The sequence below is a fragment of the Nocardia sp. NPDC051787 genome (assembly GCF_040681325.1).
In the GTDB taxonomy this organism is placed as follows: Bacteria; Actinomycetota; Actinomycetes; order Mycobacteriales; family Mycobacteriaceae; genus Nocardia.
Genome location: NZ_JBFAYO010000035.1, coordinates 1 through 55617 on the forward strand (window position 1 = coordinate 1; position 55617 = coordinate 55617).

Sequence of the window (55617 nt, forward strand, 5' to 3'; positions counted from 1 at the left end):
ATGGTACTGCACTCGACAGGGTGTGGGAGAGTAGGACACCGCCGGAACATCCTTCACGAAAGGCCCTCGACACAGTCGAGGGCCTTTCGTCGTTTTACGGCCGCAACTGCTGTTGCGAAGCAACTCACTAGAAATGGGAGCCCGGGTCATCATCCCGTTGCCGGCGGGTCTTCTCGCCCTCGCCCGAACTGCGTTTGGGCGCAATTCGTTTGGTTTGTGTCTCCCTGGCCGGTCACGTCGGCGCTGCGCGTTGCGGCCGGTTTGTGGGTGGCTGTGGAGGCCGGATGGGTGCCAGCGAGCCTCCGTTGGGCCGAGGACGTCGGAGTCGGCTACGGGCCGTGGCACTGGTCGGGGCCGTGCCGCAGCGGTGTTGGTTTGCTTGGGCCCCAGTGTGGTCGTCGTCGCGGTCGGCGGCGTCTCGAGGCGGGCGGACTTTCACCCACGTCGGTCACCTGGTGGCGTTCACCCTCGGCGTGGCCGCCGGGTTCTTCATGATTCACGCCATTGCAACCACCCGGCGCAGGCTGACCCGGGTCGAAACCGCGCTGCCGGCGGCGAGCGCGCTTCTCGCGGCGATGCTGCTCATGGGCTGAGCGCAACCGCCGTTCGGTGCTCACCTACAGTGCTTGGGTGCGCCTAGTGATTGCTCGCTGCCAGGTCGACTACGTAGGGCGACTCACCGCCCATCTTCCGATGGCCCGCAGGCTACTGCTGATGAAAGCGGACGGCTCGGTGCTCGTACATTCCGACGGCGGCTCGTACAAGCCGCTGAACTGGATGAGCCCGCCGTGCTGGCTGGAGGAACGCAACGGCGACACACCGCTCCCAGAGGGAGCGAAGGCGCTGTGGGTCGTCGCAAACAAGGCCGGGGAAGAACTCCGCATCACCATCGAGGACATCGAGCACGACTCCTCGCATGAGCTGGGCGTCGATCCCGGCTTGGTGAAGGACGGGGTGGAGGCTCACCTCCAGGAGCTGCTCGCCGAGCACGTGCAGACGCTCGGCGCGGGCTACACACTCATCCGCCGCGAATACATGACCGCGATCGGGCCGGTCGACCTGCTGTGCCGGGACGCCGACGGCGGCACGGTCGCGGTCGAGATCAAACGACGTGGCGAGATCGACGGCGTCGAACAGCTCACCCGTTACCTGGAGCTGCTCAACCGCGACCCCCTGCTAGCGCCGGTCACCGGCGTCTTCGCGGCCCAGCAGATCAAACCGCAGGCGCGCACGCTCGCCGAGGATCGCGGCATCCGCTGCCTCACCCTCGATTACGACGCCCTGCGCGGCACGGAGAGCAACGAATTCCGCCTCTTCTGAAGCCCGGGGTGTGCGGGCTGCTCCCGGGTGGGTAATAGGCTTGTCGCATGCCCCGCCGGAAGCCGCATTCGGATCGCCACGCTGATCGATCGCGGACCGTTGCGCCGCTCGGGGGCGTATTCGGGCGGACGGAGGCGGGACCGGACGGTGACGAGACCTATGTCGTCCGCACCATCCCGGGCACTCGTGCGATCAAGACCTACCGCTGCCCCGGCTGCGACCACGAAATCGCGCCCGGCGTCGCCCACATCGTCGCCTGGCCCGCCTCCGGCGGCGAGGACGATCGCAGGCATTGGCACCGCGGATGCTGGAACAGCCGCCGCACACGCAGAATCACCCGGCGCTGGTCCTGACCAAGGCCGGTCCCGCAGGCACACTAGGGAGCTCAGGAGCGCCACGGCGCTGATCGCCTGGGAGTTGTGCGCAGATGGACGGCAGCGCGCGGCATGGGAGGTCTGAACGAGCCCGGCGTACACCTGACGCCTGCTGCTGGTGTTCGGCGGGTGCGAATGCCGTTGCGGGCCTGGAGGAACACTCGCCTGGAATTAGGGAAGGCCGCCCCGATGGGGGCGGCCTTCGGTGAATTCGGTTGAGGTACTGCTTCAGTCGCCGTGGGCCCGACGTCAGTTGCTGATGTCGGCGCTCTCGCGCTCGTCCGAGTCGATCTCGTCGTCCTCAGTGGCGACCTCGGGGATCGCCTTCTGGCGCGAGCCGGTGACCGACTTGGTGTTGCCGCCGATCGACTTGCGCTGATCCGGAACGCCGTCCAGCAGTTCGCTTTCCCGGTTGACCGCGGCGAGCATCGCGGGCACCGAGTCGAGCTGACCGCGGATTCCGAGCAGCTGGGCGAGCACGCGGCCGCGCAGCACGCGCATCTCCTCGGCCAGTTCCTTCGCGTGCGCGATCTTGCGCTCGGAGGTCTGGGTGGCGGAGGTGATGAGGCGGTTGGCCTCGTCGGTGGCGTCCTTGATCCGCTGGGCGGCCTCGGCGCGGCTGGTGGCCTCCAGCTCTTCCATGGCGCGGGTGAGCTTGGTGCGACGCTCGGCCATGGTGGCCTCGAAGTCCTGCTGGGTGGCCTTGCGCTTCGCGTCGGCTTCCTTCGCGATGCGGTCGGCCTCGGCCTGGGCGGCCTCGATGATCTTGGCGGACTCGGTGCGTGCGTTCGCGAGGGTCTGCTCGAATTCGATTTCGAGCGCCTCGCGCTTCTCCTTGGTCTCCGCGAGCAGCGACTCGTACTTGCCACGCATCTCGGTGGCCTGCTGCTCGGCGATCGACACCATTTCCGCTGCCTCGGCCTGCGCCAGGGCACGGACCTCGGACGCCTCATCGGAGGCCAGGCGCAGCATGCGGGAAATGCGGTCGGACATGCCTTCCGCGGTGGTGGGCGGCACCGAGAGTCGGTCGACCTCCTTGCGGAGTTCGTCGATCTCGTCGCGCGCGTCTTCCAACTGGCTTGCGAGGTTACGTGCTTGTGCCGCAGCGGCATCGCGGTCGGTGGCGGTGACTCTCAGTTCCGCGTCGAAGCGGTCGAAGTAATTACGCACCTCGTCTTGCGCATAACCCTTGCGCACAACGGTGAAGGGCAGTGCAACGAAGCGATTGCGATCGGACTCGGGTGACGACATGGCACACAAACTACAGCCTGAAGACAGCCGATGGTGACTCGACTGCGAATGTCATTCCAACGAGTTTTCTCGACCTGACCTTGATACTAGTGCGTAACATTCGCGTTCGGTTCGACCAACTCGATCAGCACACCGCCAGCATCCTTCGGGTGGATGAAATTGATGCGGGAATCGGCCGTTCCGTGCCGCGGAGCCTCGTACAGCAAACGCAGCCCCTTGGCGCGGAGGTACGCGGAGACGGCGTCGATGTCGGTCACCCGGTAGGCCAGTTGCTGCAAGCCGGGGCCGCTGCGGTCGATGAACTTCGCGATGGTGGAGTCCGCGTTCAGCGGCGCCAGCAATTGCAGGGCGGTCGCTCGGTCCGGGGCGCCGGGCAGCGACAGCATCGCCTCGTGCACGCCCTGCGACTCGTTCACCTCGCGATGGGTCTCGACCATGCCGAGGTGCTCGGCGTACCAGGCCACGGCGGCGTCCAGGTCGGGCACCGCGATGCCGACGTGGTCGACCGCGGTCACGTAGTCCGCGGGGATGAAAGATGACTGATCCGTAACGGTGCTCACCAGTCGAACGTAGCGCGACCTGGCCCGGGCCGCGTGGGCCGGACCCGCTACCGTTGAGTAGGAAAACTTGCTCTCGCGCCGCCGATAGGCGCGGGCAGATCTACGAATGCGAGGCTCGTCGTGACCACTTCCGTGATCGTCTCCGGTGCGCGTACCCCGGTCGGCCGGCTGCTCGGGGGTCTGAAGGACTTCAGCGGCTCCGATTTGGGCGGTTTCGCCATCAAGGCGGCGCTGGAGAAGGGCGGCATCGCGCCCGACCAGGTCGACTACGTGATCATGGGCCAGGTGCTCACCGCCGGTGCCGGCCAGATTCCGGCCCGCCAGGCGGCGGTGGCCGCGGGCATTCCCATGGACGTGCCCGCGCTGACGTTGAACAAGGTCTGCCTGTCCGGCATCAACGCGATCGCTCTCGCGGACCAGTTGATCCGGGCGGGCGAGTACGAGATCGTCGTCGCGGGCGGCCAGGAGTCCATGAGCCAGGCGCCGCATCTGCTCGAAAAGAGCCGCGAAGGCTTCAAATACGGTGACGTGACGCTGCGCGACCACATGGCTTACGACGGCCTGCACGACATCTTCACCGACCAGGCGATGGGCGCGCTCACCGAGCAGCGCAACGACGCCGAGCCGGTCAGCCGAGAGGACCAGGACGCGTTCGCTGCTGCCTCGCACCAGCGTGCGGCGGCGGCGTGGAAGAACGGCGTCTTCGATGACGAGGTGGTCCCGGTCGCGGTGCCGCAGCGCAAGGGCGATCCGGTGCTGGTGACCACCGACGAGGGGATCCGCGCCGACACCACGGCCGAGTCACTGGGCAAGCTGCGCCCGGCCTTCAGGAAAAACGGCACCATCACCGCGGGTACCGCCTCGCAGATCTCCGACGGTGCGGCCGCGGTCGTGGTGATGAGCAAGGAGAAGGCGCAGTCGCTCGGTCTGAGCTGGATCGCCGAGATCGGCGCCGCGGGCGTGGTCGCGGGCCCGGACTCGACCCTGCAGGACCAGCCCGCCAACGCCATTGCCAAGGCGTGCGCCCGCGAAGGCATTTCACCCGCCGACTTGGACCTGGTGGAGATCAATGAGGCGTTCGCCGCAGTCGGCGTCGCCTCCACCCGCAAGCTGGGCATCGACCCGGAGAAGGTGAACGTCAACGGCGGCGCCATCGCCATCGGCCACCCGCTGGGCATGTCGGGCGCGCGCATCCTGCTGCACCTGGTGCTGGAGTTGAAGCGCCGTGGTGGCGGTGTGGGCGCGGCCGCACTCTGCGGTGGTGGCGGTCAGGGTGACGCGCTGATCGTCCGCGTCTGACGACGGGCAGGCACGGGCGACCACCTCGACACCAGCGCGAGGTCGGTGGACCCGTGGGCTTTGCCGTGTCGCCGGCGGAGCATCGGGTCGTGGAGTGGTGGGGTCACGATCGGGCCGGAGTGCGGCGTGGGCCTGCTGCGTGACGGACATGCCCGGGCGGAATGTCCGAGTGTGATCAGTTCAACTACGACAGTCCGTAGTGCATCCGGGTGCGTCCGGCAGAATGGGCGCATGGGCAATGTCTTCGACCTGAGCACCGTGGCCAAGCGGTTTCGTTTCATCGCGGTGCTGGAGGCGATCTCCTGGGTTCTGCTGATCATCGGCATGGTGTTCAAGCGGATTCCCGAGCCGGTGCTGTGGCCGGTCAAGGTGTTCGGCATGACGCACGGCATCATCTTCATCCTGTTCGTGATCACCGCGATCGTGGCGGCGCGCGAGCTGGGCTGGGGCGTCAGGACCACCGTGCTGGCGCTGGTGTCGAGCATTCCGCCGTTCTGCACGGTGCTGTTCGAGGTCTGGGCGGTGCGTTCGGGTCAGCTGGGTGAGTTGAGCAATGCCGCGTCGGCCGAGTCCGCGGCGCCCGCGTCGGCCACGTCGTGACAAACTGGAAGCCGTGAATCGACCAGCCGCACGCCGTCCTTCGCCCGCTGTCGCCGCCGCCATGTCCGGCGCGGTCGATCTGTCCAGCCTGAAGCAGCCCGCGAGTGGCGCGGGCGGTGCGGCCGGTGACTACGCGGTGTCCGAGGCCGATTTCGAGACCAAGGTCCTGCGTCGCTCGATGCAGGTGCCCGTGGTGGTCGTGCTGTACTCGCAGCGCAGCCCGGGCAGCGTCGAACTGGTCCGGACGCTGGAGCGTCTGGTGGCCGCCGCCGGCGGCGCCTGGGACCTGGCCACCGTCGAGGCCGAGGCCAACATGCGCATCGCCCAGGCGCTGCGGGTGCAGGGCATTCCCACGGTGATCGCGATCGCGGCCGGACAACCGCTGGCCGACTTCGAGGGCGCGCAGCCGGAGCCGCAGGTTCGGCAATGGCTGGACGCGGTGATCGACGCGGTGGCGGGCAAGCTGGAGGGTGGAGCGCCGCAGCAGCCCGCCGAGGACCCGCGCTTCGCGGCGGCTGAGGCGGCCTTGGAACAGGGCGATCTGGCCGGCGCGGAGGCGGCCTACGAGGCCATCCTCGCTGCCGAGCCGGCGAACGAGGAGGCCAAGGGCGCACTGCGCCAGCTCCGGTTCCTCGCCCGGGCGCAGGAGCTGCCGGAATCGGCCATCGCGATCGCGGACGCCGACCCGTCCAATGTCGACGCCGCGATCGACGCCGCCGACCTGGAACTGTTCCAGCAGCGACCGGAGGCGGCCTTCGACCGGCTGATCGAGGTCGTCAAGCGCACGTCGGGCGACGAGCGCACGAAGGCGCGCACCCGTCTGCTGGAGCTGTTCGAGCTGTTCGACCAGGCCGAGCCGTTCGTCGCGGCCGCGCGCCGCAAGCTGGCCGCCGCGCTGTACTGAGCCCGCGACACCGCGTCGCTCAGCGTGCCGAGCACCTATTCGAGTTGACCGCGCTTCAGGTGACGTTTGGTCGGCGTCGGGAGGTATCGGCGACGGCAGGGAGGCCGCACGCTCTTCGGCCTCGACCACGGGTGCTGCCACCGCGACTTGTCGGGACATCAGGGAACCGGCCGCGGAAACCAATGGCAGGGCCGGGGCGGAACTGGGACCATCGGCTGATGCCGCACTGGGTTCACGTTCTTCCTCAATTCCTGCTGGCCTGCCTGGTTCTCGCGGCTCTGCCTGGACCGGCGACCGCTCTGTTCCTGCAGCGCTCCGTACGGGACGGACGCACCGCGGGTTTGGCGGCCGTGGCCGGAAACGAAATCGGCGTGCTCGGCTGGACGCTCGCGGGCGGGGCCGGGCTCTCGGTGCTCTTGGTCGCGAACAGGGCAATGCATACAGCGGTGCACATCGTCGGGGCCCTGGTGTTGATCTGGCTCGGCGTGCAGGCGTGGCGGGGTGCGCGCGGTGGCGACGAGTTCGGTAGCGCGATGACGAAGATGCTCCCGTCGGGCCGCACACCCGGCTCCGCCTTCCGGGCATCGCTGCTCTCGATCGCGGCGAACCCGAAAGCCGCTGTCTTCGGGTTGACGATCCTTCCGCAATTCCTGCCTGCCAGTGGTCCGGTGTTGCCGACCGTGGTGATCCTGGCGCTCATTCAGCTGGTGATCGACACCGCCTGGTGTGTCGGGGTGGTGCTGGCCGCCGATCGCGCGGGAACTTGGCTGCGCCGGACCGGGATCAGACAGCGGGTCGAACGCACGCTCGCCGCGGTCTTGGTCGCCTTGGGTCTCGGACTCGCCGCGGACGCACGCTGACCGGGCGGGCGCGCATATCGGCGCGTTCCCCGACCATGTGGGCCGGATCGGCTTACAGCGGGAGCGAACGCGCAACTCACCACGGACGCACACTGACCGGGCCGCCCTGCTCACGCATATCGCGCCACGTCCCGATCCGCTCCGGAATGCCCGCTGATCCGGTCCGCGGCGTGGTGTACCGGTAGGTTGGTCCCCGTGACCGGCCGCATCGCTATCGATGACACTGCCCCGTCCATCGCAGGCGGTCGACCTGCCAAGGCCGTGGTCGGCGAGGTTTTCCCGGTACGCACCGTGGTGTGGCGAGAAGGCCACGACGCTGTCGCCGCCACGCTGGTCGTGAAAGGCCCTGGCGCGTCGCGACCGTCCCGTGTCCGCATGACGCCGGACCACGAACCCGACGTGTTCAATGCCACGTTCACTCCGAACGCTCCAGGCGCCTGGACCTACCGCATCGAAGGGTGGAGTGACCCCATCGCCACCTGGCGGTCGGCGATCGAGGCGAAGCTGGCCGTCGGGCAGAGCGCCGCCGATTTGGCCAACGACTTGGAGCTGGGTGCCCGGCTGTTCGAGCGCGCGGCGCAGGCCGTCGCGAAGAAGCAGTTCGAGCGCTTGCGCGCGGTCGCGGCGGCACTGCGCAGCGCCGAGCAGCTACCCGCGCGGGTGGCCCCGGCCTTCACCGAGGAGGTCGCCGACATTCTGCGCGCCACACCGCTGCGCGACCTGGTCACCCGCGGCCCGCAGCACACCGTGCACGTCGAGCGGAACCGCGCGCTGTTCGGCTCCTGGTACGAATTCTTCCCGCGCTCGACCGGCGGCCGCGACGTCACCGGCAAGCCGATCCATGGCACCTTCGCGACCGCGGCCGAGCAACTCCCGCGTATCGCCGGTATGGGCTTCGATGTGGTGTATCTGCCGCCCATCCACCCGATCGGCGAGGTGAATCGCAAAGGCCGCAACAACGCGCTCACCGCGGAGCCGGGGGATGTCGGCTCGCCGTGGGCGATCGGTTCGAAGCACGGCGGCCACGATGCCGTGCACCCCGAGCTGGGCACGGAGGCCGATTTCGCCGGGTTCGTCGCGGCGGCGCACCGACTCGGCCTGGAGGTTGCGCTCGATCTCGCATTGCAATGCGCGCCCGACCATCCGTGGGTGCGGGCACATCCGGAATGGTTCGTCACCCTGCCCGACGGCAGCATCGCCTACGCCGAGAACCCGCCCAAGAAGTACCAGGACATCTACCCGGTCAACTTCGACAACGACCCCGATGGCCTCTACGCCGAGGTGCTGCGTGTAGTGCGGCACTGGATCAGTTTGGGCGTCAATATCTTCCGCGTCGACAACCCGCACACCAAGCCCGCCGATTTCTGGGAATGGCTGATCGCGAACGTGCGCCGCACCGACCCGGACGTGCTCTTCCTGTCCGAGGCGTTCACCCGCCCCGCCCGGCTCTATGGGCTGGCCCGGCGCGGATTCAGCCAGTCCTACACATATTTCACCTGGCGGGTGGCGAAGTGGGAGCTCACCGAGTTCGGCAACGAACTGGCCGCGAAGGCCGACGAGGCGCGCCCGAACCTGTTCGTGAACACCCCGGACATCCTGCACGAGACCCTTCAGCACGGCGGTCCGGGCATGTTCGCCATCCGCGCGGTGCTGGCCGCCACCCTCGCGCCCAGCTGGGGCGTCTATTCGGGTTTCGAGCTGTTCGAGCATCAGGCGGTGCGTCCGGGCAGCGAGGAGTACCTGGACTCGGAAAAGTACGAACTGCGTCCGCGCCCGTTCGCCGACGCGCTGGCGCGCGGGGAATCGTTGGAGCCGTGGCTCACCAGGCTCAACGAGATCCGTCGCGCGCATCCGGCCCTGCAACAGTTGCGCTGCCTGCACTTCCATCACGTGGACAACGACGCGCTGCTCGCCTACTCCAAGATCGACCCAGCCAGCGGCGACGCCGTACTGATCGTGGTGAACCTGAATCCGTTCGCCGCCGAGTGGGGCATGCTCTCGCTCGACCTGCCCGCGATCGGACGTGAGTGGCACGACCACCCCGTGGTGTACGACGAGGTCAGCGGCGAGGAATATCACTGGGCTCAGACCAATTACGTGCGATTGGACCCCGCCCGCGCCGTCGCGCACATCATCACGTTGCCGCCGGTGTCCCAGCAGGCTCGCACCGAACTGGCCTACCGCAGGACGCTGCGATGAGGCGACGCGACCTCATGCTGCTCGCGGCGGGCACGCACGCCGACCCGCACACCGTGCTCGGCGCGCATCCCCATCCCGACGGCACGGCCGTGCGGGTGCTGCGCGCGCACGCGGAAACGGTGTCGGTGCGAGTGGGTGGCGTCGACCATGCACTGAAATCGCTGGGTCACGGCGTGTTCGCCGCGGTGGTGCCGTACCCCGATCTCATGGACTATCGCGTCGTGACCACCTATCCGGGCGGGCAGACGATCATCAGCGCCGATGGTTACCGCTTCCTGCCCACGCTCGGCGAACTCGACCTGCATCTCATCGGCGAGGGCCGCCACGAGCGCCTGTGGGAAGTGCTCGGCGCGCATCCGCGCCGGTACGCCACCCTGGACGGCGAAGTAGAGGGCACGTCGTTCGCGGTGTGGGCGCCGAACGCGCGCGGTGTCACCGTGTTCGGGGATTTCGACGGCTGGAGCGGCAGCACCGCGCCGATGCGCTCGCTGGGTTCGTCCGGTATCTGGGAGGTCTTCGTCCCCGGTGTCGGACCGGGCACGAAATACAAATACCGCGTGCACGGCGCCGACGGACGCACCGTCGATCACGCAGACCCGCTGGCCTTCGCCACCGAACAACCCCCGGCCACGGCTTCGGTGGTCACCGAAAGCCACTACGTGTGGAACGACCACGCCTGGCTCGAGCGGCGTACGGCCACCGACCCGGCCCGAGCGCCGATGAGCGTCTACGAAGTGCATCTCGGCTCATGGCGTCCTGGCCTCGGCTACCGGGAACTGGCCGACCAGCTCGCCGAATACGTGCAGGCGGCCGGATATACCCACATCGAATTGCTCCCCATCGCCGAGCATCCGTTCGGTGGCTCATGGGGATACCAGGTCACCTCCTACTACGCGCCGACGGCGCGCTTCGGTTCTCCCGACGACTTCCGCGCGTTCGTCGACCGCATGCACGCCGCGGACATCGGGGTACTGCTGGACTGGGTGCCGGCGCACTTCCCCCGCGATGAATGGGCGCTGGCCCGTTTCGACGGCACCCCGCTCTACGAACACGCCGACCCGCGCCGCGGTGAGCAACTCGACTGGGGCACCTACGTCTTCGACTTCGGCAGACGCGAAGTGCGCAACTTCCTGGTCGCCAACGCGCGCTACTGGATCGAGGAATTCCACATCGACGGCCTGCGCGTGGACGCGGTCGCCTCCATGCTCTACCTGGATTACTCCCGCGCGGAAGGCGAGTGGGAACCCAACGTGCACGGTGGCCGGGAGAACCTGGAGGCCGTCGACTTCCTCCAAGACCTCAACGACACCGTGCACCGCAACCACCCCGGCGTGGTCACCATCGCCGAGGAGTCCACCACCTGGCCCGGCGTCACCCGTGGCACCGACGTCGGCGGACTCGGGTTCACCATGAAGTGGAACATGGGCTGGATGCACGACACCCTCGGGTTCCTCGGTCGCGACCCCGTGCACCGCAGCTGGCACCACAACGAGATCACTTTCTCGCTGATGTACGCCTGGAGCGAGAACTACGTGCTGCCGATCAGCCACGACGAGGTGGTGCACGGCAAGGGCACGCTCTGGACCAGGATGCCGGGTGACGATTTCGCCAAGGCCTGCGGCGTACGGGCGCTACTGGCCTACATGTGGGCTCATCCCGGCAAGCAATTGCTGTTCATGGGCCAGGACTTCGGCCAGTTCCGGGAGTGGTCGCACGACCGCGGCCTGGACTGGCACGAACTGGACAACCCCCTGCACCAGGGCGTAACCGCGCTGGTGCGGGACCTGAACGCGGTCTACCGCGCCTACCCCGCCCTGTGGAGTCAGGACACCACGCCGGGCGGCTACGCGTGGATCGAAGCGAACGACCGCGCCAACAACGTGCTGGCGTTCCTGCGTTACGGCTCGGACGGCTCGGTCGTCGCGTGCGTTTACAACTTCTCCGGATCGATGCACGAGGCCTACCGCGTCGGCCTCCCGCACGCGGGCCGCTGGCTCGAACTGCTCAACACCGACGCGGTGCACTACAGCGGCTCCGGTATCGGCAACCTCGGCGAGGTGATGGCCACCGACGAGCCATGGCATGACCGGCCCGCCTCGGCCACGGTGACACTGGCGCCGAACAGCGCGGTCTGGTTGCGGCCCGCCTGACGATGGGTCGACGTGGCCGCGCGTCAGCCGCGTTGCGGATAGCGTCTGGGTGAGCGAGCCGTTCAGGGTGCCCGATGGGCGTGCGGTCCCCGTTGATCAGCCTGAGCGGCCGCTGTGGCCGCATGCTGCTCGCTCGCGCCGCACCGCTGTGCGGCGCTTACGGCATTGTCAGGCACGCTATGCCGACGTTGATGCCGTTGCCGACCGTCATCGCTGGTGTGCTCACGGCGGCCGTTCCCTGCGTCATGGAGGTCCCTGGTGTCGTGGAGGGGCCTTGTGTCGCGGAGATGGTGTGTTGTCCGGTCGCGGTCGGCGTCCAGGTCGTGGTGGCCTGGTTGCTGGTCACCTGCGCGGGATTCGGCGAGAAAGTTCCCGCGGCGCTGTCGGTGAACGTGACCGGGTCGGAAGATGAGGCACTGTCCATCATGGCCGTCACGCGGTACTCGCAGTTGGTTCCGTAGTTCGCGAAACCGAAGGTCATTCCTTGGGCCGCGTTGACCGATGTGACTGCCGCCCCGGCGTTCGGTGCGACGAGCACGAGTGCGGTCGCGATGGCTCCGATCCCCGTGATGCCTACTCCAGCCCGCGACAAGTGGCGTTTGCGGGCGCGATTCGGGTGTGCTGTCGTCCACATCTTGATCACTCCCGGACTGATTCGGTTGATGCGGCCGGATGGTCCGCACAGCTTGTGGGTTTGCCCCGCGGTCGGGAGTTCACAACCGGTCGCGGGTCTCGATCGGGTAGCGGCATGCCGTACGTCGCGACGATGGCCAGGACTCCAGGTGGGCGGAGTTTGCGGCAAACCCGCCGGTGAGCGTCACGTGTCCGTTCCGTGACACGGGCTGCACGATCCGGGGCTTCACCGACCCACGGCACCGGCACGCGATCGATCACGCCGTCGCGGCGTTCGAATTCGCCGAACAGGATGGCAAGACCCACGCGTGACGGCTCCGAGGCCGTGGCGAGCCGGTAAGTTTTTTCCAATGAAGGCATTGCGTCGTTTCACCGTCCGTGCCCATCTGCCCGAGCGTTTGGCGGCCCTGGGTGAGCTCGCCACCAACCTGCGCTGGTCGTGGCATCCGCCGACGCAAGACCTGTTCGCCGCGTTGGATCCGCTGCGGTGGCAGGACATGGGGCATGATCCGGTCCGGATGCTGGGCGAGGTGCCCGCGGCGCGGTTGGACGAGCTGGCCGCCGATCCGGATTACGTCGCGCGCGTGGACGGCGCGGTCGCGGACCTGCGCGACTACCTGGCGGCGCCGGGCTGGTTCCAGCGTCGCGCGGGGGAGGAGGGAGTGCGCGGCATCGCCTACTTCTCGATGGAGTTCGGCGTTACCGAGGTGCTGCCGAACTACTCGGGTGGGCTGGGCATCCTGGCCGGTGATCACCTGAAGGCCGCCTCCGACCTGGGATTGCCGCTGATCGGCGTCGGACTGCTGTACCGCTCGGGGTATTTCCGGCAGTCGTTGTCCGCGGACGGCTGGCAGGCCGAGCACTATCCGGCGCTGGACCCGCAAGGCCTTCCGCTGCGCGCGCTCACCTCGGGTGGTTCGCCGGTGCTCATTCACGTGGCCATGCCCGAGGGCAGGGTGCTGCGGGCGCGGGTGTGGATCGCGCAGGTCGGCCGGATTCCCCTGCTGCTGCTCGACTCGGACATCGCCGAGAACGATCCGGAACTGCGCGCGGTCACCGACCGCCTCTACGGCGGCGACCAGGAACATCGGATCCGGCAGGAGATCCTGGCGGGTATCGGCGGCGTGCGCGCGGTCCGCGCCTACACGGCGGTGGAAGGGCTGCCCGATCCCGACGTGTTCCACATGAACGAAGGCCACGCGGGCTTCCTCGGCGTGGAGCGCATTCGCGAATTCGTGGCGGCCGGAAGGGATTTCGATGCCGCGCTGGCCGCGGTACGGGCAGGCACGGTGTTCACCACGCACACTCCGGTCCCGGCGGGCATCGATCGGTTTCCGATGCCGATGGTGCGCCGCTACTTCGGCGGCGCGCACGGCGAATCCGAATCCGCGCTGCTCCCAGGACTTTCCGTGGACCGGATCGTGGCGCTCGGACGAGAAGCCGACCCCTCCGTCTTCAACATGGCCCATATGGGTCTGCGGCTCGCGCAGCGCGCCAACGGCGTCTCGAAGTTGCACGGCGAGGTCAGCCGGTCCATGTTCGCCTCGCTGTGGCCCGGATTCGACCCCGCGGAGGTGCCGATCGGGTCGGTCACCAACGGCGTGCACGCCACCACCTGGGCCGCGCGGGAATGGGTGGACAAGGCCCGCGAGCACATCGGCGCGGAGCTGGTCGAGGAGGCGCGCGGCTGGGAACGGCTGCGGGACGTGGATCTCACCGAGCTGTGGTCGACGCGCAACACCCTGCGCGGCATCCTGGTCGAGGAAGTGCGCCGCCGATTGCGCGCGTCCTGGCTGGAGCGCGGAGCGGCGGAGGCCGAACTCGGCTGGATCAACGGCGTTTTCGATCCGAACGTGCTGACCGTCGGGTTCGCGCGGCGGGTGCCGACCTACAAACGCCTCACCCTGATGCTGCGCGACCCGCAGCGGTTGCGCGCCCTGCTGCTGGACCCGCGCCGTCCGATGCAGATGGTGGTCGCGGGCAAGAGTCACCCGGCCGACGACGGCGGCAAGGCGCTCATCCAGCAGGTGGTCCGCTTCGCCGACGATCCCGAGGTGCGGCACCGGATCGTCTTCCTGCCCGACTACGACATGTCGATGGCTCGCTTCCTGTACTGGGGTTGCGACGTCTGGCTGAACAACCCGCTGCGGCCGCTGGAGGCGTGCGGCACCTCCGGTATGAAGTCCGCGCTGAACGGCGGGCTCAACCTGTCCATCCGGGACGGCTGGTGGGACGAGATGTACGACGGCGAGAACGGCTGGGCCATCCCCACAGCGGACGGCGTCCGTGACGAGCAACGCCGTGACGACCTGGAGGCCGCCGCGCTCTACGACCTGTTCGAGCGGACCGTCGCGCCGCGCTTCTACGATCGCGACGCGTCGGGCATGCCGGTGCGCTGGGTCGAGATGGTCCGGCACACCTTGCAGACCTTGGGACCGCAGGTGCTGGCCTCGCGGATGGTTCGCGACTACGCGATGGAGTACTACGCCCCCGCCGCCGCGGCCTACCAGCGGGCGACAGCCGACGATTTCGCGGTCGCGGGCGCGATCGCCGAGTACCGCCACCGGGTGGAGTCGGCGTGGCCGTCGGTCAAGGTGATCCAGGTGGACAGCGCGGGACTGCCGGACACGCCGGTCATCGGGGCGCGGTTGTCGCTGACCGCGCGGGTCGAGCTCGGTGGGTTGAGCGTCTCGGACGTGGTGGTGCAGGCGGTGCTCGGACGGGTGTCCGCGACCGACGACCTTTCCGACATCACGACCGTCCCGATGACGCACAGCGGCTCCGATTCCGGCGTGGAGCTGTTCACTGTCGACACTCCGGTTCCGCTGTCCGGAGCCGTCGGCTACACCGTGCGCGTGCTGCCGCACAACGACCTGCTGGCCTCCGACGCGGAACTCGGCTTGGTCTCCGCGCCGAGCGCGTAGCTCGAGCGATCCGGACCGACCCGTCAGTCGCGCCCGGCGAGAGGGCCGGGGCCGAATAGGGCAACCCCGGAGTATGGCGCCGCCGCCGGTCCGTCCGGTGGCGTTGATCACGGAAGCGCCGTAGCCGTCCGACGCGAGTGCCGGAGGTAGTGAAACGTCGGCTACCGTGCCCTGGCACGCCCTTTTCATTCCGCACTGGAGTCAGCCATGGTCACCGACGTTCTGCACCGGACCCGAGGACGCGTCGACGGGTACTTCGGAGTCCGATCGACCGGCTCGACCGTGCAGCGGGAGCTCATGGCGGGAACGGTCACGTTCCTGGCCATGTGCTACGTGCTCGCGGTGAACCCGGCGATTCTCGGCGACCAGGGCCCGCTGGGCGACAAGGGCATCCCCATGCAGGCCGTGTTCACCGCGACCGCCGTCGCCGCGGTGTTCGGCACGCTGGTGATGGGTGTGTGGGCCCGGTACCCGATCGCGCTCGCGCCGGGGATGGGGCTCAACGCGTTCTTCGCGTACTCGGTCGTGCTCGGCATGGGGATTCCGTGGCAGGTGGCGCTGTCGGGCACGTTGCTGTCGGGCGTCGTCTTCTTCGTCCTCGCGGTCACAAAGGTTCGCGAACGCATCCTCAACGCCATTCCGATGCAGTTGAAGCTCGCTGTCGGCGCGGGCATCGGGCTGTTCGTAGCGTTCCTCGGACTGAAGAACGCGGGGATCGTGGTGAACAGCGAAGCGACGCTGGTCACCCTCGGCGACTTCACCAAGGGCACGACGCTGCTCGCGTTGTTCGGGCTGCTGGTGACCGTGGTGTTCCTCGTGATCGGCTGGCACGGCGCGGTGCTCTACGGCATCGTGCTCACCACCATCGTCGGCATCGTCAGCGGCTTGGTGGATCTGCCCAGCGGCGTGGTCGCCGCACCCAAGGGGCTCGAGCACACCTTCGGCCAGGCGATCGTCCACCTACCGGACGCCTTCACCGCGCAAATGGCGGTGGTGGTGCTCACCATGCTGTTCGTGGACTTCTTCGACGCCTCCGGCACCCTGATCGGCGTCGCGAACCAGGCCGGACTGCTGGACAAGGACGGCAGGCTGCCGCGCGCCGCCAGCGCGCTGGCCGCGGACTCGGTAGGCACCATGGCGGGCGCTGTCATCGGCACCTCGACCACCACCGCCTACGTCGAGTCCACCGCGGGCGTCTCGGCGGGCGGACGTACCGGGCTGACCGCCGTGACCACGGCGGGCTGGTTCCTGATCGCGATGTTCTGCTATCCGCTCTTCGCGGTGGTGGCGGGGACCCCGGAGATCACCGCGCCCGCGCTGATCGTGGTCGGCATCCTCATGGCTCGGGCGCTCGGCCAGATCGATTGGAACCGGTTGGAGTACTCGGTTCCGGCGTTCGTCACCATCGTGATGATGCCGTTGACATACTCCATCGCCAACGGTCTGGCCATGGGCATGCTGCTGTATCCGGTGGTCATGGTGGCGAAGGGCCGGATCAAGGAAGTGCACCCGGCCATGTGGGCGCTGATGGTGGTGTTCCTCGGCTACTTCTTCTTCCTCGCGGAGTAACCTCTCGCTCGCTTCAGGGCTGAACTATCGCACTGACCGGACCGTGGAATAAGCCGAAGGGTTGGGCAGTTGAGCCCTTCGTGCGACAATCGGACCGCAGTCCGGTTTTTTGCCGAGGCGCCATGTCCGGGAAACGACTTGCAGGGATGAGGACCAGCATGACCATCAAATCCGTACTCGAACGCAGCAATGGGAACACCCAGCTGGATGTAATTTCCACCGACATCGGCTTGCTGATCGTGCGAGTCGTCTTCGGCGGCTTGCTCGCCGCGCACGGCGCACAGAAACTCTTCGGCTGGTGGGGCGGCCTTGGCTGGCAAGCCAACGCCGACGGCTTCGAGCAGATGGGCTACAACCCGGGCAAGATCTTCGGGACGCTGGCGGGCCTGACCGAACTCGGCGGCGGCCTGCTGCTCCTGCTCGGCCTGCTGACACCGCTGGCCGGCGCCATCGTGCTCGGCACCATGATCAACGCGATCAACGTCACCTGGAGCGGTGGCCTGCTGACCGGCAAGGGATACGAGATGGGAGTGCTGTTCGCGGCCGTCGCCGCGGGACTGGCGTTCACCGGCCCCGGCAAGATCTCGTTGGACGCGGGACGTCCGTGGGAGCGTCAGGGATTCGTGTGGGGTGTGGGCGCGGTGATCATCGCCGTCGTGACCGGCGTTCTCACGCTGATCCTGAAGTGGGCGCTCTGAGCCATCGCCGAATTCGCGGCGCGGTGACCTCGGGTCGCCGCGCCGCGGTCGTTTGTGGCCCACGTCATGTCACACCGCGGCGTGCTGGGTCGTCGTTCTGCTGTTGCAGCAGAAGACGATCGAGCAAGGAGATGACGATGGCCGTCGAGATCAGCAACCCCGCCGCACTGCACGACCCGACCGGGTTCGGCTACAGCCATGTGGCGACGGCGCGCGGTGAGTTGGTGTTCATCGCAGGGCAGTACGACTCGGACGCCGAAGGGCACACCACCAGCGCGGATTTCGCGACTCAGGTGGACAACGCGTTCGCCAACCTCGGGATCGCGCTGCGTTCGGTGGGATTGGACTTCACCGACGTAGCGCAATTGCGGACCCATATCGTCGACCACGACCTGGAAAAGCTGGCTGTGCTCGGTAAGAAGATCGCGGTGATCTGGGGGGACGAGCCGCCCGCGCAGACGCTGACCGGGGTGGCCGCGCTCGCGCTGCCCCGGATGCTGTTCGAAGTCGACGCGGTGGCCGTGCGCGGCTGAGACGCGCCGTCGGGCAGAGGATTCGGTGGTGTCCCCGCGCCGCGTGCAGGGCTTGGCGCGGGGACCATCGATACGTTCGGTGGGGAATTGGGGGTCACCGAAGTACCGCCCACCAATCTACTTCCGTCTGGAAATAGGCACCGGAAGGTGTGCGCGGGATCACACCGTGGCGGCGGCGGCGAGTCGTCGCAGCGCTTTGACCACGACGTCGGGGTCGGCGGTCTCCCAGTAGGGCGGCAGCGACGCGCGCAGATATCCGCCATAGCGAGCGGTGGCGAGGCGGGAATCCAGGATGGCCACCACGCCGCGATCATCGACGCTGCGCAGCAGGCGCCCGGTGCCCTGTGCCAGCAGCAGCGCGGCATGGTTGGCGGCCACCGTCATGAATCCGTTTCCGCCGCGCGCCTGGACGGCACGCTGCCTGGCCGTGAGCAGCGGGTCGTCCGGGCGCGGGAACGGGATGCGGTCGAGGATCACCAGGCTCAGCGAAGGTCCCGGCACGTCGACACCCTGCCACAGCGACAGCGTGCCGAACAGCGAGGTCTCCGGGTCGTCGGCGAACTTGCGGACCAGCGCGCCCGTGGCATCCTCGCCCTGGCACAGGATGGGCGTCCGCAGCCGGTCGCGCAACGCGTCAGCGGCCGCACGCGCGGCGCGCATCGAGGAGAACAGGCCGAGGGTGCGTCCGCCCGCCGCGCTGATCAGCCGCTCGATCTCGTCCAGATACGCGGGCGCCAAGCCGTCGCGCCCCGGTGCGGGCAGATGTCTGGCGACGTAGAGGATGCCGGACTTGGCGTGGTCGAACGGCGAGCCGACATCGAGCGAGTTCCAGCGGACGGTATCGGCGTCCGACGGCGCCTCGGCGCCGTTCGCGGTGGCCGGGTCGACGCGGTTGCCCGACCGCGCGGGCAGGCCCCAGGTGGTCGCGAGCCCGTCGAACGAGCCGCCGATCTGCAACGTGGCGGAGGTCAGCACGACGGTGGCGGTGCCGAAGAGCCTGCTGCGCAACAACCCGCCGACGGAGAGCGGGGCCATGCGCAACGAACGGCGCACGACGCCGCGGACCTCGTCGGCCGCCAACCAGATGACGTCGCGCCGGGCGGCCGCATCGGGCTCGTCGAACGCCGTCAGCGCGCGGACCGCGCTGTCGTGCACCTCGTCGATCGCGGCCAGCGCCAGATTCCGGGCCGCGGCGCCCTCCGGATCTCCCTGCGCGGTGGTGGCGCCCGGCGGCGCGAGGGCGGTGCGCGCGTTCCATGCCGCGTCCCGGACCAGGGCCAGTACCGGGGCGATGCCGTCGGGCAGGGTGTCCCAGCGCGCGGCGGGCAGCTCGTCCAGCACGGTGTGCCAGGCCTCGGCGGCGCCCTCCAGGCGGTCCACTTCCTGCTCGTCGATGAGTTTGGCGCAGCGCCGTGCGGCCGCGCTGATCGCCGAAGGGGCGAGTTCGGCGGTGGCGACGCCGGTGACCCGGTCGACCAGTTCGTGCGCCTCGTCGATGACCACCACGTCGTGCTCGGGCAGCACCTGGATGCCGCTGATCGCATCGATCGCGAGCAGCGCGTGATTGGTCACCACCACGTCGGCCTGCCCCGATTCCGTCCTGGCGCGCTCGGCGAAGCAATCCTGGCCGAACGGGCAGCGCGACTTGCCCAGGCACTCCCGCGACGACACGCTGACCTGCCGCCAGGCGCGGTCGCTCACACCCGGGGCGAGTTCGTCGCGGTCACCGGTCTCGGTGTCGGAGGCCCACTCGTTGAGCCGCTGCACCTCGCGGCCGAGGCGTGAGATCGCGAACGCGTCGAACAGCTCCGCCTCGGCGGGCTCGTCCGGGATGGCGCTGTTGATCTTGTTCAAGCACAGATAGTTGTTGCGTCCCTTGAGGATCGCGAACCTCGGCGTCCGGCCCAGCGGTCCGCGCAACGCCTCGGCCAGCCGCGGCAGATCCCGGTCGACCAGCTGGCGCTGCAACGCGATCGTCGCCGTGGAGACCACCACCGTGCGACCGGTGCGCACCGCGTGACGCAGGCTCGGCACCAGATACGCCAGCGACTTTCCGGTACCCGTGCCCGCCTGCACCGCGAGGTGCTCCTTGGTATCGATCGCGTGGTCGACCGCCGCGGCCATCGTGACCTGTCCGGCACGTTCCTTCCCGCCGAGCGCCTGCACAGCGGTGGCCAAAAGGTCGGAAACGGGCGGCAGTTCGGGCACGCGAGCAGCCTACTCGGTGCCTCCGACAGGCCCGGCCGGTCAGCGAGACCAGACGGTCTATCGGCTCATGCTTCCTTCGAGATCGACGCCCGCCCCGCGCATGCGGTCCAGCGCGGCGGTCACCGTGTCCGGCGCGACCCCGGCGGTGAGATCGAGCAGGACGCGGGTGTCGAAACCCTCGATGCGCGCGTCCAGCGCGGTGGCGCGCACGCAGTGATCGGTGGCGATGCCGACCACGTCGACGGCGTCCACGCCGCGGTCGTGCAGCCAGTCGGCCAGGCCGGTGCCGTCCTCGGCGGTGCCCTCGAAACCGGAATAGGCCGCGGTGTAGGCGCCCTTGGAGAAGACCTGCTGGATCGGGCCGGTGGTCAGGGCAGGGTGGAAATCGGCGCCGGGCGTGCCGACCCGGCAGTGCGGCGGCCAGGTGTCCACGTAGTCGGGCTGGTCGGAGAAATGCGCGCCGGGATCGATGTGGTAGTCGCGGGTCGCGACCACCACGCTGTAGTTCGTCGCGGCGAGGTGCTCGCTGATCCGGGCGGCCACCGCGGCGCCGCCGGTGACCGCGAGCGATCCGCCCTCGCAGAAATCGTTCTGGACGTCGACGATGATCAGTGCTCGGGGCACGGTGACCTCCCGCGGTGTGACTGGTGACCTATCGAGATTCTGCCGCTAGGCCGGACGACCGGTTCGTCCGACGCGCGGGAAATTCCGGTGGACGCGATGTAAACGCCGCCACCCTCAGGCGAACGTCGTCACGATGGCCGGTTCGCCCGCGGAGAGTTTGAGGCCCTCCCAGGGCAGGCTGATCAGCCCGCGGGCGACCAGATCGCGGCTCTCGGACAGCGTGGGCAGGTCCTCGACCTGCTCGCCCCCGCGGATGAGCGGGACGAGGAGCTCACGGGCTCGGAAGCCGTTCGAGGGCGGCACCGGTCCGGCCGCCGAGTAGACGATCTCCTCGACGATCGTGCCGGTGTCGCGGGCCAAGCGGATCGCCTTCTTCGTGCCGCCGCGGGACTGTTTATGACTGCTGCGTTTCGCCACCGGCAACCCGTCCACCTCGACGAGCTTGTAGACCATTCCCGCTGTCGCCGCGCCCGACCCGGTGACCAGCGCGGTGCCGACGCCGTAGACGTCGACCGGTTCGGCGCGCAGCGCGGCGATGGCGTACTCGTCGAGGTCGCCGGAGACCACGATGCGGGTTTTGGTGGCGCCGAGCGCGTCGAGCTGATCGCGTACCTGGCGGGCCAGCACGCCGAGATCGCCGGAGTCGATCCGGACGCCGCCCAGTTCGGTGCCCGCCACCTCGATGGCGGTCGCCACGCCCTTGGCGATGTCGAAGGTGTCCACCAGCAGCGTCGTCCCGATCCCGAGCGTCCGCACCTGGCTGCGGAACGCCTCGGCCTCGTGCGCACCATCGGGACCGCTGTGCAGCAGGACGAACGCGTGCGCGCTGGTTCCCGCGCCCGGAATGCCGTAGCGGCGCACCGCCTCCAGATTGGAGGTGGCGTCGAAACCGGCCAGGTACGCGGCGCGGGCGCTGTCGGGGGCGGCGAGTTCGTGGGCGCGCCGCGAGCCCATCTCGATCATCCGCCGCCCGCCGGCGGCACTCACCATGCGCGCGCCCGCCGACGCGATCGCGCTGTCGTGGTTGAGAATCGACAGGACCAGCGTCTCCAGCACCACGCACTCGGCGAAGCTGCCGCGCACCGAGAGGATCGGGGAGCCGGGGAAATAGAGCTCGCCTTCGGCGTAGCCGTCGATGTCGCCGGTGAATCGGTAATCGCGCAACCAGTCGAGAGTTCGCCGATCCGAGAACGGCGCGATCACGGCGAGTTCCGCTGCATCGAACCGGAACTGCCGCAGCGCCTCGATCAGCCTGCCCGTGCCACCGACCACGCCGTACCGACGACCACTTGGCAAACGTCTGGCGAACACTTCGAAGGTGCACTGCCGCCGCGCCGAACCGTCGGCGAGCGCCGCGGCGAGCATGGTCAGTTCGTACTGGTCGGTCAGCAGCGCCGTGCTGGCGGCGCCGTCACGCAGGTCCACGCAGTCACTGTAGACAGGACGGTCGGGCCCCATCGGCGGGCATCGTCCCGGTGAACCGCGGAATGCGCGAATCGAGGCTGCATGGGCTTGTTTATCGGGAGTCGAGTCGTACCCTTGACGTTATGGCCTTGCGCAACATAGTCCGGGGTGACGTCGTCATGGGCGCCGCGAACGCGACAGTGTCGGCGGCACAGGCGACGCCAGAGGCGGTCGAATACACCGAGATCCTGGAGGCGGAGGACCGCCCGTGGGTGACCGTGGTCTGGGACGATCCGGTCAATCTCATGCATTACGTCGCCTACATCTTCCAGAAGCTCTTCGGCTACAGCAAAGCGAAGGCGACCGAACTGATGCTGAAGGTCCACAACGAGGGCAAGGCGGTGGTCTCGTCCGGTTCCCGGGACAAGATGGAACATGATGTCCAGCGGCTACACGCCGCGGGTCTCTGGGCCACCATGCAACGGGACGACTGACCAGGACGCTACCCTGACGCCGTGCGTAAGTGGAGCAGGAAGAACTCGCTGAGCGGTCTCAAACTGCGTTCCGAAATGGACGCACGCGAGGCCAACGTGCTTCGTTCGCTGGTGGGCGCGGTCTCCGGGCTGCTCACCGAACGCGCCGCGTCCGCCCCCGATGACGATCTGGCCGCGCTGACCGGATTGCGGTCCGGCAACACCGTCCCGCCCGAGGATCCGCGGCTGCACCGGCTCCTGCCGGACTTCCACCGCAGTGAGCCCGGCTCGCCGGACGCCGAGCGCGCCGACCTCAACAGCGCGCTGCGCGGCCTGCACGAGCCCGACATCATCGACGCCAAGCTGGCCGCGGGCTCGGTGGTGCTGGATACCGTGCCGAGCGCGGGCGGCAAGATCGTGCTCACCCCAGAACAGGCCGACGCGTGGCTGACCGCGCTCACCGACGTACGGCTCGCGCTCGGCACGGTGCTGAACATCGACGCCGACACGCCCGACCATCTCGAGCCCGACGATCCGCGCGCTCCGCACCTGGACGTGTACCACTGGCTGACCTGGATGCAGGACTCACTACTGCAAGCGCTGGCTCCCTGACCGCCTCCGGTGCGAAGATCGGCGCGGTCGACCAGCAGATTCGCGCCGTGAGGAGTAGAGATGGTGAAAGCCGAGCCGGGGGAGAACAATTCGCTCACAGATATCCCCGGAGTGCTGGTCGGTCACCACCACGTCCTCGATCCCGACGCCGTACTCGGCGCCGGGGCGGCCACCGGATGCACGGTCGTGCGCGTGCCGGGCGGCGCGGTGGCGTCGGTGGACGTGCGCGGCGGCGGGCCGGGCACCCGCGAGACCGACCTGCTCGATCCGATGAACACCGTCCGCCAGGTCGACGCGGTGCTGCTGACCGGCGGCAGCGCCTATGGTCTCGCCGCGGCCGACGGTGTGATGCGCTGGCTGGAGGAGAACGGCGCGGGCATCGTGATGGATCCGGCCGACGCGAGCCGGGTCGTCCCGATCGTTCCCGGCGCGGTGATCTTCGATCTACCGGTCGGGGCGTGGGACATCCGGCCGACGGCCGAATTCGGCTATCGGGCGGCGGAGGCGGCGGCGGTCGATTTCGCCCGCGGATCGGTCGGCGCCGGCGTCGGCGCACGTGCGGGATCGATCAAAGGCGGGGTGGGGACCGCGAGCGTCGTGCTGAGCGAAGGCGCCGCCGCCGGGATCACCGTCGCCGCACTGATCGTGGCCAATCCCGTTGGCTCGGTGTTCGATCCGCGCACCGGGTTGCCGTGGGGGTGTGGCACCGACGGACCCGATTACTTCGGTCTGCGCGCGCCGACCGCCGAACAGTTGGCCGCGGCCAATGCGCTGCCGGTGAAAGGCACCGTGCTCAACACCACGATCGGCGTCGTGGCGACGGACGCTCCGCTCGATCCGGCCGGGTGCCGCCGGGTGGCGGTCACCGCGCACGACGGCCTGGCCAGAGCGATTCGTCCGGCGCATTCGCCGCTCGACGGGGACACGCTCTTCGCGCTCGCCACCGGGACGGCCGAGGAGAACGCCGATCTTCCGCTGCCGCCCGCCTTTCCCGCCGATCTGCTTGTCCTGGACGAGATTTGCACGGCGGCCGCGGTGTGCGTCGAACGCGCCGTCGTGGACGCGATCCGCTCGGCGCGCGCGGTCGCGGGCATCCCGGCCTACCACGACATATTCTCTGTCTGATGTGCAGCGCCAACGGGCAATGCTCGATTTCGCTTCGCTCGAAAACGGGGGTTGAGCCGATACGTTGCGTGAGGCGGGCACCGCTGGATGTCCAGGGCCGACCCGTTCGGCGGGTCTGACGCTACGCACGGCGGCGCGCCTTGCAGACCCGCCCGGTAGGTCCGGGGGAATAGCCGAATATTCTGGCTCGTTGTCGACTGCGATGGGTCGGCGTTGTGGAAAGGTGTGCGACTCGTGCTGGTGATCAGGGCCGACCTCGTGGTGGCGATGGTGGCGCACGCGCGCGCCGATCACCCCGACGAGGCCTGCGGTGTCATCGCGGGGCCGGAGGGCTCGGATCGACCGGAGCGCTTCATCGCCATGGTCAACGCCGAGCGTTCCCCCACTTTCTATCGCTTCGACTCCGGCGAGCAGTTGAAGGTGTGGCGCGAGATGGACGAGGCGGACGAGACGCCGGTGGTGATCTACCACTCGCATACCGCCACCGAGGCCTACCCGAGCCGGACCGACGTGTCGTATGCCTCCGAGCCGTTCGCGCACTACGTGCTGATCTCCACCCGCGATGCCGAGCAGCACGAGCTGCGCAGCTACCGGATCGTCGACGGCGAGGTCACCGAGGAGCCGGTGCGGATCGTCGACGCGTATGAGAACCAGACCGATGCCTGAAACCGAGGAGTACCCATGCCGGTAACCGTGTCCATCCCGACCATCATGCGTGGCCTCACCGGAGGTGAGAAGCGGGTGCAGGCCGAGGGCGCCACGCTGGCCGCGCTGATCGACGACCTCGAGGCCAACCACCCGGGTCTCGCCGAGCGCCTGCTCTCCGGCGGCAAACTCAACCGCTACGTCAACATCTACGTCGACGACGAGGACGTGCGTTTCGCCGGTGGTCTTGCGGCCGAGGTGCCCGAAGACGCGAGCGTGACCATCCTGCCCGCCGTCGCCGGAGGCTGACCGGTCCCGTGGCGCGTTACGAATCGCTGATCTCGACCCTCGGCAACACGCCGCTGGTCGGGCTGCGCACCCTGTCCCCGCAGTGGGACGGCGAGAACCACGTGCGGTTGTGGGCCAAGCTGGAGGATCGCAACCCCACCGGCTCGATCAAGGATCGGCCTGCGCTGCGCATGATCGAACAGGCCGAGGCCGACGGGCTGCTGCGTCCCGGGTGCACCATCCTGGAACCCACCAGCGGTAACACCGGCATCTCTCTGGCCATGGCCGCCAAGCTCAAGGGCTACCGGCTGATCTGCGTGATGCCGGAGAACACCTCGGTGGAGCGTCGGCAACTGCTCACCATGTTCGGCGCGCGGATCATCGATTCCCCCGCGGCGGGCGGCTCCAATCAGGCCGTCGCGCTGGCCAAGCAGATCGCGGCGGAGAACCCCGACTGGGTGATGCTCTACCAGTATGGCAATCCGGCGAACGCGCTGGCCCACTACGAGACCACCGGCCCGGAGATCCTGGCCGACCTGCCGGAGATCACGCATTTCGTCGCGGGTCTCGGCACCACGGGCACGCTGATGGGCACCGGCAGGTTCCTGCGCGAGAAGGTGCCCGGCATCGAGATCGTCGCCGCCGAGCCGCGTTACGGCGAGCTGGTCTACGGTCTGCGCAACATCGACGAGGGATTCATCCCGGAGTTGTACGACGAAAGCGTGCTGACCACGCGTTTCTCGGTCGGTCCTTACGACGCGGTCAAACGCACGCGCGAGTTGGTGCTGGAAGAAGGCATCTTCGCCGGGATCTCCACCGGCGCCATCCTGCACGCGGCGCTCGGCGTGGCCCGCAAGGCGGTGCAGGCGGGCACGCGGGCGGACATCGCGTTCGTGGTCGCCGACGGCGGCTGGAAGTATCTGTCCACCGGCGCCTACGACGGCACTCTCGAGGAGGCGGAAGAGCGGCTCGACGGCCAGCTCTGGGCCTGATTCCCCGCACGCGCCGGTACCCTCGGTGAGGCGGGGCCACGACCCCGCGCGGCGAGGAGGTGGCCATGACCAGCGCGGGACTCGGGCCGTCGTTCGACCCCGATCGAATCGCGGCGATGCGTGCGCGGTTGGGCAAGCCCATCGGCGTTCCGGGGCCGTCGCCCGCGCCGAGCGGCGGATTCGCCGCCGTCAAGCGGCTGTGGTTGCGCTCCGGGGTGCTGATCCTCGGATTCGTGGGGCTGCTCTACGGCATCGAAACAGTCGACACCGTGGTCGGCGGCCGGCTCGACTACGCGGGCATCGAGCCGCGCGAAGCCGACGGGCTGTCCGGCATCCTGTTCGCCCCGGTGCTGCACGATGACTGGGGTCACCTGATCGGCAATACCTTCCCGGTGCTGGTGCTCGGCTTCCTCGTCCTGCTGGCGGGCATCGGCCGCGGGTTGGCGGCGACCGCGATCATCTGGCTCGTGGCGGGGGCCGGCACCTGGCTCACCGGCCCGACGGGCAGCGTGCATATCGGTGCGTCCGCGCTGGTGTTCGGCTGGCTGACCTTCGTCATCTCGCGCGGCTGGTTCGCCCGCAATATCGGACAGATCGCGCTCGGTGTCGTGGTGCTTGCCCTATACGGCTCGCTGCTGTGGGGCATCCTGCCGGGACAGCCGGGAATCTCTTGGCAGGGGCATCTTTTCGGGGCGTTGGGTGGAGTGTTCGCTGGCTGGGTACTCTCTGGTGATGAACGTCGACACCGCCGCGGGGATCGAGCCGGAGTCAACGCGTCGCCGCGGTGAGCACGCGGCCCGTCGCGAAATGAGGGGGATCCTTTCGTGAGCCAGAATTCCGCGTGGCAGCATGGGGGAATGCGCCTTACCGTCCTCGGGTGCTCGGGCAGCGTGTCCGGCCCGGACTCTCCTGCGTCGGGTTACCTGCTGACCGGCCCGGATATGCCGCCGACGGTCATCGATTTCGGCCCGGGTGTGCTCGGTGCGTTGCAGCGCTACGCCGACCCAGGTGAGGTCGACATCTTCCTGACCCATCTGCACGCGGACCACTGCCTGGATTTGCCGGGCCTGCTGGTGTGGCGGCGTTACCACCCCACACCGCCGGAGGGAAAGGCGATCGTGCGCGGCCCCTCGGACACGTCGGTGCGTATCGGCAACGCGTCCGCCGAGGTCGGGGGCGAATGCGACGACTGGTCCGACGTGATCGACATGCAACCGTGGGCCGAGGGACAGCCGGTCGAATTCGGGCCGGGCCACACCGTCACGGCGCGCCGGATGTATCACCCGCCGGAGTCCTATGGCCTGCGGATCGAGACCGTCAGCGGGCGCACCTTCGTCTACACCGGCGACACCGCGCTGTGCCCGCAGGTCCGCGAACTCGCGCAGGGCGCCGACGTGCTGATGGCCGAGGCGTCCTGGACGCACGACCCGGCGAATCGCCCGCCCGGCATACACCTTTCGGGCACCGAGGCGGGCCAGATCGCCACCGAGGCCGGAGTGAAGGAACTGCTGCTCACCCACATCCCCCCGTGGACCTCCCGCGAGGACGTGATCGCCGAGGCAAAGGCGCAGTTCTCCGGCCCGGTACACGCGGTGGCACCGGGCGAAACGTTCGATCTCTGATCCGGTTCCATCCCACCGGCCGCGAAGCGCGTGCCATTGCGACCCGTTGGCGACTTGGGCATGCCCTGAGCTCTGTGGCAAGTCGGAGCGCCGTGCGATCGGCTGGCACCTGCGCGGACATCGGGCACTGTGCGCGGACCCGAGCGACCGCTCGCCGCGTGGCATACGTGCAGCCGATGCTTCCGCAGCGGAGCCGCCAGCGGCGATCCTCCGACACGGCGCTACTAGCCCGGATCCAATCGGTGGACGCAACACCGTCTTCTCGGAGTGGGAGTAGCCGTTGGTTGAATGCAGTAGGCCGCGATCATCCGGGTCGCGCGATGGCTTCCTCGAGCCACAAGGGGGCCGCGAACACGCAGCGCCGCAGGCACCGCAAATCAGACAGAGCCACGCGGTGCCGCAGGCACCGCAAATCCAACACAGTAGGCTGTGGCCCGTGTCGAGACGAGCCGATGGCAGGGCGGACGATGAGCTCCGCGAGGTCCGGATCACCCGTGGATTCACCACGCATCCAGCCGGTTCGGTGCTGGTGGAGTTCGGGCAGACGCGGGTGATGTGCACCGCGAGTGTCACCGAGGGCGTGCCCATGTGGCGCCGCGATTCCGGGCTGGGCTGGCTCACCGCCGAATACGCGATGCTGCCCGCCGCGACGCACACCCGCAGCGGCCGTGAATCGGTGAAGGGCAAGATCGGCGGGCGGACCCAGGAGATCAGCCGCTTGATCGGCCGCTCGCTGCGCGCCTGCATCGACCTGGCGGCCATCGGCGAGAACACCATCGCGATCGACTGCGACGTCCTCCAAGCCGACGGCGGCACCAGAACGGCCGCCATCACCGGCGCCTACGTCGCGCTGGCCGACGCGGTGACCTACCTCGGTGCGGCGGGCGCTCTGGCCGACCCGCAGCCGATCTCGTGCGCGATCGCCGCGGTGAGCGTCGGCGTGGTCGACGGCCGGGTGCGCGTGGACCTGCCGTACGAAGAGGACTCGCGCGCCGAGGTCGACATGAACGTGGTCGCCACCGACACCGGAACGCTGGTGGAGATCCAGGGCACCGGCGAGGGCGCCACCTTCCCGCGCTCCACGCTGGATAAGCTGCTCGACGCCGCGCTGGCGAGCTGCGAGAAGTTGTTCGTCGTGCAGAAGGAAGCGCTGGCGCTGCCGTACCCCGGCGTGCTTCCGGAGCCGGCCGAGCTGAAGAAGAAGTGATGACCCGCCGCCTGCTGGTCGCCAGCCGCAATGCCAAGAAACTGAACGAGCTGCGCCGCATCCTCGACGAGGCGGGCGTCGCCGGTATCGAGATCGTCGGGCTGGACGACGTTCCGCCGTACGACGAAGCTCCCGAGACCGGTGCGACGTTCGAGGAGAACGCGCTGGCCAAGGCCCGCGACGGTGCCGCGGCCACCGGTTTGGCCTGTGTCGCCGACGATTCCGGCCTCGAGGTGGACGCCTTGAACGGGATGCCCGGGGTGCTGTCGGCGCGGTGGTCGGGCGGGCACGGGGACGACGCCGCCAACAACGCGCTGCTGCTGGCACAGCTCGCCGACGTCCCGGATGAGCGGCGCGGCGGGCGGTTCGTGTCGGCCTGCGCGCTGGTGGTGCCGGGCGGCGCGCAGACCGTGGTGCGCGGCGAATGGCCGGGCTCGATCGGACGGAAGCCGGTGGGCGACGGCGGTTTCGGCTACGACCCGTTGTTCATCCCGGCGGGCGGCGACATCACCGCGGCTGCGCTGACGCCCGCCCAGAAGGACGCGGTCTCGCATCGTGGGCGGGCGCTGGCCCAGTTGGTGCCCGCGCTGGCCGCACTGGCCGGCTGACGCGGGGCGATTCGGGTCAGACTCCGAAGTCCTGCTTGACCTGCTTCGCGTTGACGTGCTCGACGAAGAACGACAGCAGCGGGATGGTGCCGGCGAGCAGGGTGCCGACGGTGCGCAGGACCGGCCAGCGCACCTTGACCGCCAGATCGGCCGTGACCAGCAGATAGATGAAGTACACCCAGCCGTGCACCACGGCGATCCAGCTCGGGGTGTGCACGCCGAAGCCGTACTTGGCGATCATCTCACCGGTGAGCAGCAGCAGCCAGAGACCGGTGATCCAGGCCAGCGCGCGGTAGCGCAGCAGCGCCGGGGCGATCTTGGCGGCGTTCGCCGTCGGCGCGGGGGCGACGGCGGTCTCGGTGGAATTCTCGCTGGTGGTCAACCGGCGCTCCTCTCGCGGGTGTGCAGGCGGACCTGCGCATCGATGTCGTTTGCGTGCAGCTCGGCGAGGTACCGGTTGTACTCGGCGAGCACGGGGTCCTCGTCCCGGACGGACTTCGGGCGCTCGGGCAGCAGGCCCGCGGGGATTTCTTTGGGCGCGACCGGTTTCGCGGCACGTCTGGATGCGGCGGAGCTGCGGCCCGGGTCGGCGGGTTCGTCCGTTTCCTCTTCCTCGGCCTCGCGCTCGAGCCGGACGAACCGGAAGTAGGCGAAGACGGCGAATGCCGCGAACAGCGGCCACTGCAGCGCGTACCCGAGATTCTGGCCGGTGCCGCTCGCGGACTCGTACCGCTCCCACTGCCACCAGGCCAGCGCCAGGCAGCCCAGCGCGGCGACGACCACCAGCGCGATGAGGGCCGGACGATTGTGTGCCGAGCGGCGAGGAGAGGCGGACACGCCTTCTACCGTACCTGTTCTACTACACAGGCCGTAGAGCTGTGTCGGTTTTGCGGCGCCGCGTGTTCGCGACCCCCTAATGGGTCGCGTCCGAGCCACCGCCGCTGGCGACTTCCTCGCGGACGCGGTGGCCGCTCCGACGCGAGCCGGGCCGCGAACGGGTCATGCTCGGTCTCGCTGCGCTCGAAAACGGGAGTGGGGCCGATGTGGTTGCGTTGCGTGGTGTGCACGGCACCGGTGTCCGCGGACGGACTGGTGGCTGACGACGCAGTCGGGCCAGCGACGCTCAGAACGAGTAGATCGCTCAGAACGAGTAGATGACGCCGGTCAGCCGCTCGGATTCGGTCCACAGCCGCTGCCACAGGTCCTCGTTCTTCGACAGGCGGGTGGACGAGGAGGGGCGAACCGGGCCCTGAGTGCCGAAGAGCCTGGTCGGGCCCCAGTACACCGTCGGGTCGGCGTCGCGCATGGTCGCCGCGAATAGCGTCGAGTGGGCCGCCTTGGCGGGGGAGTGCCCGATCAGGCGGATGAAGGGCTTGGAGATGTGGTCGAGCGGTGTCTCGGTGTGCGCGAAGAGGTCGGTGGCCGAGACACCGGGGTGCACCGCGTAGGAACGCTTGCGGGACCCGGACTCCGTCAGCCTGCGTTGCAGTTCCCGCGCGAACATCAGATTGCACAGCTTGGACTGCGCGTACGCGAGGTTGCGCTGGTAGCGGCGCTTTTTGTAGTCGAGGTCATCGATCCAGAGCTTCGGGGTCTGCTTGTGCGCGATGCTGGACAGCGTCACCACACGATCGGTGATCCGGTCCAGCAGCAGCCCCGTGAGCGCGAAGTGCCCGAGGTGGTTGACTCCCCACTGGGTTTCGAAACCGTCCTTGGTCCGGGAAAACGGGAGGTTCATCAGCCCCGCGTTGTTGATCAGCACATCGAATTCGCCGCTGTCGTGGGCGAACTTGCGCACCGAGGCCATGTCGGCAAGGTCGAGTTCGGCCACCCGGACATCGCCGTCGATGCGGTCGGCGACCTCCTTCGCCTTGGCCGTGTTACGGCACGCCATGATCACGGTCGCGCCCTTGGCCGCGAGGACTTCGCTGGTCACGGCACCGAGACCGCCGTTAGCGCCGGTGATGACAAAGGTGCGTCCCGTCTGATCCGGGATCTCAGTTGGTTTCCACGCCATGGGCCAACCTTACTTTGGAGTAAGTTTCTGGGGAAGGTGTCTGCGGTATTCGGCCTAGATCGTCTCAGACGCGAGCGCCGGTTTCCGGGGATCACCGCCGCGACACGGGGATTTGCGTGGTCGTCGAGTTGTCGATCGGCTGCGTTGGGCGGTCGCGCGCAGATTCCACAGCCTCGCGCCTACACCGCCGGGTGGCGGCCGGTCCCAGCTCCCGTGTATCGGGCGGGAGGCGGGTCGGATCGGACACCGTCATCTGAGTCCCGATGTCGGTCGCCAGCGCTTGACATCGTGTGTCCGCACGGACCGGTCGCGGTCGCTGTGATTTCGCTACGGTGGAAGATGTGACGGCCACAGTGGGCAGGCAATACGGCGGGCGCGCCGTCGTGGAGCGGAAGGCCGAGCGGCGTCAGCGGTTCCTCGAGGCGGCGACGCGGATCTTCGCCGAGCGCGGCTACGCGGACTGTTCGCTGGCCGACGTGTGCGCCGCCGCTGGCCTGTCCAAGCGGCAGTTCTACGAGGAGTTCCACACCAGGGAGGACGTGCTGGTCGCGGCCTACGACCGGATCCAGGACGAGGCCGCCGCGGCCGTGCTGGCGCGGATGCGGGAACTCGACCCTCGATTCGATCTGACCACCGCGATGACCGCCGTGGTCACCGCCTACCTGGAATCGATCGGCTCCGACCCCTACCGCGCCAAGCTCGCCTTCATCGAGGTGGTCGGGGTGAGCGACCGGATGGAGCGGCACCGCCGCCGGCGACGCCACGCCTGGGCATCCGTGCTGGAGTCCCATGTCGTGCCGGTGGTCGCGCCCGGTTCACGGGTACGCGGCGCTCCTGGATGGGCCGCGAGCGCTCTCATCGGCGCGATCAACGGGCTTGCGCACGAGTGGGTGCTCGCCGACCCGCGCCCGGCCGTCGCCGAACTGGTGGATCTGCTCGTCCCGATCGCGATGTCGCTGCTCGAGCGGCCGGAGGAAAGCTAACCGCCGCGGACGGCGTAATCGCCGATCGCCTGTTCCAGCGTGTCGAACGCGGTGCCGATGTATTCGGTGAGGGCGGTGGCGATGTCGTCGTTGGATTCCCCGTCGAGGGTGCGGCGCAGGGTTTCGTCGAACAGCACGCGATGCACTCCGCCGAGTAACGCGGCCACCACGCGGGGCCTGATATCGATTGCGGCGGAGCTGGTTTCGTCGGCCAGTGTGGTGGCGAGCGCCTGCTCGCGCTCGTCATGGAACTCGCGTAACCGGGCCACCAACGCCGGACTGTCGGTGATCATGCGGGCGAATTCGGGTCCAGAGAAGCCGACCACCGGATCGTGCCGCGCCACCGCGTCCAGATAGGCCCGCCGCAGCGCCGCGAGCGCGGGCTCGCCGGGTTCGCGCTCGCGCACGGCACGCGCGAGCTGGTCGACGAACACGTCGCGCAAGTCGAGGGCGAGGTCCTCTTTGCGGGGGAAGTAGTTGGTCACCGTCATCTTGGCGACCTGCGCCGCGGCGGCGACGTCGGCGATCGTCACCTTGTCGAAGCCGTGTTCGAGGAACAGCAGGGTCGCGTGGTGGGAGATGTTGTCCCTGGTCTGCTGCTTCTTTCTGGCCCGAAGCCCGAGGTCCGCTGAACTCATGCCGCCACGATATCTGATATCGGCATAAAAATCTTCTTGACATATTTTTAGGCGCGACATAAGTTTATCCTCGTCACTTGAACGAAGGAGTGCCAGCGCGGATGAACCACGGACTTGTCGAAGCAGCCTCGGCTCGCATCAGCTCCACCATCGACCGAAAGGGATCGGCCACCATGCCCGACAAGATCAGCGCGTACGCCGTCATCGAGACTGCGGTTCGCCTGTTTTCCACCGAAGGGGGCGGCGCAGCCTCCACCACCCGGATCGCCGCGGCGCGCCACGCCCACTCTTTCCCGAGCGCAGTGCGCCGGGAACGGAAGGGGGTCAAGCCCATTCGCTCCGCAACGGCCTATCGCGCCAAGCCGCAGCGACCACTGCGAATTCCGGGGCGCGGCTGACCACCGCTCCCAACCCCCGTTCGGCGGCGTGCTCCGCGTGCCGCCGAACGGTCGGCTCCGGCAGGAAGGACATTCCGTGACCCAGTTGTGCACCCGTCCGCCCCGTTTCGCGGGCAGCGTCAGCGAAGACTCGATCAAGGACTACCTACGCCTCATCGGCCGCACCGCGCTGCTCACCGCCGCGCAGGAGTTCGAGCTCGGCGAGCGGATCGAGGCGGGCGAGTGCGCCGCCCGTCGTCTCGAAAACTCCGGCGATCCAGTGGAACTCGACGCTCGGGAGCGTCGAGAATTGCGCCGCCGGATCGCGGACGGTCGCCGCGCCAAAGACCATATGGTCGAAGCCAATCTGCGCCTGGTCGTCTCGATCGCCAAGCGGTATCCCACACCGGCGGGGATGTCGCTGCTCGACCTGATCCAGGAGGGAACGCTCGGGATGATGCGCGCGGTGGAGAAGTTCGACCACCGGCGCGGACTGAAGTTTTCCACCTACGCGACCTGGTGGATCAAGCAGTCGATCGGGCGCGCGCTGGCCGATCAGGGCCGCACCATCCGCATCCCGGTGCATGTCGTCGATGTGCTCAACCGGTTGAGCCGCGCACAACGGGCGTTTGCCCAGCAGCAGGGCCGTGCGGCCACGGTAGCCGAACTCGCCGCCGAACTGGAGCTGTCCCAGGAGAAGGTGCGCGAACTGCTCGACGTCGGCCGCGAACCGCTCTCGCTGCACACCCCGGTCGGGGACGCCACCGAATTCGGCGAACTCATCGCCGATACCGCGCCGGACCCGTCCGACGCGGTGGCCGAGTCCGCGCTGCGCGGCCAGCTCGACAAGGTGCTCGGCTCGCTGACCGAACGCGAGGCGGAGGTGATCGCACTGCGCTTCGGCTTGCGCGGCGCAGAGCCGCGAACCCTCGACGAGGTCGGCAAGACCTACGGGGTATCTCGGGAACGGGCTCGCCAGATCGAGGCCAAAGGCATGGCGAAGCTGCGGCAGCCCGCGCGGGCCAAGGCGCTCGACGGCCTGCTCGGCTGATTCGCTGTCGTGTCGCTGGGATGCCACCGCGGCGGCAACGTCCCATACTGGGCTGATGACCGGTGCGGTTGCTGTCGCCGATGACCCGGCTGCTCCTATGAGCAGGGCCAAGACGAACATCGTGTTCGGCACGATCGTGCTCGGCATGCTGATGGCGGCACTGGACCAGACCATCGTCTCCACCGCGCTGCCCACCATCGTCGCCGACCTGGGCGGAGCGGGACATATGGCGTGGCTGGTCACGTCGTACCTGCTCGCCGAGGCGGTGGCCACGGCGCTGGCGGGGAAGCTCGGCGACCTGTTCGGGCGCAAGCTGGTGTTCCAGATCAGCGGGCTGATCTTCATCGTCGGCTCGATGGTGGCCGGCCTGGCGGGCGGCATGCTGTTGCTGGTCGTCGCCCGCGGGATCCAGGGTTTCGGTGCCGGCGGGTTGATGGTCACCTCGATGGCGCTGATCGCCGACATCATTCCGCTGCGGCAGCGCGGCAAATACCAGGGCGCGCTGGGGGCGGTGTTCGGTGTGACCACGGTGATCGGGCCGACGCTGGGCGGTCTGTTCACCGACCACGCCAGCTGGCGCTGGTGCTTCTATGTCAACGTGCCGGTCGCGGTGCTCATGATCGCCCTGGCGGCACGCACCATCCCGCGGGTGCGCGCCGCCGCCAAGCCGATCATCGACTACGCCGGTATCGGGTTGGTGGCGCTGGGTGTCTCCTGTCTGATCCTCGGATTGGAATGGGGTGGGGAGCAATACGCGTGGGGTTCGTCGATGATCATCGGTCTGTTCGTCGCGGCGGCGATCCTGCTGGGCGCGTTCGTCGCCGTGGAATTGCGGGCAGGGGAGCCGATGCTGCCGATGGGGTTGTTCCGCAGTCGCGTGTTCACGGTGTGCTCGGTCCTCAGCTTCATCGTCGGCTTCGCGATGCTCGGCTCGATGACCTATCTGCCCGCGTATCTGCAATACGTCGACGGGGTGTCGGCGACCATGTCCGGCGTGCGCACGCTGCCGCTGGTGGCCGGTCTGCTCGCCACCTCGATCCTGTCCGGTCAAGTGGTCGGCAAGACCGGGCGCTACCGGTACTTCCCGATCGCGGGCACGCTGGTCATGGCGATCGGGTTGTATCTGATGTCCACCATGGGCCGGACCACCGGCGTCTGGCTGGAATCGCTGTACATGCTGGTACTCGGACTCGGTATCGGCTCGGCCATGCAGGTGCTCACCATCGTCGTGCAGAACACCGTGCCCTATACCCAGCTGGGCACCGCGACCTCCGGGGTCACCTTCTTCCGGACGCTCGGAAGCGCGTTCGGCACGGCAATTTTCGGCACGCTGTACAGCAACGAGATCGGCCCGAACCTGACCGACGCGCTGACGCGGGTGCGTGTGGTGGCGCCGGAGGTCGCGGTCGACCCGCAGGCGCTGCGCGCACTGCCCGCCGAGCAGTCGGCACCGATCATCGACGCGTACACGACCTCGATCGATCACGTGTTCTTCTGGGTGGTTCCGGTCGCGCTGGCCGGATTCGTGGTCGCCTGGTTTCTCCCGGAGGTGCCGTTGCGGGACAGCGCGCGGGCGGGCGCGGACGATGTGGGCGAAGGGTTTTCGGTACCCGATTCGCCCGATCGACTGGTGCAGTTGGAACGGGCGGTCGCGGCGGCGATGCGCAAAGCGCGGGACGAGCAGCCGATCGGCCCGCGCATTCTCGCCGACGCGGACAGCGACCTCACGCCCGGTGAGGCGTGGGCGCTCGGTCAGGTGTATCTGCGCGACCGCATCACGGGCGACGCCACGCTGGCCGCGATCGCGCGGGCGCACCATCTGCCCGACGAGGTGATCGAACCGATCTACGACCAGGTCGGCGCGGAGGGCTACCTGAGCAGGGAGGGCAAACGGTTGAGGCTCACCGATTTCGGCGCCGCCGAACTCGACCGGATCAAAGCCGCGTGGCGGCGTTGGCTGGACAGCAGGCTCGACGATTGGAACGCAGCCGATCCCACCGACCGCGCGCTGCTGGACCAGGCGCTGACGAACATCGCCACCAAGCTGCTGGAAGACCAGGCGCGCGAGGAGGAGTCGGTGCCCGCCTGAGCCTCTTGCGGTGTAATACTCGTGCACGTATATTCGTAGACGAGTAAGGAGGTGCCGCGATGAAGAAACGCAAGGTCGACAACCTGCTGGCGCTCGCGGTGCTGTCCGTGATGGTCGAGCGGCCGATGCATCGCTACGAGATCGCGCAGACCCTGCGTGAGCGGGGCAAGGAACACGACATGGCGATCAAGTGGGGTTCGCTCTACACCGTCGTGCAGAACATGGCCAAGGTCGGATTCCTCGAGGTCGTCGGCAGTGAACGCGAGGGCGCGCGGCCGGAGCGGGTGATCTACCAGATCACCGACGCGGGCCGCGCCGAGATGGCCGACTGGACCAGGGAACTGCTGTCCACGCCGGAGCCGGAACACCACCGCTTCCTGGCGGGCCTGTCCATTCTCGCGGTGCTGCCGCCGGAGGAAGTGATCGAGCTGCTCGGCAAACGCATCGACGCACTGGATCAGACCATCGCGGCGGTGCGCCGCGAACTCGACCAACTCAGCACGACACTGCCGCGACTGTTCATCGTCGAGACCGAGTTCGGGGTGGCCATGCTGGAAGCCGAAGCGGCATGGACGCGTTCCTTGCGCGACGAGCTGACCGACGGCACCTTCCCGGGGCTGACGCAGTGGCGGGAGTGGCACGACCGTGGCATGCGCCCGTCCGAGGTCGCCGGACTGGTGGAGAGGGGGATCGCCGAGAACTAGCCGAGACCGGACCCGGCGAGGTGCGGCAACACCACCGCCGAGTCCGATCGAACAGTCTCGAACCGCGCCCGCGAACGCGCACCCGGCTACAAGGCTGGCAACCACAGGATAACCGGGTGGATGGCGCGCGGGTCGGTTCGGGCAATCGAAACCCGTATCGCACGAATCCTGGAGACACCTATGTCCACAACACGTACCGCCCTGGTCATCGGGGGCGGCATCGCCGGACCCGTCGTCGCGACGGCCCTGCGCAAAGCGGGCATCGACGCCCGCGTCTACGAGGCCTATCCCGGCCCGTCCTACGGCATCGGCAGCGGGCTCGCGCTCGCGCCGAACGGCATCGCCGCGCTCGACATCATCGGAGCGGGCGATCCCGTGCGCGATATCGCGCTGCCGGTCACGGGGATGACCATGTCCATGGGAGACAAGCGGCTGTCCCTGCCCACCCTGTCCGATGTGCCGCCGCTGCAATTGGTCGATCGCAGCGAACTGCACCAGGTGTTGCACCGGCACGCGGTCGCGGCGGGGGTCCCGTTCGAGTACAACAAGCGCCTGGCCGACGTGCGCGAGGACGAGTCGGGCGTCACCGCGCGGTTCACCGACGGCAGCACCGCCGCTGCCGACGTGCTGGTCGGCGCCGACGGCATCCGCTCGACCGTGCGCACGCTGATCGACCCGAACGCGCCGGGCCCCGACTACACCGGCATGCTCGGCTTCGGCGCGATCACCGAGTGCGACGCCGACATCCCCGCTGACACCATGACTTTCGCGTACGGCAAGCGCGCGTACTACCTGTACTGGCCGCTCGGGGACGGGCGCGTGGCATGGGCTCCCAACTTGCCGCACAAGGAGTACTTGTCGCTCACCGCGGCGCGGGCCATCCCCAGCGCGCAGTGGCTGAAGATTCTGCGCGAGACTTACGCCGAGGACACCCCGGGTGGTGAACTTGCCCGGCGCACCACCGAGGAGCAGTTGGAGGTGGTCGGGGCACTGCACATCATGCCGTCGGTGCCGCACTGGTACCGCGGACGAATGGTGCTGGTCGGCGACGCGGTGCACGCGCCGTCCAACAGTTCCGGTCAGGGAGCCTCGCTGGCCATCGAGAGCGCCGTGCAGCTGGCCCGCTGCCTGCGCGATCTGCCCGCGCCGGAGGCGTTCGCCGTCTACGAGCGTCTGCGGCGCGGCCGGGTGGAGGGTGTCGCGGCGCGTGCGGCGAAGATCAACCACAGCAAGACGCCGGGGCCGGTGACCCGCAAGATGATGCAGCTGCTCGCCCCGATCATGGTCAAGACGGTGATGAACCCGGAGAAGACCATGGGTCCCGAGCAGCGTTACCGGATTGACTGGGACGCGCCCGCGGACAGCGAACTCGCGGCGGCCTAGTGGCGAAGTCCTGCCGGTCCACCGGACCAGCAGGACTTCGAACAGCCGGTGGTATCGGGCAAGGAATAGACTTGCGCGGTGGATGATAGGGATTCCGATGGGAATGTCGATCTGAATCAACTCCGCACCTTCCTGGCCGTGCACCGCGCGGGGTCGATCACGGCGGGGGCGCGGTTGGTGGGACTGTCCCAGCCGACGGTCACCGGTCAGTTGCAGGCGTTGGAGAAGCGGCTCGGCGCGCGGCTGTTCGACCGGCTGCCGCGCGGGGTGGCGCCGACCGCCGCCGCGACCGAGCTGGCGGCGCGGATCGCCGCACCGCTGGACGCGCTGGACACCGTGGCGGGTCCGGCCCGTCGTGCCGAGCCCGCGCCGCAGCCCGCGGTGCGGTTGGCCGGTCCGGCCGAACTCCTTGCGGTGCACGCGCTCCCGGCGCTGGCGCCACTGGTCGGCCGGGGTGTGCGGATGATGGTCGACGCGGGATTGACCGACGACCTGCTCGGCGGGTTGCGCGCCGGACACTACGACCTGGTGCTGTCCACGGTTCGGCCCAGAGGCCGGACACTGGTCGCCGAACCGCTGTTCGACGAGGAATTCGTCCTGGTGGCCGCGCCGTCGGTCGCCGCGCGGATCGACACCGGGCTGCTGCGTGACAAGGGACCGGTCGCGCTGTCGGATGTCCCGCTGATCAGCTATGCGCCGGATCTGCCGATCCTGCGAAGGTACTGGCGGCACGTCTTCGGCATCCGGCTCACCGCGGAGGCGGCGCTCGTCGTCGCCGACCTGCGCGCGGTCACCGCGGCGGTCGCGGCTGGCGCGGGTATCAGCGTGCTGCCGCGTTATCTCTGTGCGGCCGAAGTGGATTCGAGGGCGCTGGTCGCGCTGCTGGAACCGGACGACCCACCGATCAACACGGGATTCCTGGTGCGCCGGCCCGGCGCGGCGGCCCGCCAGCACGTCGAGCTGGTGTACCAGCGACTGATCGCGGCGGCCAGGCAGTGGTGAGCGGCTGTGAGCGACGCACCCGCGGGCGTCCGTGTGCTGCGGCTTATCGCTGAGAGCGCCGGCGCCGCGTGGCGCGGTCGCGCAGAATGCGCGCGGTCTGCTCGTCGCCGGGGAGGAACGCCTCCAGCTGAAGTTCGGCGAGCGTGATGTCGACGGCGGTGGCGAACGAGGTGAGTGTGGTGATCAAGCGCAACTCGCCGTCGTCGCAGCGCAGGCGCAGCGGCACCGCGAAGCCCAAGTGGTCCGGGCCCGGATGGGCGTGCGGCAGATAGCCTTCGAGCTCGGTGATCAGTTCGTCCAAGGCACGGTCGGGACTGCGCGCCATCCGGCCGCGCAGCGCCTCGGTGATATGCCTGCCCCATTCCGGCAGGTTGACCACGCGGGCGGCCAAGCCATCAGGGTGCAGCGCGAGCCGGAGCACGTTGACCGGAGGTTCCAGCAGCCACGGCGCGGCGCCCTCGGTGAGCACGTCGAAAGCGGCGTTGGCGGCGAGCAGGATGCCGTAGGGCCGCACGACCAGCGCCGGGTAGGGCAGATGACCGTCCAGGATGGCGTGCAGCGCTTCCAGCACCGGCGCCAATTCCATGGTCTGGAGCTCTGATTCGGGGAAGATCGGCGCGTAGCCCGCGGCGAGCAACAGTCCGTTGCGCTCGCGCAGCGAGAGGTCCAGCGATTCGGCCAGGCGCACCACCATTGTACGTCCCGGTCGGGAACGTCCCTGCTCCAGGAAGCTCAGGTGGCGCTGCGTGGTGTCGGCGCGGATCGCGAGGTCGAGTTGGCTGACCCGGCGCAGCGTCCGCCAATGCCTGAGCTGCCGGGCGAACCCGGTGGGTTCCGTCGCCGTGGTCATAGCAGCAGTATTGTTCGCGGGACCCTCACCCGCCATACCCTGCGGGGAATCGCACACGATCGCCACGACCGGCAAAGCTGTGCCGCATGAGCAAGCAACTCGATGAGCAAGAACTGATGCACTTCGCCGAGCGGTACGTCGCGCTGTGGAACGAGCCCGACGCCGAGGCCAGACACCGGCTGATCCGGCAGCTGTGGTCGGCGGACGGCGCCCACGTGCTGGTCGACCCGCCGCAGGCGATGCGCGAAGCGCTGGCCGCGCTGTCCTTTCCGGTCCCGACCGTGGAGATCCGTGGCTACGAAGCGCTGGATCGCCGCGTCGACCGCGCGTACGACGAGTTCGTCGCCCCGGGCGAGCACGTGTTTGCGGTGCAGGGGCCGGCGGTGCGCCTGTCGGTGAACCTGATCGGCCTGACCTGGCACATGGTGAGCAAGTCCGATGGTGCGGTGGCCGGTGGCGGATACGACGTCATCGCGCTGGACAACGCCGGCCGGATCCGCTGGGACCACCAGTACATCGGAGTCGCGTGATGAATGCCGCCACGGGAAGCCCCGCGAGGGCAACGTCGCGTGAGCAATCACCCGACTGCCGACCGAGCGTGCGACACACGCACGCGCGACGGTTTACGGGCAGGTGCTCAGTACCCGGGCCATTGCGTCCTTTTCGGACTGGGTAACCCAGAGCTGGTAGGCCGCCTTCACTTGAATCTGCCTGGTTACGTAGGCGCAGTGGAAGCCCTTGTTCGGCGGCAGCCACTCGGCCGCGTCGGAGTCGCTCTTGGACTGGTTGGTGGGGCCGTCCGCGGCCTGCAAGTTCAGCGGATCGTTCGCCAGGTCGCGGCGGCGTTCGGCGGAAAGCTTCTGGGCGCCTTTCTGCCAGGCATCGGAGAGCGCGATGACATGGTCGATCTGCACATCGTCGGATGACTTCGCGCCGCGCTTGAAGTGAATGGTCTTGCCCGTATAAGGGTCGTCGAGCATGCCGGTCGCGACGATGCACTTGCCCGACTTGAACGTCACGTCGGTCAGGTCGCGCTGCAGGATGTCGTTGCGGGTGTCGCAGCCGTTGTTGCCGCCGGGCACCGACACGTTGTCGGACCAAGGCGGGCCGAATTCCTCCCGGCTGTAACCGGTTTTGGCGGCGCGGTCCGTGACGCGCAGGGAATCCAGGAGGGCGAGGGCGTCGCGGCTGGGTATGGCGGCGGTGCACGCCTTACCGCCGGGACCGCAACCTGTCGCGGCGGTCGATTCGCTGGTTCCGAGGTAGGAGCAGGAGACCAGTCCGAGGGAAGTCGCGACCATAACGCTGATCAGGGCCAGGCGGTGTGCTGTGGATTTCATCGAACTTCCTAACGCCGAACCCACCGGAAACTGTAACCGGCGTCAAAGTATCCATTGACCGCGCCGACACAAACGAACGGCGCATATGAGATTCGGCACAGCTGCCCGGATCGGACTGGTGCGCCAAGGTGGTTGGACCGCAGGAGTGGGCCCGCCCCCGAATCGCCGTGCCGGCGCCGACTCGGGGGCGGTCTATCACGAGGAGACCTGGGGAGCTGCGCGGTTGTGCGGATGGTTGTCCACTCCGAAGACCGCACTGGTACGACACCACGGGGCTGATGAGGGGGAGGTCCCGAGGTGTCGAGCCGCACCTGCTCCGGACTCACTCGTGACGATCAGGGATGATCGGGATCCGGCTGGCGCTGGTGCGTCGGGCGACCTGTAGTCGCTTGCGCACCAGCACCGTTTCGCTCCATCTCGATCATGCTTTTTTCTACGTATCGAGACAGTAGATAGCCGAGGCGTCGATTGGCAAGTTCGTTCGCATGTTCCGGAAAATTTCTCAGATGATCTTCAGTTTCCGCCATGCATCTACTGCATGACTACGGATATACACGCCGCAGCGGAGCATAGACAACTGTGACGAGTGTCACTATGCGGTCGGTCACAGGCCCCCGTGATCGTGTGTCGAAACCTGGTGAAGGCAAGCAATCCGGACCTTGGAAGGACGACATCATGCCCACCGTCGAAGTACTCGACTCGTTTCTCAACTACCGCGACACCGGCGTGGGTGCCACCCCGGTGGTGTTCCTGCACGGAAATCCGACCTCGTCGTACCTGTGGCGCAATGTGATTCCCCACGTCGCCGATCGAACCAGAGCGCTGGCGCCCGACCTGATCGGGATGGGGGAGTCGGGCAAGCCCGACAGCGGCTACCGCTTCACCGATCACGCCGCCTACCTGGATGCCTGGTTCGACGCGCTCGGGCTGGACCAAGTGGTCCTGGTCGGCCACGACTGGGGCGGCGCGCTCGGCATGCATTGGGCCGCCCGGCATCCCGGCCGGGTGCGTGGCATCGCGCTGATCGAGACCTTCTTGCGGCCGATGGCCTGGGACGAACTGCCCCCGCTCGGCGCTGAGCTGTTCCGCAAGTTCCGGTCCGCCGAAGGTGAGCGAATGATCCTGGAGGAGAACACCTTCATCGAGTTCAACCTGCCGAAGGGCGTCGCCGACCTCGCCGCCGAGGACCACGACGTGTACCGCGCGCCGTACCCGACCCCGGCGTCGCGCAAGCCGCTGCTGGTGTGGCCGCGGGAGTTCCCGCTCGACGGGGAACCCGCCGACGTGGTCGCCATCGTGCGCGAGTACGGCGCGTGGGCGGCGGCAACGCCCGAGGTGCCCACATTGCTGATGGCGCTGGAGAACGGCGTCGGCTTGGGTTCCCCGGAGGTGATCGACTGGGCCGCGAGCACCTTCGCGAGCGCCGAGGTGGCGCCGATCGGTCCGGCCGGGCACCACGCGCCGGAGGACCGGCCGGACGAAATCGGCCGCGCGGTCGCGGACTGGTTGGACCGGCACGCTCTGCTCGGCGCGGCCGCACGAGCGTGACGCGGGCTTCTGGCCGAATGGCTCGACGGAGTCCGCACCGGCTCCGACGCCGGGGGGGACCGGTGCCGCTTGCGCCGGCCGCGAGACAGGCCGAATGATGGCCGGATGGGCACGGAGCACGATCAGGTCGCGGCGGAAGAGAAGGACATCGTCGCCCGTGCGGTCGCGGGCGACCGGGACGCCGTCGCGCAGGTGGTGCGCCAGTTGCAGGACCCGCTCTACCGGCTGGCCCTGCGCATGGTCTGGCGGCCCGCCGAGGCCGAGGACGCGACACAGGACATCCTGCTGCGCGTCCTCGACCACCTGCACACCTGGCGCGCCGAGGCGAAGCTGCTCACCTGGGCCTACCGCATCGGCGTCAACTACCTGCTGAATCTGCGACGGCAGACCCCGCAGGAGGCCGCGCAGCTGAGTCTGGACGCCTACCGGGAAGGACTGGCCGACGGGCTCGCGGACGCAGACTATCGGGGTCCGGAGGCGCAATTGCTGACCGCGGAGGTGCGGCTCACGTGTAGTCAGGGCATGCTGCAGTGTTTGGGCCGCGACGAGCGGATCGCCTTCGTGCTGGGCGATGTTTTCGAGCTGAGCTCCACCGAGGCCGCCTGGGTTCTCGGCATCACCCCCGCCGCCTACCGGAAACGACTGGAGCGCGCCAAGAAACGGCTCGGCAACTTCATGAACGCGACCTGTGGCCTGGTCGACCCGGCGGCGTTCTGCCGCTGCTCACGCCGGGTGGACAAGGCGCTGGCCATCGGTCGCGTCGACCCGCGCAAACCGGTGTTCGCACGCCATCCGGTCAGCGCGGGCGGTCGCACCGCGGCCGAAGCCGAACAGCAGATGATCCACCTGCACGACGCGGCATCGGTCTTGCGCGCACACCCGGACTACGCCGCGCCCCAGGCGAAAATGGAGGCGATCACCGACCTGCTCGGCTCGGGGCGCTTCCCCATGCTCGGTGCGGACTGACCCGCTCGGAACTCGGACAGGGTGCTCAACCGGAAGGTCGGTTGGAAGGGGCAGACGCATTGCGGTCGCCCGAGGGTGGCGTTCCACGGAGTTCTATTGCGAGACGCGCTATCTGGGCTGGGCCGACGCGGCAGCAGCCGCCGATGACGCGCGCACCTCGTGCGACCCAGGTGTGTGCGTGTTCCGGGGTGAATTGGGCGGGGCCGGTCCAGATATGGCGCGCGGAGTCCCAGCATTCGCCGCTGTTCGGGTAGGTGACCACGGGTTTGCCGGTGCCGGTGGCGAATTCGATCGCGGCGGTGACATAGGCGGGCGCGCAGCAGTTCACGCCGACAGCGATGATCGAGTCCGACGAGGCGGCCACCGCGAAGGCGTCCGTGAGCGGCTGCCCTGCCCGGGTACGGGTGCCTTTGATGGTGTAGCTCAGCCACGCGGGCACACCGATGTCGGTTACCAAGTCGACCAATGCCTCGGCTTCGTCGATGTCGGGAACGGTTTCCAGAGCGAGCAGATCGGCGCCCGCGTCCGCCAGCACCTCCATTCTCGGCCGATGCCAAGCCCGTAGTTCGGCCACACTGCGCCCATAGCGTCCTCGATATTCCGATCCATCGGCACGGGCCGCGCCGTACGGGCCGATCGAGGCCGCAACCCATCGGGGCCTTTCTTCAGCGCAAGCCTCGCGCGCCGCGCGGGCCAGCTCCACGCTGCGGCGCAGTAGCCGGATCGACTCCGCTCGGCTCAGCCCGTGCGCGGCGAATCCGTCGAACGAAGCCTGATAGCTCGCGGTGGTCGCAATATCGGCGCCCGCCTGGAAGTACGCCGCGTGTACGGCCTCGATGGCGGCGGGATCGTCCCCCAGCAGCCGGGCCGACCACAGTGCGTCGGACAGGTCGTGGCCGCGCGCCTCCAGCTCGGTGGCCAAGCCGCCGTCCGAGATCAGCACCCCCGACGCGGGGTCCAACAGCACGGGTCCACTCTAGTGCTTCGACCATGAGTGCACGCCGCGCTGGCGACACGGCAGCCGTGCGCCGGAGTCTCCGATCGTGCGCGCCGCTTCGTCGAGACCGGGGCCGGGATACGCCGCTCGCAGCGATGGAAGCAACGGTATCGCCGCTGATCTGGTCTACGGCAAGCCCGCGTGGTGGAACGAGTACCAGCAGTGCGAGCGATACCGCAGCTTCTGGGTTCGAGGCGGATTTCGCGTAGCGAACTACGCGGGATCAGGCCTGATTCGCGGGGATACCGTCCGAAGCCCATACTGCGTCGAACGGATCGAGTGATGAAGCAATTCGGTTCCCTCACCCATCTCGGGCTGTATCTGATCGACAAGGAAACCGGCGGACCGATCACCCGCCATCCCATCTACGCCGAGGTCGTTGTCACCCAGTACGACCCCGGTTCCGCTGGCGGCCGGATCGATGAGGCCGCCTCGGCGGGGGACCTGGAGGCGCTGCCGGCCTCGGATCGGTCCGTCGAGTGGTCGGCGCCGCTCGGTGTGCTGTGGACCGACCACGTGGGATATGTGTCCTACGACCTCACCCGGCTGCCGTCACCGGTCTGCCACCAACTCGACAGCGAGGCGGTCCTCCGTCGCGCCGGGGTGGTGCGCCGCAACGGCGGTGGCGGCGAGGAGGCCATCAGCATCCGCGCTCTGCCCTATGGATGCTCGGCGTGGATCGACGTCCTGGACCAAGGGCGGTTCACCGTCGGCGCGGTGGTCGGCAGGCTGGTGGTGCCGCGGCCGGGTCCGCGGCCGCCGCACTATGGGACGGGCATGTCCTCCATGCAGAACCCGAGCCTCACCGACTGGCAGTTGTCCCCGTCGTCGTTCGCGACCGACCCCAACCAGCTGATCGGCGAGATCGGCTGCGAAAACCGCTACCCGGCAACGCTCTCGCTGCACCAGTTCGTCACCCGGCAAGTGGTGCGGCTCAGCGACGACCCACAGGGCATCGATATCCCCGACCCCTATCGCGCCGCCTACATCGATGAGTACAAGGTCACCTGGAGCGCGCTCGGGCATTCCCTGGGCGAGATCCTCTACAGCATTCCGCTGGCTCCCGGTGAGTCGGTGAAACTCGGCGTGATCGACTGGTCCGGGGCCGGCGAGGACATGCTGCACCAGACGCACCGCGACCGCACCATCAGCGAAACCGTCCAGGCCGGGCTGCGCGAAATGCAGTACGGCGCCACTTTCATGGGCGGCGTCGCGCACTCCGGCGGCGGCAGCGGCGGCGCGAAGCTCGGCCTTGCCGGCCTCGGTGCGGCCGTCGGCGACGCGTGGAGCGTGGGCGGCTGCACCGCGACCAGCGCGGGCAGCCGCGAGCTGATCGTCCAGAATGTGCAGCGACTCAGCGACAGCTTCTGCCAGGCAAGTTACGCACAGCGAGAACTGAATTCGACGGTGGTGATCCAGGTCGGTCAGGAAGAGAAGGAGTCGATTCACACCCGCACCTTCGTCAACTACAACCGCGCGCACACGCTGACCATCCTGTACTACGAGGTGCTGCGCCACTATCGGGTGACGGTGCAGTTCCTTCGCCGACGTGCCGCGGTGCTGGTGAAGTATCCGGCGGCGATCACCACTTTCGGCATGGCGGAACTGCTGCGGCATCGGGCCGCGCTCGAACCGGTCCTGGTGGATCCGACGCTCGCGCCCGGGTTCGCGGCCCTGGTCAAGCAGGATCAGGCCGCCAGGAATCAAACGCTGCACAATGTCGACCCCGCGAAGCTGGACAAGCCGATCCCCCAGTTCTGGGAGGGCGACATCCGGTTCGCGCTCTTCGAATTCGGTGTGTACACCTCAGAGGGCCTGCGGGACAAGACCGACGAGCTGGCGGTGGTCAAGCTGATTGTGCTGGAGGGGAATTCGACGGTAACCCGGCCATTGCTCGAACACTGGGAAAAGGGCTCCGAGACCCGCAACGGCAATGTCGGCGAGCGCCTCGACGACACCGCGATGTGCTGGTTCATCGCGAAGCCGTCCAGCGGTCCGGTCGCGTGGCGGGATCTGGTCGGATTCGAGTTCGTGCTGCACGACGATGACGAATGGCGGATGGACCGCCTCGCCATCAGGGCCTTCCATCCGGGCGGTGCCGTCTCGCTGCTCGACGACACCGACGTCGACTTCTACTTCCCGCTCAATGGCGCGTCCAACACCGTTACCTTCATCCGCAGACCAGGCCCCCGCCCGGCTGACCTGCGGCCCACCTGGTCCCCAGCGAAATCGCTGACACCGGAGGAATATCAGGCAGCGCAGCGCCTGATCGATCACGTCAACACCGACAACGCCTATTACAACCGGGCGATCATGTTGGCTACTCGGACCGCCGACATCAGCGTCGCCTTCGAATCGCTGCCGTGGCAGGGCGGCAAGACACTCGCGGATGTCGCGATGCCGACCCCGCTGGAGGTGTTCGGCAACCATGTCGCCTACCCGCTGACCGCCGCCGGCGCGGTGATCGGTGACCCGCCGCCGGAGGCGCAGGCCGAACGGCTGATCACCATGCCGACCCGCGGTGTGTTCGCGGAAGCCGAACTGGGACATTGCAATACCGCGGCACCGGATCGTGAAGTCCGTGCCGAGTACGGCGGCCCCGCCACCGGCGGTAGTGGCGCCGGTGCGGGCGAACCCCCCGTCGAGCTCGGCTCGGGCCGCACCACACCGAGCGACCGGTCCTCCACGACCAACCGCTCCCGGGCACCGGGCACAACCGTGCCGATCACGGCGGCCAACGACACCCAGCTCGGCCAAGCCGCCGCCGTCGAATTCTTCGATGCCACCGACGTCGACAACTACTTCCTCGATACCACCGGCAAAACCTTCGCCGGATGGTTCAGCGCCACCTTGGCCGGGCGTGGCAGCTGGGGGCCGCTATCGATGTCGATGGACATCGATACGCTCAACCGGTTCACCGAAACCTGGAACGCTTTCCCGGCGATCGTCGGGACCGACCGCGGTGCCGGAGTTCCCGGCATCGCGCTGCCCGAATTCGCCACGCTGATGGCGAAGTTCCTGCACGAGACCGGTGGGCGGCTGCTGTTCCGTGGTGCCGAAACCGTCGGCGGTTACGGTCATCCCGGGCTGTCGTACGCGTTCGATTCCTTCGTCATCCATCGCCCCGGCGAGAACCCCTTCACCAAGGGCAGCCACAACACCAGCAATGGCAACCGCACCGCTTTCGCCTGCTTCCACGATCCCATCTATCTCGCGGTCTTCGGGACGCTGGCGCCCACCGCGCAGGCGGTGCGTGATCGCACGGAATGGAAAGGCACTGTCTGGCCGACTGGTGTGCCCACCACGATCGACAGTTCCACGGCGTTCCTGCAAGGGGCCGACTTCTACAAGTTCCGTGGCCGTGGCGCCATCCAGTCCACCGGCCGTGTCGCCTATCTTCCGATAGTGGACTTCGTGCGCGGATACACCGGTGACGATTCGCGCATCACCGCTGTCAAGCAACGCTGGGCCGATCTGGCGACGACCCTGGCCTCCCAGGGCATCACGCTCACTACGAACGACGACTTCGCCACCGCATCGAGCAACGCCGACTGGGATGGGCTCTTCCGGTCGATCACGATCCAGGCGGTCGCTGTTCGCGGGCACAACCACATTCCCGGCAAGCATTACCTGCCGATGTCGTCCAGCGTGGCCGTGCTGCGTGGCACCGGCCGCGGTTCGGCCTACTTCGTGGCCATCGGCACCGCGGGCAACAATCCGTCCTACGGGAACGATGTGCGCCAGCGCATGCTGGAATTCATGGGAACTCTTTGGCGTACACCGATGCCCGCGCCGGGACCGGGAGACGGCACTATCGAGCTCTAGCGCCTATCGCCTTCACCCGGCCCCAAGCGGTCAGCTGTGGGGCCGGATCCCCGGCCCCCGCAACCGGCGAACATCGTGGTCGAGGCACTCGGACCTGGGCTCACTCGTCGTCGCTGGGCTGGGCGGTCGGGGGAACGCCGGTGTCGAGGAAGCGGATCAGCCGATCAATGCGTGCGGTGTGATCGACGCAGCGTTCCAAGTGGTGCCCGAGCAGTGCGTTGTCGATCGCCATATCGATGGGCGGCTGGGACGCGGGGTCGCGCAGGGCCGAATGCAATTGCTGGTGAAGCGTTTCCATAGATGGTGCGGCGGGCGTCTCGTCGGACAGCGGTTGGTGACCGGCGACCGCCCGCCCTGCCAATGCCGTGTGCTCGGCCGCCAGCTTTCCCATCGCGGCGAGGATGTCCAGAATCGATCGCGGAGCAACGTGTCCGGGGTGGCGCTGGTATATCTGGTCGGCGACCCGGCTGGCCAGCCATCCGATCCGGGATAGTTCACCCGCGATCTGGATCGCGGTCACCACATGCCGGAGGTCGCGGGCGACGGGCGCCTGCAATGCCAACAGCACCACGGTGCGCGCCTCGCACGCGCCGTACATCTTCTGCAGCTGCTCGTCGAGCGCGAAGACCTCGTAGGTGGCGGTGAGGTCGGCGTCGACGAGCGCGTCGGTGACACGCTCGACGGCGTCGTGGGCGAGCGTGCACATCAGCGTCAAATCCTTCGTCAACGCGATGAGCTCGGCAGTGAACTGGGTCCGCACCGCCAAATTCTCACCTATCGACCGGCGCGGGGTCGATTCCTTACCGGATGTTCTTCGGTCACGACATCGCTTCGGCGCTACCATCTCGGGCTCCACTTGCGAGAGGTCGGCGGTCGCACCTTGCCGCAGTCGCGCGAAATCGCAGGCGGGAGGGTGGTTTCCGTTGCCCGTACCAAGGGCGCACTGGGCCGCGGGCGACCCGTTGCCTCGAATTCCTTGCCGCCAATCCCTGATGGGCAAGGCGCGCCACACATTCGCACGCCTGGTGCTCGCTACGAACCGATGCTCAATGCGGATGTCGGGCCGTGTACTCGGCGCGCTCCAGCGCGCGGCGCTGGGCCCGCTGCGGGTTCTCCAGGTCCGCGGGCAATCCGTGTTTCGCGAGGCGGTGCGCGCGATTCATCGGCATGTACGCGATGGTGTAGAACAGGGCGAGCAGCAGCGCGAGCAAGACCATCGCGCCCCGCAGCCAGAGTTCGCCGGGGAAGAGCAGGAACGCGGCGAACAGCGGTGTGAACGGCACGAGCCCGCGCACGACGTGCCGGATGGCGGCGTACCGGCCGGTCAGGTCGTCGCGCACCCATTCGCGCATCGAGTCGGGCAGGCGGCGTCCGAACGCGTAGCCGATCCATTGGACCGGATTGGGGCGGCGCTGTTCCCGGGTCATGCCCGGACTCCTCGGTCGGCGGTGGCGGGCGAGTCGCCGGGCGTGGCGAGCACGGACCGGCGGGCCGCCTCGTTCACCCGGGTGAGCACTTCGCGGAGCTCTTCGAGATCGGCCAAGGTCACCCCGAGCCGTTGCACGACGGCGGGTGGGATCCGCTCGGCCTGCTCGCGCAGGGCGGCTCCGGCCTCGGTCAGGTTCACCACGAGGTTGCGTTCGTCCCGGCTGTCTCGTTCGCGGGTGATCAGCCCGGCGCTTTCCAAGCGCTTGAGCAGCGGCGACAGAGTGGGGGAGTCGAGCTGGATGGTTTCGGCGATCGCCTTGACCGACATCGGCCCCTCGCCCCAGAGCGCGAGCATCACCAGATACTGCGGGTGTGTGAGCCCCAGCGGCTCCAGCAGGGGTCGGTAGACGGCCAGCACCGCCCGATTGGCCACCGCCAGTGCGAAGCACACCTGCCGGTCCAACCGCAGCGGATCGTCGATCTCGGTCTCCATCGGTCCTCCTCGTCCGCCGTTCAAGTTAATCCACAAATAGTTCGTGCGTTAAGTAATGTGGGCGACATCTCCTCGCGAGATCCCGGCGCGGGCGCCGCTGCTCGATACCGTGAGATCCATGCACAACGCCGCAGGCCCGCTACGCATCCCCGAGTTGGACGCGGTACGGGGTTTCGCGCTGTGCGGGATGCTGGTGGTGACCATCCGGCAGATCGCGGGCATGGCCGCGACGGACGAGACGGGCATGGTGATTCCGGTCGGGCATGCGCTGACGGTGGTGTTCGAAGGACGGTTCCTGCCGATCTTCTCGTTCGTGTTCGGGCTCGGCTTCGCCTTGCTGCTGGACCACGCGGCCGAGCGGAGCGAGCGTCCGCGACTGGTCCTGGTTCGCCATTTGGTCGCGCTCGGCGTCATCGGCCTGATCCATCAGCAGTTCCTGCCGGGGGAGGCGCTGCTGCCGTATGCGCTGGTCGGGTTGGCGATCCTGCTGCCAGCGGCTGTACTGCCGAATTGGGTGGTCCTGATCGCAGGCCTGGCAGGCACCGCCGGCGTGGCGGTGGCCCTCGGTGGCGACCTGGCTTTGGTGCCCGGGTTGTTCCTGCTCGGCCTGGCCGTCGCCCGCGCAGGAATCGTCGAGACCCTGGGCGAGCGGGGTTGGCAGATCGGTGTGGTTTTCGTTCTCGCGCTGCCCGCCGCGGTGGTGGCGGGCAGGTGGGAGTACCGGACCCCGTATCTGGATTTGTGGTCGACCCCCGCCGCGGCGGTGGCGGGTCTGCTCGGCGCGCTTGCGTACCTGGCCGGATTTCTGCTGCTGCTGCGCATCGAACCGGGACAGGTGCTGTCGGAGATGCTTCAGCCGCTGGGCCGGATGGCACTGACCAACTACGTCGGCGCTACGGCGCTGATCCTGCTCGCCGAACCGCGCCTCGGGTTGTCCGGCTCCGCCGACTATGCGGCGCTGCTGGGTTCGGCGGTCGCGATCATGCTGGGGCAGGCGCTGTTCAGCGCCGTATGGCTGCGGTTTGTCGACTACGGTCCGCTCGAATGGGCGTGGTGGTGTGTCACGTGGTGGACGGTGGTGCCGATCCGTCGTGCGCGGGTGCCGAGCCGCCGGTATTGACCTCGGCCGCCCCGGTTTCCAGCGCGGCCAGCGTGGCGGGCACCAGCGGTGCGGTGTCGAATTGGACGGCGACCTCGACCAGCCACGCCAGCTCGCCGGCCAGCGTGGACTGGTGCGGCTCGGTGAAGGATTCGTCGTCGAGAGTGGGTGGCAGACCCAGCCGGTAGGCCCGCAGCGCGGCGGCGATGCGTGCGGCTTCGATCGCGGCAGGCCGTGCGCGCTCCGGGACCGCCAGTTCGGTCGCGAGTCGCTCGGCGACCGCGGTCGCCTCGGCGGTCAGATGCGGCTGCAGGCGCAGCAGCCAGTCGCGAATCTCGATCACCCTGCGGTACACCCGGTCCCGCGCGGCCGGACGACGCCGGGACGACGTGTGCGCCAGCTCGGGGGCAACCTCGTGCAGCGCCAGCCACAGCGGACGCAGCCGCGGCAGCGCCCGCAGTCGCGCGACGGTATGCAGCAGCCAGGGCGCCAGCGAGGGGCACAGGTAGCCGACCAGCATGACGGTCGCGCCGAGACTGGCGAACGCGGGCGCGATGTCGGTGTTGAGGCGGCGCAGCCCGATGCCGAACCACGCCGCGACGATCGCGATCACCTTGCCCACGCTGTAGCCCAGCGCGATCGTGCTGCCCACCGCGAGCAGCCGCAGGCCGCGCCGCAACCAGATTCGGTCGACCTCGCCGATCCACCTGCGGCACAGCAGAATGATCCGGATCAGCGCCGCGGAGTACACGGTGAGATAGACGCCGAGGAACGCCACCGCGAGCGGGACCTTCGCGTAATGATCATCGAAGTCGGTGGGATGACTTTCATCGTGCACCGGCGCCACCGTGAACAGCAGCGTCAGCACGGCGAGCATGAGCAACGGCAGCGCGAGGATGCGCCGCCCGGCACGATTGTCCGGCTCCTGGGGCGCCACCATGAACCCGGTCCAAACGATCTGGGCGAGCACCGCGGTCGCGATGGCGCCGTACACGACGAGCGAAGCCAGATTCGGGATGCCGGAAACGTCTCCCAGCCAGGTATAAGTCTGCGGCACAGCGGCTTCGAACCCGATGCCCGCCGCGAGAATCGCGAACGCGACGGCCCAGCGTGCGGGATTATCGGGGCTGCGAAGGGCGAGACCGACGCGCCATACGAACGCCGCGAACGCGAAGGCGCCGATGCCGCCGTACACCGCCGCGAACCACATCGGCTCAGCCCTGTCCCGGACCGAGCGCGTCCAGCAGCCGGCGCGCGGCGACGGGCGCGGAGTCGGGCAGCACCCACTCCTCCCGCGCGGTCCAGTGCGTGATGTGGTGGGCCATCAGCATATTCGCGATGTCCTCCGCCTCTTGCTCCTGCGGCTGGGCGTAGCTGGTGCGGCCCAGCATGCGCCGCACGACCGCCGGGTCGATATTCGGGGCGAGCAGCCGCACCGCTTCCGCGCCGCGCACGTCCACGGCGTGATGCCCGGCCAGCAGATGGCCGAGCTCGTGACAGACGATGTGGTCCTGGTGCACCTTCGAGGTATTGCGCTGGTAGGCAATGAAATCGATCGTTTCGGTGACCAACAGGCCGCCGGTGAGGCCGGTCACGGGGAAGCTTTCCGCGCGCAGCCGCAGTGGCCGGGCGCGGCGCGCGGCCACCGCCTCGGCGAGCTCGCCGACGGTGAACCGGCCGGGCAGTTCGAGGCCGCGCAGTTCGCGCCGCAGCCATCGACGATCCAGCACCGGCTGGTCACCTCCGTCCTCGCTCCACGCCGCGATCCGCATCGCTCACTCGCCGTCTTCGTTCTCGATGCGCCGCAGGATGTCCAGCATCGCCAGCACCGACTCCGCGCGGACCGTACCGTGTTGCAGCCCGTCGCGCAGCACCAGCTCCAGCACCTCGTGTTCGGCATTTCCCTTGAGCGCGTTGATCAATGCCAATTCGCTGCCCCGCGCCGCGGCCAGCTGCGGATCGGTGAACGGGTCGAGGCTGTCGAGCCCGAAGTAGCCGCGGAACACCTCCAGCGTCTCGTAGGACGGGTTCACCGCCTGCCCGGTGCGCAGCTTCCAGAGGTAGTTCGCGGAAAGGCGCGCACCGGTGGTGCGGTGGATATCCTCGGCCAGCGCTCGGTGGGTGATCTCCAGGAGTCGTCCGTCTTTGCTTGCGGGCGGGTGCATTCCATTGATCAGCGTGTTGAGAGCCCGGGTGAACGGGTGTGGATCCTCCCCCATGGTCAGCGTGTCTCCTGTAGTTGACAGGGTGTGTGTCGTAGATCATACTCGTCCGTGCTCCGCCAGCGCATGCCGGTGTGGTCGCCACGAAGGCCGTGCCCGTCTCCGCACTGGTCGCGGTGCTCTCCGCGCCTGCGGGGACGATTCGGGTGACCGCGAGAGGCCCGGCTCGCGAGGGCGGCAGCAGGTGGGGCGATCATCGTCGCTCGCCCCATCTCAACGGAGCTTCATCGGCAGCGCGAGCGGTCCGCGATGCCGAAAGCCGGACCGCCAGACGATATCCCGCTCGTCCACCAGCAGCACCGAATCCGGCCACCGGGTCAGGACGTGGTCCAGCACCGCCGCGGTCAGCGTGTGCACCAGTGCGTTGCCCAAGCAGGCGTGCATGCCGTAACCGAGTGCGAGCTGCGCGCCGCGGTCCCTGGTCAGATCCAACTCCTCAGGCTTGGCGAAGATTTCGGGATCATGATTGGCGGAGGCGAGGCACAGCAGCACGGTCTGCCCCGGCTGTACGGTGGTCTCGCCTATGGTCAGCTCGGTCGTCGCGAAACGCGGCCCGGCGAGCACTTGCGGCGACAGATAGCGCAGCAGCTCGTCCACGGCGGCCTGCTTGTCCGGCATCGCGCGCAGCAGCTCTCGCTGATCCGGGCGGCCGAGCAAGGCGAGCACCGAACCGGCGACCAGATCGACCAGCACCTCGTACCAGACGAAAAGCAGGTAGAACAGCAGTCCGGCCAATTCGTCGGCGCTCGGAGACCCGTCGTCGGCGTGGGCGGTCACCAATCGACCCAGCACCGTGTCCGGGCGGTGCGTACGGGCGTGTGCGGTGGCGTCGGTGATGATCGCCAGCATCGTGGTCAGCGTGTCGCGGGCGCGCGGGGGCGACGCCGAGGGCAGCAGCGTCGAATTCGCCCAGCCCAGCAGGC

The 55617-nt window shown here is 68.4% G+C and carries 56 protein-coding genes (1 of these 56 only partly in view); 36 read left to right on the top strand and 20 right to left on the bottom strand.

What is annotated here, in order from left to right; all coding sequences use genetic code 11:
• Positions 1–455: 455 nt before the first annotated feature.
• From AB0M45_RS28605 to AB0M45_RS28615, 3 genes are read left to right on the top strand one after another with little or no spacing between them, the layout of a single operon-like run.
• The gene (locus tag AB0M45_RS28605; protein WP_364335578.1) at positions 456–593 is read left to right on the top strand and encodes a hypothetical protein; all 138 of its coding nucleotides are present in this window, start codon (positions 456–458) and stop codon (positions 591–593) included.
• A 37-nt stretch (positions 594–630) separates the two neighbouring features.
• The gene (gene nucS / locus AB0M45_RS28610) at positions 631–1320 is read left to right on the top strand and encodes an endonuclease NucS (protein ID WP_364335580.1); all 690 of its coding nucleotides are present in this window, start codon (positions 631–633) and stop codon (positions 1318–1320) included.
• A 47-nt stretch (positions 1321–1367) separates the two neighbouring features.
• The gene (locus tag AB0M45_RS28615; RefSeq protein WP_364335582.1) at positions 1368–1673 is read left to right on the top strand and encodes an ATP/GTP-binding protein; all 306 of its coding nucleotides are present in this window, start codon (positions 1368–1370) and stop codon (positions 1671–1673) included.
• A 270-nt stretch (positions 1674–1943) separates the two neighbouring features.
• Here the strand turns inward: AB0M45_RS28615 and AB0M45_RS28620 are convergent, their stop codons facing one another.
• Both AB0M45_RS28620 and mce read right to left on the bottom strand, forming a co-directional pair.
• Positions 1944–2945: a hypothetical protein gene (locus tag AB0M45_RS28620; RefSeq protein ID WP_364335584.1), complete on the bottom strand. Its 1002-nt coding sequence runs from the start codon at positions 2943–2945 to the stop codon at positions 1944–1946.
• 86 nt (positions 2946–3031) lie between these two features.
• The gene (gene mce / locus AB0M45_RS28625; RefSeq protein WP_364335586.1) at positions 3032–3505 is read right to left on the bottom strand and encodes a methylmalonyl-CoA epimerase; all 474 of its coding nucleotides are present in this window, start codon (positions 3503–3505) and stop codon (positions 3032–3034) included.
• Positions 3506–3625: 120 nt separating this feature from the next.
• On the opposite strand from mce, the gene AB0M45_RS28630 reads away from it, so the two are divergent.
• From AB0M45_RS28630 to AB0M45_RS28680, 11 genes are all read left to right on the top strand, one after another.
• Entirely contained in the window at positions 3626–4804 is a 1179-nt protein-coding gene (locus AB0M45_RS28630) for an acetyl-CoA C-acetyltransferase (protein WP_364335588.1), read from the top strand.
• 231 nt (positions 4805–5035) lie between these two features.
• Positions 5036–5404 (top strand): DUF3817 domain-containing protein, encoded by a 369-nt coding sequence (locus AB0M45_RS28635; protein WP_364335590.1) that lies wholly within the window; start codon positions 5036–5038, stop codon positions 5402–5404.
• 61 nt (positions 5405–5465) lie between these two features.
• Complete coding sequence (locus AB0M45_RS28640) at positions 5466–6308, top strand: tetratricopeptide repeat protein (protein WP_364335727.1); 843 nt, start codon at positions 5466–5468, stop codon at positions 6306–6308.
• A gap of 218 nt (positions 6309–6526) precedes the next feature.
• Positions 6527–7168 (top strand): LysE family translocator, encoded by a 642-nt coding sequence (locus AB0M45_RS28645; RefSeq protein WP_364335592.1) that lies wholly within the window; start codon positions 6527–6529, stop codon positions 7166–7168.
• Positions 7169–7363: 195 nt separating this feature from the next.
• Positions 7364–9367, top strand: a complete 2004-nt coding sequence (locus tag AB0M45_RS28650; protein ID WP_364335594.1) for an alpha-1,4-glucan--maltose-1-phosphate maltosyltransferase — start codon at positions 7364–7366, stop codon at positions 9365–9367.
• Positions 9364–11517: a 1,4-alpha-glucan branching protein GlgB gene (gene glgB, locus AB0M45_RS28655; RefSeq protein ID WP_364335596.1), complete on the top strand. Its 2154-nt coding sequence runs from the start codon at positions 9364–9366 to the stop codon at positions 11515–11517. The genes AB0M45_RS28650 and glgB overlap by 4 nt, the downstream gene beginning before the upstream one ends.
• A 74-nt stretch (positions 11518–11591) precedes the next feature.
• On the top strand, positions 11592–11978 hold the full coding sequence (locus AB0M45_RS28660; protein ID WP_364335598.1) for a hypothetical protein: 387 nt from the start codon (positions 11592–11594) through the stop codon (positions 11976–11978).
• A gap of 522 nt (positions 11979–12500) precedes the next feature.
• The gene (gene glgP, locus AB0M45_RS28665) at positions 12501–15074 is read left to right on the top strand and encodes an alpha-glucan family phosphorylase (protein ID WP_364335600.1); all 2574 of its coding nucleotides are present in this window, start codon (positions 12501–12503) and stop codon (positions 15072–15074) included.
• A gap of 207 nt (positions 15075–15281) precedes the next feature.
• The gene (locus AB0M45_RS28670) at positions 15282–16643 is read left to right on the top strand and encodes an NCS2 family permease (protein WP_364335602.1); all 1362 of its coding nucleotides are present in this window, start codon (positions 15282–15284) and stop codon (positions 16641–16643) included.
• A gap of 158 nt (positions 16644–16801) precedes the next feature.
• Positions 16802–17341: a DoxX family protein gene (locus AB0M45_RS28675; RefSeq protein WP_364335604.1), complete on the top strand. Its 540-nt coding sequence runs from the start codon at positions 16802–16804 to the stop codon at positions 17339–17341.
• A gap of 137 nt (positions 17342–17478) precedes the next feature.
• Positions 17479–17874 (top strand): RidA family protein, encoded by a 396-nt coding sequence (locus AB0M45_RS28680; protein ID WP_364335606.1) that lies wholly within the window; start codon positions 17479–17481, stop codon positions 17872–17874.
• A gap of 159 nt (positions 17875–18033) precedes the next feature.
• Here AB0M45_RS28680 and AB0M45_RS28685 read toward each other — a convergent pair whose 3' ends face one another.
• From AB0M45_RS28685 to AB0M45_RS28695, 3 genes are all read right to left on the bottom strand, one after another.
• A complete protein-coding gene (locus AB0M45_RS28685) occupies positions 18034–20082 on the bottom strand; it encodes an ATP-dependent DNA helicase (RefSeq protein WP_364335608.1) in 2049 nt (682 codons plus the stop codon).
• Positions 20083–20139: 57 nt separating this feature from the next.
• Positions 20140–20706: a pyrazinamidase PncA gene (gene pncA / locus AB0M45_RS28690; protein ID WP_364335610.1), complete on the bottom strand. Its 567-nt coding sequence runs from the start codon at positions 20704–20706 to the stop codon at positions 20140–20142.
• A gap of 114 nt (positions 20707–20820) precedes the next feature.
• Complete coding sequence (locus AB0M45_RS28695) at positions 20821–22164, bottom strand: nicotinate phosphoribosyltransferase (protein ID WP_364335612.1); 1344 nt, start codon at positions 22162–22164, stop codon at positions 20821–20823.
• An 89-nt stretch (positions 22165–22253) separates the two neighbouring features.
• On the opposite strand from AB0M45_RS28695, the gene clpS reads away from it, so the two are divergent.
• From clpS to rdgB, 10 genes are all read left to right on the top strand, one after another.
• Complete coding sequence (gene clpS / locus AB0M45_RS28700) at positions 22254–22604, top strand: ATP-dependent Clp protease adapter ClpS (protein ID WP_364335614.1); 351 nt, start codon at positions 22254–22256, stop codon at positions 22602–22604.
• Positions 22605–22625: 21 nt separating this feature from the next.
• A complete protein-coding gene (locus AB0M45_RS28705; protein WP_364335616.1) occupies positions 22626–23195 on the top strand; it encodes a DUF2017 domain-containing protein in 570 nt (189 codons plus the stop codon).
• Positions 23196–23255: 60 nt separating this feature from the next.
• Positions 23256–24320 (top strand): P1 family peptidase, encoded by a 1065-nt coding sequence (locus AB0M45_RS28710; RefSeq protein WP_364335618.1) that lies wholly within the window; start codon positions 23256–23258, stop codon positions 24318–24320.
• Between the two features lie 234 nt (positions 24321–24554).
• A complete protein-coding gene (locus AB0M45_RS28715) occupies positions 24555–24986 on the top strand; it encodes a M67 family metallopeptidase (protein WP_364335620.1) in 432 nt (143 codons plus the stop codon).
• 15 nt (positions 24987–25001) lie between these two features.
• On the top strand, positions 25002–25274 hold the full coding sequence (locus AB0M45_RS28720; RefSeq protein WP_364335622.1) for a MoaD/ThiS family protein: 273 nt from the start codon (positions 25002–25004) through the stop codon (positions 25272–25274).
• Positions 25275–25282: 8 nt separating this feature from the next.
• Positions 25283–26245 (top strand): cysteine synthase, encoded by a 963-nt coding sequence (locus AB0M45_RS28725; RefSeq protein ID WP_364335624.1) that lies wholly within the window; start codon positions 25283–25285, stop codon positions 26243–26245.
• A 65-nt stretch (positions 26246–26310) separates the two neighbouring features.
• Positions 26311–27033 carry a rhomboid family intramembrane serine protease gene (locus AB0M45_RS28730; RefSeq protein ID WP_364335626.1) on the top strand — a complete coding sequence of 241 codons (723 nt, stop codon included), beginning with the start codon at positions 26311–26313 and terminating at the stop codon, positions 27031–27033.
• Between the two features lie 69 nt (positions 27034–27102).
• On the top strand, positions 27103–27867 hold the full coding sequence (locus tag AB0M45_RS28735; RefSeq protein WP_364335628.1) for a cyclic nucleotide-degrading phosphodiesterase: 765 nt from the start codon (positions 27103–27105) through the stop codon (positions 27865–27867).
• Between the two features lie 436 nt (positions 27868–28303).
• Entirely contained in the window at positions 28304–29074 is a 771-nt protein-coding gene (rph, locus tag AB0M45_RS28740) for a ribonuclease PH (RefSeq protein ID WP_364335630.1), read from the top strand.
• Entirely contained in the window at positions 29074–29682 is a 609-nt protein-coding gene (rdgB, locus tag AB0M45_RS28745) for an RdgB/HAM1 family non-canonical purine NTP pyrophosphatase (RefSeq protein ID WP_364335632.1), read from the top strand. Before rph ends, rdgB begins: the two co-directional genes overlap by 1 nt.
• A 16-nt stretch (positions 29683–29698) precedes the next feature.
• On the opposite strand, the gene AB0M45_RS28750 is transcribed toward rdgB, so the two are convergent.
• From AB0M45_RS28750 to AB0M45_RS28760, 3 genes are all read right to left on the bottom strand, one after another.
• Positions 29699–30064 (bottom strand): DUF3817 domain-containing protein, encoded by a 366-nt coding sequence (locus AB0M45_RS28750; protein ID WP_364335634.1) that lies wholly within the window; start codon positions 30062–30064, stop codon positions 29699–29701.
• Positions 30061–30519, bottom strand: coding sequence for a transcriptional regulator (locus AB0M45_RS28755; protein ID WP_364335636.1), 459 nt, complete (start codon positions 30517–30519; stop codon positions 30061–30063). The genes AB0M45_RS28750 and AB0M45_RS28755 overlap by 4 nt, the downstream gene beginning before the upstream one ends.
• Before the next feature lie 304 nt (positions 30520–30823).
• Complete coding sequence (locus AB0M45_RS28760; protein WP_364335638.1) at positions 30824–31699, bottom strand: oxidoreductase; 876 nt, start codon at positions 31697–31699, stop codon at positions 30824–30826.
• A gap of 341 nt (positions 31700–32040) precedes the next feature.
• Between AB0M45_RS28760 and AB0M45_RS28765 the strand changes: the two genes are divergently transcribed.
• On the top strand, positions 32041–32682 hold the full coding sequence (locus tag AB0M45_RS28765; RefSeq protein ID WP_364335640.1) for a TetR/AcrR family transcriptional regulator: 642 nt from the start codon (positions 32041–32043) through the stop codon (positions 32680–32682).
• On the opposite strand, the gene AB0M45_RS28770 is transcribed toward AB0M45_RS28765, so the two are convergent.
• A complete protein-coding gene (locus AB0M45_RS28770) occupies positions 32679–33320 on the bottom strand; it encodes a TetR family transcriptional regulator (RefSeq protein WP_364335642.1) in 642 nt (213 codons plus the stop codon). The two genes, AB0M45_RS28765 and AB0M45_RS28770, sit on opposite strands and share 4 nt — an antisense overlap.
• Before the next feature lie 173 nt (positions 33321–33493).
• On the opposite strand from AB0M45_RS28770, the gene AB0M45_RS28775 reads away from it, so the two are divergent.
• From AB0M45_RS28775 to AB0M45_RS28800, 6 genes are all read left to right on the top strand, one after another.
• Complete coding sequence (locus AB0M45_RS28775; protein ID WP_364335644.1) at positions 33494–33718, top strand: hypothetical protein; 225 nt, start codon at positions 33494–33496, stop codon at positions 33716–33718.
• Between the two features lie 76 nt (positions 33719–33794).
• Complete coding sequence (locus AB0M45_RS28780; RefSeq protein WP_364335646.1) at positions 33795–34748, top strand: sigma-70 family RNA polymerase sigma factor; 954 nt, start codon at positions 33795–33797, stop codon at positions 34746–34748.
• Positions 34749–34803: 55 nt separating this feature from the next.
• The gene (locus AB0M45_RS28785; RefSeq protein ID WP_364335648.1) at positions 34804–36837 is read left to right on the top strand and encodes an MDR family MFS transporter; all 2034 of its coding nucleotides are present in this window, start codon (positions 34804–34806) and stop codon (positions 36835–36837) included.
• A 59-nt stretch (positions 36838–36896) separates the two neighbouring features.
• On the top strand, positions 36897–37541 hold the full coding sequence (locus tag AB0M45_RS28790; RefSeq protein WP_364335650.1) for a PadR family transcriptional regulator: 645 nt from the start codon (positions 36897–36899) through the stop codon (positions 37539–37541).
• 180 nt (positions 37542–37721) lie between these two features.
• Positions 37722–38924: an FAD-dependent monooxygenase gene (locus tag AB0M45_RS28795; protein WP_364335652.1), complete on the top strand. Its 1203-nt coding sequence runs from the start codon at positions 37722–37724 to the stop codon at positions 38922–38924.
• A 78-nt stretch (positions 38925–39002) separates the two neighbouring features.
• Positions 39003–39926 (top strand): LysR family transcriptional regulator, encoded by a 924-nt coding sequence (locus tag AB0M45_RS28800; RefSeq protein WP_364335654.1) that lies wholly within the window; start codon positions 39003–39005, stop codon positions 39924–39926.
• Positions 39927–39969: 43 nt separating this feature from the next.
• Here the strand turns inward: AB0M45_RS28800 and AB0M45_RS28805 are convergent, their stop codons facing one another.
• Complete coding sequence (locus AB0M45_RS28805; RefSeq protein ID WP_364335656.1) at positions 39970–40776, bottom strand: helix-turn-helix transcriptional regulator; 807 nt, start codon at positions 40774–40776, stop codon at positions 39970–39972.
• Between the two features lie 86 nt (positions 40777–40862).
• On the opposite strand from AB0M45_RS28805, the gene AB0M45_RS28810 reads away from it, so the two are divergent.
• Complete coding sequence (locus tag AB0M45_RS28810) at positions 40863–41306, top strand: hypothetical protein (RefSeq protein ID WP_364335658.1); 444 nt, start codon at positions 40863–40865, stop codon at positions 41304–41306.
• 93 nt (positions 41307–41399) lie between these two features.
• Here the strand turns inward: AB0M45_RS28810 and AB0M45_RS28815 are convergent, their stop codons facing one another.
• Both AB0M45_RS28815 and AB0M45_RS28820 read right to left on the bottom strand, forming a co-directional pair.
• Complete coding sequence (locus AB0M45_RS28815; protein ID WP_364335660.1) at positions 41400–42116, bottom strand: HNH endonuclease family protein; 717 nt, start codon at positions 42114–42116, stop codon at positions 41400–41402.
• A 335-nt stretch (positions 42117–42451) separates the two neighbouring features.
• Positions 42452–42643 carry a hypothetical protein gene (locus AB0M45_RS28820; RefSeq protein ID WP_364335662.1) on the bottom strand — a complete coding sequence of 64 codons (192 nt, stop codon included), beginning with the start codon at positions 42641–42643 and terminating at the stop codon, positions 42452–42454.
• Positions 42644–42791: 148 nt separating this feature from the next.
• Between AB0M45_RS28820 and AB0M45_RS28825 the strand changes: the two genes are divergently transcribed.
• Entirely contained in the window at positions 42792–43664 is an 873-nt protein-coding gene (locus AB0M45_RS28825) for a haloalkane dehalogenase (protein ID WP_364335664.1), read from the top strand.
• Between the two features lie 105 nt (positions 43665–43769).
• A complete protein-coding gene (locus AB0M45_RS28830) occupies positions 43770–44630 on the top strand; it encodes an RNA polymerase sigma factor (RefSeq protein ID WP_364335666.1) in 861 nt (286 codons plus the stop codon).
• 25 nt (positions 44631–44655) lie between these two features.
• On the opposite strand, the gene mmuM is transcribed toward AB0M45_RS28830, so the two are convergent.
• Positions 44656–45594 carry a homocysteine S-methyltransferase gene (gene mmuM / locus AB0M45_RS28835; RefSeq protein WP_364335729.1) on the bottom strand — a complete coding sequence of 313 codons (939 nt, stop codon included), beginning with the start codon at positions 45592–45594 and terminating at the stop codon, positions 44656–44658.
• A 315-nt stretch (positions 45595–45909) separates the two neighbouring features.
• Here mmuM and AB0M45_RS28840 point away from each other — a divergent pair, with 315 nt between their 5' ends.
• On the top strand, positions 45910–49452 hold the full coding sequence (locus AB0M45_RS28840) for a hypothetical protein (RefSeq protein ID WP_364335668.1): 3543 nt from the start codon (positions 45910–45912) through the stop codon (positions 49450–49452).
• A gap of 100 nt (positions 49453–49552) precedes the next feature.
• Here AB0M45_RS28840 and AB0M45_RS28845 read toward each other — a convergent pair whose 3' ends face one another.
• From AB0M45_RS28845 to AB0M45_RS28855, 3 genes are all read right to left on the bottom strand, one after another.
• Positions 49553–50212: a PhoU domain-containing protein gene (locus tag AB0M45_RS28845; RefSeq protein WP_364335670.1), complete on the bottom strand. Its 660-nt coding sequence runs from the start codon at positions 50210–50212 to the stop codon at positions 49553–49555.
• Between the two features lie 286 nt (positions 50213–50498).
• Entirely contained in the window at positions 50499–50879 is a 381-nt protein-coding gene (locus tag AB0M45_RS28850; RefSeq protein WP_364335672.1) for a DUF5313 family protein, read from the bottom strand.
• The gene (locus AB0M45_RS28855) at positions 50876–51373 is read right to left on the bottom strand and encodes a MarR family transcriptional regulator (protein ID WP_364335674.1); all 498 of its coding nucleotides are present in this window, start codon (positions 51371–51373) and stop codon (positions 50876–50878) included. The genes AB0M45_RS28850 and AB0M45_RS28855 overlap by 4 nt, the downstream gene beginning before the upstream one ends.
• A 118-nt stretch (positions 51374–51491) precedes the next feature.
• On the opposite strand from AB0M45_RS28855, the gene AB0M45_RS28860 reads away from it, so the two are divergent.
• Positions 51492–52493, top strand: coding sequence for a DUF418 domain-containing protein (locus AB0M45_RS28860; protein ID WP_364335676.1), 1002 nt, complete (start codon positions 51492–51494; stop codon positions 52491–52493).
• On the opposite strand, the gene AB0M45_RS28865 is transcribed toward AB0M45_RS28860, so the two are convergent.
• The 4 genes from AB0M45_RS28865 to AB0M45_RS28880 form a co-directional block, all read right to left on the bottom strand.
• Complete coding sequence (locus AB0M45_RS28865) at positions 52435–53682, bottom strand: MAB_1171c family putative transporter (RefSeq protein ID WP_364335678.1); 1248 nt, start codon at positions 53680–53682, stop codon at positions 52435–52437. The two genes, AB0M45_RS28860 and AB0M45_RS28865, sit on opposite strands and share 59 nt — an antisense overlap.
• 4 nt (positions 53683–53686) lie before the next feature.
• Positions 53687–54244 (bottom strand): hypothetical protein, encoded by a 558-nt coding sequence (locus tag AB0M45_RS28870; protein ID WP_364335680.1) that lies wholly within the window; start codon positions 54242–54244, stop codon positions 53687–53689.
• A 3-nt stretch (positions 54245–54247) separates the two neighbouring features.
• On the bottom strand, positions 54248–54691 hold the full coding sequence (locus AB0M45_RS28875) for a hypothetical protein (protein WP_364335682.1): 444 nt from the start codon (positions 54689–54691) through the stop codon (positions 54248–54250).
• A 216-nt stretch (positions 54692–54907) separates the two neighbouring features.
• Positions 54908–55617 carry the 3' portion of a cytochrome P450 gene (locus AB0M45_RS28880; RefSeq protein WP_364335684.1) on the bottom strand. 463 nt of this gene lie beyond the right edge of the window, so only the last 710 of its 1173 coding nucleotides appear in the window; its start codon lies beyond the right edge, outside the window; it ends in the stop codon at positions 54908–54910.

What these genes read in the sequence shown, in the direction of transcription:
- AB0M45_RS28720 (WP_364335622.1), top strand. Translation starts at nt 25,002, where the DNA reads ATGCCGGTAACCGTGTCCATCCCGACCATCATGCGTGGCCTCACCGGA.
- AB0M45_RS28840 (WP_364335668.1), top strand. Translation starts at nt 45,910, where the DNA reads ATGAAGCAATTCGGTTCCCTCACCCATCTCGGGCTGTATCTGATCGAC.
- AB0M45_RS28855 (WP_364335674.1), bottom strand. Translation starts at nt 51,373, where the DNA reads ATGGAGACCGAGATCGACGATCCGCTGCGGTTGGACCGGCAGGTGTGC.
- AB0M45_RS28815 (WP_364335660.1), bottom strand. Translation starts at nt 42,116, where the DNA reads ATGAAATCCACAGCACACCGCCTGGCCCTGATCAGCGTTATGGTCGCG.
- AB0M45_RS28675 (WP_364335604.1), top strand. Translation starts at nt 16,802, where the DNA reads ATGACCATCAAATCCGTACTCGAACGCAGCAATGGGAACACCCAGCTG.
- AB0M45_RS28875 (WP_364335682.1), bottom strand. Translation starts at nt 54,691, where the DNA reads ATGGGGGAGGATCCACACCCGTTCACCCGGGCTCTCAACACGCTGATC.
- AB0M45_RS28695 (WP_364335612.1), bottom strand. Translation starts at nt 22,164, where the DNA reads ATGGGGCCCGACCGTCCTGTCTACAGTGACTGCGTGGACCTGCGTGAC.
- AB0M45_RS28870 (WP_364335680.1), bottom strand. Translation starts at nt 54,244, where the DNA reads ATGCGGATCGCGGCGTGGAGCGAGGACGGAGGTGACCAGCCGGTGCTG.
- glgB (WP_364335596.1), top strand. Translation starts at nt 9,364, where the DNA reads ATGAGGCGACGCGACCTCATGCTGCTCGCGGCGGGCACGCACGCCGAC.
- glgP (WP_364335600.1), top strand. Translation starts at nt 12,501, where the DNA reads ATGAAGGCATTGCGTCGTTTCACCGTCCGTGCCCATCTGCCCGAGCGT.
- rdgB (WP_364335632.1), top strand. Translation starts at nt 29,074, where the DNA reads ATGACCCGCCGCCTGCTGGTCGCCAGCCGCAATGCCAAGAAACTGAAC.
- AB0M45_RS28850 (WP_364335672.1), bottom strand. Translation starts at nt 50,879, where the DNA reads ATGACCCGGGAACAGCGCCGCCCCAATCCGGTCCAATGGATCGGCTAC.
- AB0M45_RS28820 (WP_364335662.1), bottom strand. Translation starts at nt 42,643, where the DNA reads ATGGCGGAAACTGAAGATCATCTGAGAAATTTTCCGGAACATGCGAAC.
- AB0M45_RS28735 (WP_364335628.1), top strand. Translation starts at nt 27,103, where the DNA reads ATGCGCCTTACCGTCCTCGGGTGCTCGGGCAGCGTGTCCGGCCCGGAC.
- AB0M45_RS28775 (WP_364335644.1), top strand. Translation starts at nt 33,494, where the DNA reads ATGCCCGACAAGATCAGCGCGTACGCCGTCATCGAGACTGCGGTTCGC.
- AB0M45_RS28790 (WP_364335650.1), top strand. Translation starts at nt 36,897, where the DNA reads ATGAAGAAACGCAAGGTCGACAACCTGCTGGCGCTCGCGGTGCTGTCC.
- AB0M45_RS28660 (WP_364335598.1), top strand. Translation starts at nt 11,592, where the DNA reads ATGGGCGTGCGGTCCCCGTTGATCAGCCTGAGCGGCCGCTGTGGCCGC.
- AB0M45_RS28760 (WP_364335638.1), bottom strand. Translation starts at nt 31,699, where the DNA reads ATGGCGTGGAAACCAACTGAGATCCCGGATCAGACGGGACGCACCTTT.
- AB0M45_RS28810 (WP_364335658.1), top strand. Translation starts at nt 40,863, where the DNA reads ATGAGCAAGCAACTCGATGAGCAAGAACTGATGCACTTCGCCGAGCGG.
- AB0M45_RS28710 (WP_364335618.1), top strand. Translation starts at nt 23,256, where the DNA reads ATGGTGAAAGCCGAGCCGGGGGAGAACAATTCGCTCACAGATATCCCC.
- AB0M45_RS28825 (WP_364335664.1), top strand. Translation starts at nt 42,792, where the DNA reads ATGCCCACCGTCGAAGTACTCGACTCGTTTCTCAACTACCGCGACACC.
- AB0M45_RS28865 (WP_364335678.1), bottom strand. Translation starts at nt 53,682, where the DNA reads ATGTGGTTCGCGGCGGTGTACGGCGGCATCGGCGCCTTCGCGTTCGCG.
- AB0M45_RS28730 (WP_364335626.1), top strand. Translation starts at nt 26,311, where the DNA reads ATGACCAGCGCGGGACTCGGGCCGTCGTTCGACCCCGATCGAATCGCG.
- AB0M45_RS28670 (WP_364335602.1), top strand. Translation starts at nt 15,282, where the DNA reads ATGGTCACCGACGTTCTGCACCGGACCCGAGGACGCGTCGACGGGTAC.
- AB0M45_RS28830 (WP_364335666.1), top strand. Translation starts at nt 43,770, where the DNA reads ATGGGCACGGAGCACGATCAGGTCGCGGCGGAAGAGAAGGACATCGTC.
- AB0M45_RS28680 (WP_364335606.1), top strand. Translation starts at nt 17,479, where the DNA reads ATGGCCGTCGAGATCAGCAACCCCGCCGCACTGCACGACCCGACCGGG.
- AB0M45_RS28620 (WP_364335584.1), bottom strand. Translation starts at nt 2,945, where the DNA reads ATGTCGTCACCCGAGTCCGATCGCAATCGCTTCGTTGCACTGCCCTTC.
- AB0M45_RS28805 (WP_364335656.1), bottom strand. Translation starts at nt 40,776, where the DNA reads ATGACCACGGCGACGGAACCCACCGGGTTCGCCCGGCAGCTCAGGCAT.
- clpS (WP_364335614.1), top strand. Translation starts at nt 22,254, where the DNA reads ATGGCCTTGCGCAACATAGTCCGGGGTGACGTCGTCATGGGCGCCGCG.
- AB0M45_RS28635 (WP_364335590.1), top strand. Translation starts at nt 5,036, where the DNA reads ATGGGCAATGTCTTCGACCTGAGCACCGTGGCCAAGCGGTTTCGTTTC.
- AB0M45_RS28615 (WP_364335582.1), top strand. Translation starts at nt 1,368, where the DNA reads ATGCCCCGCCGGAAGCCGCATTCGGATCGCCACGCTGATCGATCGCGG.
- AB0M45_RS28795 (WP_364335652.1), top strand. Translation starts at nt 37,722, where the DNA reads ATGTCCACAACACGTACCGCCCTGGTCATCGGGGGCGGCATCGCCGGA.
- AB0M45_RS28640 (WP_364335727.1), top strand. Translation starts at nt 5,466, where the DNA reads ATGTCCGGCGCGGTCGATCTGTCCAGCCTGAAGCAGCCCGCGAGTGGC.
- AB0M45_RS28645 (WP_364335592.1), top strand. Translation starts at nt 6,527, where the DNA reads ATGCCGCACTGGGTTCACGTTCTTCCTCAATTCCTGCTGGCCTGCCTG.
- AB0M45_RS28860 (WP_364335676.1), top strand. Translation starts at nt 51,492, where the DNA reads ATGCACAACGCCGCAGGCCCGCTACGCATCCCCGAGTTGGACGCGGTA.
- AB0M45_RS28770 (WP_364335642.1), bottom strand. Translation starts at nt 33,320, where the DNA reads ATGAGTTCAGCGGACCTCGGGCTTCGGGCCAGAAAGAAGCAGCAGACC.
- AB0M45_RS28785 (WP_364335648.1), top strand. Translation starts at nt 34,804, where the DNA reads ATGACCGGTGCGGTTGCTGTCGCCGATGACCCGGCTGCTCCTATGAGC.